The 57,671-nt window shown below is 46.3% G+C and carries 47 protein-coding genes (1 of these 47 running past the window's edge); 24 read left to right on the forward strand and 23 right to left on the reverse strand.

Annotated features, from left to right (window positions below):
• A partial coding sequence (locus H8K55_RS07360; protein WP_186940314.1) for an IS3 family transposase occupies nt 1–92 on the forward strand: 92 nt, incomplete at its 5' end.
• Between the two features lie 126 nt (nt 93–218).
• Here H8K55_RS07360 and H8K55_RS07365 read toward each other — a convergent pair.
• From H8K55_RS07365 to H8K55_RS07375, 3 genes are all read right to left on the reverse strand, one after another.
• Nucleotides 219–1,727: a peptide MFS transporter gene (locus tag H8K55_RS07365; protein ID WP_186941441.1), complete on the reverse strand. Its 1,509-nt coding sequence runs from the start codon at nt 1,725–1,727 to the stop codon at nt 219–221.
• 362 nt (nt 1,728–2,089) lie between these two features.
• Nucleotides 2,090–2,629 (reverse strand): adenylyl-sulfate kinase, encoded by a 540-nt coding sequence (gene cysC, locus H8K55_RS07370; protein WP_186941442.1) that lies wholly within the window; start codon nt 2,627–2,629, stop codon nt 2,090–2,092.
• A gap of 238 nt (nt 2,630–2,867) precedes the next feature.
• Nucleotides 2,868–3,425, reverse strand: a complete 558-nt coding sequence (locus H8K55_RS07375; RefSeq protein ID WP_186941443.1) for a GNAT family N-acetyltransferase — start codon at nt 3,423–3,425, stop codon at nt 2,868–2,870.
• Between the two features lie 431 nt (nt 3,426–3,856).
• Here H8K55_RS07375 and H8K55_RS07380 point away from each other — a divergent pair, with 431 nt between their 5' ends.
• Entirely contained in the window at nt 3,857–4,543 is a 687-nt protein-coding gene (locus H8K55_RS07380) for an HAD family hydrolase (protein ID WP_186941444.1), read from the forward strand.
• Nucleotides 4,544–4,745: 202 nt separating this feature from the next.
• Complete coding sequence (locus H8K55_RS07385; RefSeq protein ID WP_186941445.1) at nt 4,746–6,326, forward strand: DUF4214 domain-containing protein; 1,581 nt, start codon at nt 4,746–4,748, stop codon at nt 6,324–6,326.
• 313 nt (nt 6,327–6,639) lie between these two features.
• Here H8K55_RS07385 and H8K55_RS07390 read toward each other — a convergent pair whose 3' ends face one another.
• Together H8K55_RS07390 and H8K55_RS07395 are read right to left on the reverse strand one after the other, a co-directional pair.
• Complete coding sequence (locus H8K55_RS07390; RefSeq protein WP_222612393.1) at nt 6,640–7,743, reverse strand: proline iminopeptidase-family hydrolase; 1,104 nt, start codon at nt 7,741–7,743, stop codon at nt 6,640–6,642.
• Between the two features lies 1 nt (nt 7,744).
• Nucleotides 7,745–8,326 (reverse strand): TMEM175 family protein, encoded by a 582-nt coding sequence (locus H8K55_RS07395; RefSeq protein WP_186941446.1) that lies wholly within the window; start codon nt 8,324–8,326, stop codon nt 7,745–7,747.
• Between the two features lie 308 nt (nt 8,327–8,634).
• Between H8K55_RS07395 and chrA the strand changes: the two genes are divergently transcribed.
• Complete coding sequence (gene chrA / locus H8K55_RS07400; protein ID WP_186941447.1) at nt 8,635–9,981, forward strand: chromate efflux transporter; 1,347 nt, start codon at nt 8,635–8,637, stop codon at nt 9,979–9,981.
• Nucleotides 9,982–10,063: 82 nt separating this feature from the next.
• On the opposite strand, the gene H8K55_RS07405 is transcribed toward chrA, so the two are convergent.
• The 3 genes from H8K55_RS07405 to H8K55_RS07415 form a co-directional block, all read right to left on the reverse strand.
• Nucleotides 10,064–12,040 (reverse strand): PhoX family protein, encoded by a 1,977-nt coding sequence (locus H8K55_RS07405; protein WP_186941448.1) that lies wholly within the window; start codon nt 12,038–12,040, stop codon nt 10,064–10,066.
• Between the two features lie 376 nt (nt 12,041–12,416).
• Nucleotides 12,417–15,632, reverse strand: a complete 3,216-nt coding sequence (locus H8K55_RS07410; protein WP_186941449.1) for an efflux RND transporter permease subunit — start codon at nt 15,630–15,632, stop codon at nt 12,417–12,419.
• A 2-nt stretch (nt 15,633–15,634) separates the two neighbouring features.
• Complete coding sequence (locus H8K55_RS07415; protein ID WP_186941450.1) at nt 15,635–16,822, reverse strand: efflux RND transporter periplasmic adaptor subunit; 1,188 nt, start codon at nt 16,820–16,822, stop codon at nt 15,635–15,637.
• 369 nt (nt 16,823–17,191) lie between these two features.
• Between H8K55_RS07415 and H8K55_RS07420 the strand changes: the two genes are divergently transcribed.
• From H8K55_RS07420 to H8K55_RS07430, 3 genes are all read left to right on the forward strand, one after another.
• Nucleotides 17,192–17,719: a GNAT family N-acetyltransferase gene (locus tag H8K55_RS07420; RefSeq protein ID WP_186941451.1), complete on the forward strand. Its 528-nt coding sequence runs from the start codon at nt 17,192–17,194 to the stop codon at nt 17,717–17,719.
• Between the two features lie 209 nt (nt 17,720–17,928).
• A complete protein-coding gene (locus H8K55_RS07425) occupies nt 17,929–18,219 on the forward strand; it encodes a hypothetical protein (protein ID WP_186941452.1) in 291 nt (96 codons plus the stop codon).
• Between the two features lie 193 nt (nt 18,220–18,412).
• Complete coding sequence (locus tag H8K55_RS07430) at nt 18,413–19,003, forward strand: hypothetical protein (protein WP_186941453.1); 591 nt, start codon at nt 18,413–18,415, stop codon at nt 19,001–19,003.
• Between the two features lie 254 nt (nt 19,004–19,257).
• On the opposite strand, the gene H8K55_RS07435 is transcribed toward H8K55_RS07430, so the two are convergent.
• Complete coding sequence (locus tag H8K55_RS07435) at nt 19,258–19,599, reverse strand: winged helix-turn-helix transcriptional regulator (protein ID WP_186941454.1); 342 nt, start codon at nt 19,597–19,599, stop codon at nt 19,258–19,260.
• 108 nt (nt 19,600–19,707) lie between these two features.
• Between H8K55_RS07435 and H8K55_RS07440 the strand changes: the two genes are divergently transcribed.
• From H8K55_RS07440 to H8K55_RS07455, 4 genes are all read left to right on the forward strand, one after another.
• A complete protein-coding gene (locus H8K55_RS07440; protein WP_186941455.1) occupies nt 19,708–20,499 on the forward strand; it encodes an SDR family NAD(P)-dependent oxidoreductase in 792 nt (263 codons plus the stop codon).
• A 110-nt stretch (nt 20,500–20,609) separates the two neighbouring features.
• On the forward strand, nt 20,610–21,437 hold the full coding sequence (locus H8K55_RS07445; protein WP_186941456.1) for a hypothetical protein: 828 nt from the start codon (nt 20,610–20,612) through the stop codon (nt 21,435–21,437).
• A gap of 174 nt (nt 21,438–21,611) precedes the next feature.
• The gene (locus tag H8K55_RS07450; RefSeq protein ID WP_186941457.1) at nt 21,612–22,343 is read left to right on the forward strand and encodes a hypothetical protein; all 732 of its coding nucleotides are present in this window, start codon (nt 21,612–21,614) and stop codon (nt 22,341–22,343) included.
• 431 nt (nt 22,344–22,774) lie between these two features.
• A complete protein-coding gene (locus H8K55_RS07455; protein WP_186941458.1) occupies nt 22,775–23,047 on the forward strand; it encodes a hypothetical protein in 273 nt (90 codons plus the stop codon).
• A gap of 131 nt (nt 23,048–23,178) precedes the next feature.
• Here H8K55_RS07455 and H8K55_RS07460 read toward each other — a convergent pair whose 3' ends face one another.
• From H8K55_RS07460 to H8K55_RS07480, 5 genes are all read right to left on the reverse strand, one after another.
• Nucleotides 23,179–23,457: a hypothetical protein gene (locus H8K55_RS07460; RefSeq protein ID WP_186941459.1), complete on the reverse strand. Its 279-nt coding sequence runs from the start codon at nt 23,455–23,457 to the stop codon at nt 23,179–23,181.
• A 30-nt stretch (nt 23,458–23,487) separates the two neighbouring features.
• Nucleotides 23,488–23,952 (reverse strand): hypothetical protein, encoded by a 465-nt coding sequence (locus H8K55_RS07465; RefSeq protein ID WP_186941460.1) that lies wholly within the window; start codon nt 23,950–23,952, stop codon nt 23,488–23,490.
• Nucleotides 23,953–23,970: 18 nt separating this feature from the next.
• A complete protein-coding gene (gene metH / locus H8K55_RS07470) occupies nt 23,971–27,720 on the reverse strand; it encodes a methionine synthase (RefSeq protein ID WP_186941461.1) in 3,750 nt (1,249 codons plus the stop codon).
• Nucleotides 27,721–28,377: 657 nt separating this feature from the next.
• Nucleotides 28,378–29,334, reverse strand: coding sequence for a TerC family protein (locus H8K55_RS07475; RefSeq protein ID WP_222612394.1), 957 nt, complete (start codon nt 29,332–29,334; stop codon nt 28,378–28,380).
• Between the two features lie 56 nt (nt 29,335–29,390).
• Nucleotides 29,391–30,068 carry a Bax inhibitor-1/YccA family protein gene (locus H8K55_RS07480; RefSeq protein WP_186941462.1) on the reverse strand — a complete coding sequence of 226 codons (678 nt, stop codon included), beginning with the start codon at nt 30,066–30,068 and terminating at the stop codon, nt 29,391–29,393.
• Nucleotides 30,069–30,219: 151 nt separating this feature from the next.
• Between H8K55_RS07480 and nhaR the strand changes: the two genes are divergently transcribed.
• A complete protein-coding gene (gene nhaR, locus H8K55_RS07485; protein ID WP_186941463.1) occupies nt 30,220–31,161 on the forward strand; it encodes a transcriptional activator NhaR in 942 nt (313 codons plus the stop codon).
• Nucleotides 31,162–31,253: 92 nt separating this feature from the next.
• On the opposite strand, the gene H8K55_RS07490 is transcribed toward nhaR, so the two are convergent.
• Together H8K55_RS07490 and H8K55_RS07495 are read right to left on the reverse strand one after the other, a co-directional pair.
• On the reverse strand, nt 31,254–32,291 hold the full coding sequence (locus H8K55_RS07490; RefSeq protein WP_186941464.1) for a virulence RhuM family protein: 1,038 nt from the start codon (nt 32,289–32,291) through the stop codon (nt 31,254–31,256).
• 94 nt (nt 32,292–32,385) lie between these two features.
• Nucleotides 32,386–34,524, reverse strand: coding sequence for a S46 family peptidase (locus H8K55_RS07495; protein WP_186941465.1), 2,139 nt, complete (start codon nt 34,522–34,524; stop codon nt 32,386–32,388).
• A 378-nt stretch (nt 34,525–34,902) separates the two neighbouring features.
• Here H8K55_RS07495 and H8K55_RS07500 point away from each other — a divergent pair, with 378 nt between their 5' ends.
• The 3 genes from H8K55_RS07500 (at nt 34,903) to H8K55_RS07510 (ending at nt 38,723) form a co-directional block, all read left to right on the forward strand.
• Nucleotides 34,903–35,802, forward strand: a complete 900-nt coding sequence (locus tag H8K55_RS07500) for a substrate-binding periplasmic protein (RefSeq protein WP_230408524.1) — start codon at nt 34,903–34,905, stop codon at nt 35,800–35,802.
• 7 nt (nt 35,803–35,809) lie between these two features.
• Nucleotides 35,810–38,299, forward strand: coding sequence for a TonB-dependent receptor (locus tag H8K55_RS07505; RefSeq protein WP_186941466.1), 2,490 nt, complete (start codon nt 35,810–35,812; stop codon nt 38,297–38,299).
• 169 nt (nt 38,300–38,468) lie between these two features.
• Nucleotides 38,469–38,723 carry a DUF1161 domain-containing protein gene (locus H8K55_RS07510; protein ID WP_186941467.1) on the forward strand — a complete coding sequence of 85 codons (255 nt, stop codon included), beginning with the start codon at nt 38,469–38,471 and terminating at the stop codon, nt 38,721–38,723.
• A 182-nt stretch (nt 38,724–38,905) separates the two neighbouring features.
• Here H8K55_RS07510 and H8K55_RS07515 read toward each other — a convergent pair whose 3' ends face one another.
• Nucleotides 38,906–39,592 carry a glutathione S-transferase family protein gene (locus tag H8K55_RS07515; protein WP_186941468.1) on the reverse strand — a complete coding sequence of 229 codons (687 nt, stop codon included), beginning with the start codon at nt 39,590–39,592 and terminating at the stop codon, nt 38,906–38,908.
• A 69-nt stretch (nt 39,593–39,661) separates the two neighbouring features.
• A complete protein-coding gene (ftrA, locus tag H8K55_RS07520) occupies nt 39,662–40,615 on the reverse strand; it encodes a transcriptional regulator FtrA (protein WP_186941469.1) in 954 nt (317 codons plus the stop codon).
• Between the two features lie 146 nt (nt 40,616–40,761).
• On the opposite strand from ftrA, the gene H8K55_RS07525 reads away from it, so the two are divergent.
• The gene (locus tag H8K55_RS07525) at nt 40,762–41,169 is read left to right on the forward strand and encodes a rhodanese-like domain-containing protein (RefSeq protein ID WP_186941470.1); all 408 of its coding nucleotides are present in this window, start codon (nt 40,762–40,764) and stop codon (nt 41,167–41,169) included.
• 459 nt (nt 41,170–41,628) lie between these two features.
• Here the strand turns inward: H8K55_RS07525 and H8K55_RS07530 are convergent, their stop codons facing one another.
• The 5 genes from H8K55_RS07530 to H8K55_RS07550 form a co-directional block, all read right to left on the reverse strand.
• A complete protein-coding gene (locus H8K55_RS07530) occupies nt 41,629–42,498 on the reverse strand; it encodes a hypothetical protein (protein WP_186941471.1) in 870 nt (289 codons plus the stop codon).
• Nucleotides 42,499–42,511: 13 nt separating this feature from the next.
• On the reverse strand, nt 42,512–43,903 hold the full coding sequence (locus tag H8K55_RS07535) for a hypothetical protein (RefSeq protein ID WP_186941472.1): 1,392 nt from the start codon (nt 43,901–43,903) through the stop codon (nt 42,512–42,514).
• Nucleotides 43,904–43,915: 12 nt separating this feature from the next.
• The gene (locus tag H8K55_RS07540; RefSeq protein WP_186941473.1) at nt 43,916–47,074 is read right to left on the reverse strand and encodes an outer membrane lipoprotein-sorting protein; all 3,159 of its coding nucleotides are present in this window, start codon (nt 47,072–47,074) and stop codon (nt 43,916–43,918) included.
• A gap of 2 nt (nt 47,075–47,076) precedes the next feature.
• The gene (locus H8K55_RS07545; RefSeq protein ID WP_186941474.1) at nt 47,077–48,264 is read right to left on the reverse strand and encodes an alkane 1-monooxygenase; all 1,188 of its coding nucleotides are present in this window, start codon (nt 48,262–48,264) and stop codon (nt 47,077–47,079) included.
• A gap of 69 nt (nt 48,265–48,333) precedes the next feature.
• Nucleotides 48,334–49,446: a 2Fe-2S iron-sulfur cluster binding domain-containing protein gene (locus tag H8K55_RS07550; protein WP_186941475.1), complete on the reverse strand. Its 1,113-nt coding sequence runs from the start codon at nt 49,444–49,446 to the stop codon at nt 48,334–48,336.
• 368 nt (nt 49,447–49,814) lie between these two features.
• On the opposite strand from H8K55_RS07550, the gene H8K55_RS07555 reads away from it, so the two are divergent.
• The 8 genes from H8K55_RS07555 to H8K55_RS07590 form a co-directional block, all read left to right on the forward strand.
• Nucleotides 49,815–50,096, forward strand: a complete 282-nt coding sequence (locus H8K55_RS07555; protein WP_186941476.1) for a MoaD/ThiS family protein — start codon at nt 49,815–49,817, stop codon at nt 50,094–50,096.
• 1 nt (nt 50,097) lies between these two features.
• On the forward strand, nt 50,098–51,255 hold the full coding sequence (gene moeB, locus H8K55_RS07560; RefSeq protein ID WP_186941477.1) for a molybdopterin-synthase adenylyltransferase MoeB: 1,158 nt from the start codon (nt 50,098–50,100) through the stop codon (nt 51,253–51,255).
• A 77-nt stretch (nt 51,256–51,332) separates the two neighbouring features.
• Nucleotides 51,333–51,770: a hypothetical protein gene (locus tag H8K55_RS07565; RefSeq protein WP_186941478.1), complete on the forward strand. Its 438-nt coding sequence runs from the start codon at nt 51,333–51,335 to the stop codon at nt 51,768–51,770.
• Between the two features lie 11 nt (nt 51,771–51,781).
• Complete coding sequence (locus H8K55_RS07570; protein WP_186941479.1) at nt 51,782–54,469, forward strand: aminotransferase class III-fold pyridoxal phosphate-dependent enzyme; 2,688 nt, start codon at nt 51,782–51,784, stop codon at nt 54,467–54,469.
• On the forward strand, nt 54,466–55,212 hold the full coding sequence (locus tag H8K55_RS07575; RefSeq protein WP_186941480.1) for a sterol desaturase family protein: 747 nt from the start codon (nt 54,466–54,468) through the stop codon (nt 55,210–55,212). Before H8K55_RS07570 ends, H8K55_RS07575 begins: the two co-directional genes overlap by 4 nt.
• Before the next feature lie 47 nt (nt 55,213–55,259).
• Nucleotides 55,260–55,607, forward strand: coding sequence for a hypothetical protein (locus H8K55_RS07580; RefSeq protein WP_186941481.1), 348 nt, complete (start codon nt 55,260–55,262; stop codon nt 55,605–55,607).
• A complete protein-coding gene (locus H8K55_RS07585; RefSeq protein WP_268977991.1) occupies nt 55,546–56,907 on the forward strand; it encodes an APC family permease in 1,362 nt (453 codons plus the stop codon). Before H8K55_RS07580 ends, H8K55_RS07585 begins: the two co-directional genes overlap by 62 nt.
• A 3-nt stretch (nt 56,908–56,910) precedes the next feature.
• A protein-coding gene (locus tag H8K55_RS07590) for a ferritin-like domain-containing protein (protein WP_186941483.1) crosses the window boundary here: on the forward strand, nt 56,911–57,671 show its 5' portion. The gene runs 181 nt beyond the window's last position; only the first 761 of its 942 coding nucleotides appear in the window; its start codon is at nt 56,911–56,913; the stop codon falls past the right edge of the window.

Raw genomic sequence — 57,671 nt, forward strand, 5'->3', positions numbered from 1 at the left:
AATACATTCGCTACTATAATCAAGACCGAATCAAACTTAAACTAAAAGGGCTGAGTCCTGTGCAATACAGAAATCAGCCCTTGAATGCCTAACTAACAAACTGTCCAACTTTTTGGGGTCAGTTCATCAATTCAGTTCGCTTTTTTTGTAAGGGTTGTACAAGGACAGCTGCGATTGATAAGGCAGCTGTTCTGATAACAGGACTTTTGCTGCCCTAATTACTTCACGCCATGCATCAATTTTTGCATCAATGGTGCGATCAGGAACAATACGATACCCGCGCCTAACAAAGAGTAGAAACCGAAAGTGTAACCACTCAAAGCTGAGGCAACTGACATCCCGCTATCACCACTAACATGGCTAGCGAAAATACCGGAAAGATTATTGCCGATACCGGTAGACAAGAACCAGCCACCCATACCAAAACCTACCAAACGGGTTGGTGCCAATTTAGTCACCATCGACAAGCCGATAGGGGACAAGCACAATTCACCGATAGACTGAATGACGTAAACCATAAACAAAGTCCAGAACGGGATCTTGCTCTTATCATCGACCAAGAACGTCAAAGCGTACATCAACAAACCAAATGCCAATCCATTGCCGATCAAACCCAAACCAAATTTGCGTGGGATAGATGGGTTCATATTACGACGGCCAAGCATTACCCACACCGCGGCAACCACAGGTGCAAAAGCAATAATCGCTAAAGAGTTTACACTTTGGAACCAAGCATTTGGAAATTCAAAACCACCCATTTGACGATCAACAATTTTATCTGCGAGGAAAGTAAATGAGCTACCTGCCTGCTCAAAGAAACACCAGAATAAAATATTAAAAGTAAAGATCATCAGCATCGCGATGACTTTGTCGCGTGCGACTTTACCGTTCTTAAAGCCTTCTACCAACAACAAGACCGACAGAGCGAGGAACATACCGCCCAAAATCCATTGGATCGTATCTGCACCTAAACGCAATAAGAAATACACCAAAGGAATCGTCGCCAAAGCACCGATTGCCACGTAGACCACGCGTGTCGGCGATTGTGCTTCAGGTGCTGGTGCGCCGATACCTTGCAAAGTCTTACGGCCAATCGCAAACCAGATCAAGCTAATAATCATACCGATACCAGCCGCAATAAAGACGACTTTGTAAGCTGGCGTATCGCTAGTATTGAAAACTTTTTGCGCTAATAACTGCGTGAAGATCGGTGCTAAGAAGCCGCCGATATTAATGCCCATGTAGAAAATGGTAAAACCAGAATCACGGCGTGGGTCAGCCGCGGTATACAACTTACCGACCATCGTAGAAATGTTGGGTTTGAACATCCCGTTACCAACAATAATCGTCGCTAAACCTAAGTTAAAGACATCTAAACTAGGAATGGAAATCATAAACAGCCCGGCCGACATGAATACCGCGCCTAGCAAGATTGAGCGTTGATAGCCAATCACACGATCTGCAACATAACCACCGAATAAAGCGCCGGCATACACTAAGGCCAGGTAAGAACCATAAGTTGCACTGGCTGCTGCCTGCCCGGTTGCTGCGCCATTATAGAATTGCTCGACGACATATAAAACCAAAGCCCAGCGAATACCGTAAAACGCAAAGCGCTCCCAGAATTCGGACATAAATAGCATCCAGAGTGGAGCAGGATGCCCCATGATTTGCTTAAATTCTGGAATAGGGGTCTCTTGACCCGGTGTGATTGCAGCACCACTCATGCAATTTTCTCCTGTTTATATTATGTACAACGTATTTTAGATTTATTAAAATTTATTTAAGGTCTTTGGAAGCACTTGAGAAGCACCTCCAAAACACCCAAGAACACTAAAAAACACTTATTGACCCGTTGTATTTCCCGATTTTCGCCCCTAGTCTTTTCCCATTGCTGGACGAGAGAATCTATATCAATGATTTACAAAAAATACAGGGATTTTCAACGACGGTGCATTCTAAACTAGAAATGCCCGCGATGAGACCAATTTGTCGCTGGCAGAGGAGGAAGATTTGTTGCGCATTGCGGCAAAAATTAAGCGGTATCTAGTCAAGATCATAGTAACTTCAACACCAGATCAAAGCCACATCAAGGCAGGGAAGTCATTAATTGCGCCAACGCTTGCTCCAGTGTCAGCACGCTGGTATCGATGCTGAAGTCGGGATTGATGGGTGCCTGATAGGGTGCGCGCACACCAGTTAATTGCAAACCCGGTTGCTGCCGCGCCTGCTGATACAGGCCTTTAACATCGCGCTGTTGGCAAATTTCCAGAGGGGTCGATAGATAAACTTCACGCATACGCGCTGCACCAATAATCTCGCGCGCTTTGTTACGACCATGCAAAGTCGGCGAAATGAGTGCAACGATACAACAGATCCCACTTTGATTAAGAATCTTTGCAATTTCAGCAACGCGTCGCATCTGTTCTTCCCGGTCTTCGGGGGAAAAACCCAAATCTTGTGAAAGACCGCTACGCAGTTCATCTCCATCCAAAATGCAAACGGGGTGATTTAACTGCCGCAATTGCTGTGCCCAGGCTTGGGCTAAGGTACTCTTACCAGCACCGGACAGACCAGTCATCCACCAGGTAAGTGCAGCACTGCCAGTATGTGTAGAAAGAACGGACATATTTTTAATCATCATGACAATCATTTAGGGCTTGCGCAAAATTGCGCGGACTTGAGCTTCATTGCATAAGGTGCGCCGTGCGCACCACACACATAGCGGCTTCGGTGCGCACGGCGCACCCTACCGTACTCCATTTATTTTTGACGCCAATTGGACGTCCTCTTTATCACCTGCTACTGAGCTACCAAAGTCTCATCTAATACATAAACGCCACAAGAATACTCAGCCAACATCTAACTCAAGTTGCATCAGCCTTAGGTGCTATCAAAGCGTAATAGTTTAAATCCAGAAATGCATCCTCGCGACGTGCCACTTCACGTCGGCGTCCTTCCCACTCAAACCCCAGTTTTTGTACTAGTTTGGCACTGGCGATATTCGCTGGTTCTATCTCCGCTTCCAATCTATGCAATTGCAGTTCATCAAAAGCAAACCGCAGCACGCTGAGCAAACATTCATGCATGATGCCCAAGCCCCAATGTTCGGGGAGCAGCCAATAACCGATGTCCGCATTACTGTTATAAGTGTCGATCTCGTATATTCCGCAAGTACCAAGTATCTGCGTTGGTGCTTGCGGCGAGCAAATCGCCCACCAGCACCCCGTTTGGTTTTGCTCCATTTGTCGATACCAGTCAATTTGCTCTTGCGTCCCTTCTTCGCTGTCATAGGCGATCCCATAATGGGCGATCACGCGAGGATCGGACAATGCTGCATAAACTTGGGCACGGTCTTCTTGTCGAATTTGTCGTAACAAGAATCGCTGGGTGTGGCGCTGCGGAAATGGGGTTTCGCTACTCATTACTGATTACTCACTTAAGTAAAAATTTCTTTAGGCAAAGTTGGCGTTCATTAGGGTCTGTTAACATTCAAATTGGGAGATGCGTTCAAGCCAAAAGGTGGGATGGCAAGGCGTAGTTCGCCGCCGAGGCTGGTGCCTCGGCAAGAGCTACAACGCTGTCCATCGCGCGTTTCGGCTTGAACCCTTCGGGACTGGGTAAAACGGGCACATGGCGTTGTTGCAAGTCGCTTACAGTGCTCGCACTGCGGCGCGCCTTGACGCCTAGCCCTGTGCCCGTTTTTCCGCATTCGCACTCCCAATTTGAATGTTAACAGACCCTAGTCTAGCCGATTCAAGACCAGACTTATGCTAAGTGACTGCTATTTGTCATCTGCCTGTCAATTATTAGCACTAAGCTGGAGAGACTGAGTTAATTAGCTGAAGGAAGTCGAATGTACCCGAATCAAGAAAAACTGATCATTTTCGACGCTGATGGCACCATTATTGATGCTTTTGGGGCGATAGAAAATACCTTTGCACATCATGGAATGGCGATTGGTGAGCTTGAGAATTTTCAAAAACGTCACAAATTTTTCAAATATTTAGGCGGGATCAAGGAGTTTCCTGTCAATATTAAGAAACAATTAGGAAAAAAGAGCCGGCAACAAGTACTCACAACTTTGACTGAGGTGTATCGCGAAGAAGCCCGACTTTACGAAGGTTTAGCTGATTTAATTAAGCAATTGATGGCACAAGAGCATATTCGGGTAGGCTTGGTGACACGCAACGTGAGTCGCGAACCGCAAATCACGATGGAAAAACTATTTGCCCGACATGACATTGATCTGGCGGAATTTGATTACTTCGCCCATGTGCCTATCCGTGCCAGCAAAGCAGATTTTTTTAAATCAGCGCGCAAACAATTTGAAATCAACCCAGCACGCGCCTATGCTTGTGGGGATGAGCATAAAGATTACGAAGCGACACTGAGTGCGGGCATGATTCCCATCGTGGTGTCGTATGGTTTTGAAAATTTTCAGCGGCTAAGCAAAAAATTTGCAATCCCCGAAGACATCATTGCACGCTCACCACAAGAACTGTGTGGGCGCGTACGACATGCATTGGATTTGCCTGGCTGAAAAGAGAACTTGGAACATGTGCTGAATAGAAATCAAGAATTTTTCGATATCTGAGCTCTTTTTTCGTCGATCCCGCATAAATATTTAAGTGATCTTTTTTTTGGTCCCACCACAGGTTGTGGTTAGCTGATATTGATCGACCCCAGTGGAAAATTCAGGATAGACGTTAACGAAATTTTTACATATTCAGAAAGGTTTCAAGATGAGCAAAGTCTTTCAATTGCGTCACAATGCCTTAATCTGCAGTCTGATTGCCGCCTCTTTAGTCGCCTGCGGTGGCGAACCAACCCAGCAAACACCGCCACCCAAAGCAATCGGCTTAGGCGTCTTTAGCGGCTCGCCAGCTGCTCCCGCCGAGACAGTCAGCTTCGCTGGTGTCAGAAATAATTACAGCATCACGCGCACTGCAACTGGCTTTGTCGTGAAGGACAACGTGGGCTCAGGTGGCAGCGTGAATGTTACCGCGACTGCGCTCTTGAAATTTAGCGATATGACGGTCAATCTGGGTATAGGTGAAAAAGCAAAAACGATCGCCGCCGCCAATCTGAAGACCTTGATAGAACTCTATATCGCCTTCTTTAATCGGGTACCCGATGCTGATGGTATGGCTTACTGGATAGATCAAATTAAGAACGGCATGACAGTCGATACTTTATCCAATAGCTTTTACGCAGCAGCGATTGAGTATTCAAATGTGACCGGTTATTCCAGCAGTATGTCGAATGCGGATTTTGTGCGGATTATCTACAAAAACGTCTTAGGCCGAACTGGTACGACAGTGCCGCCAGACTCAGATATAAATTATTGGGCAGGGCAACTTGCCTCCGGCACTTCAACCAAAGGTAATCTGGTTGCGACCATGCTCAATTCTGCCCATACTTTTGCTGGTGATGCGACGTGGGGCTGGGTACCGCAATTACTCGATAATAAAGTCAGTGTTGGGACTTTTTTTGCGATTGAGCAAGGATTGAATTACAACACGCCACAAGATTCCATAGAAAAAACCGTCGCCATTGTCTCAAAAATTACGGCAACTAATATCGCGACAGCCAAAGCAGCGATTAATCTACTCGATCTGACTTTCAATTCAGGTGCCAGTTATACGCCAAATGGTGCGGGCAGTGGTACAGGTTCATCCAAAGATTGCTACAACAAGAATTTGATCAAACTTGGCGTCACCTACAATACAGAAATGTCGTCTAGCCTCACAACTTTAAAACATACCACAAACTATGCAGTAACTTACAAACCGAACGGTAGTACCAGCTTCAACGGTATCAATGCACAAGAGCTGTTGACTGACACTGTCATTCTGACTGGCTTAGGCGTAGGGACGACCACGCAGATCAAATCATATCTCAATGTCTACGATGACGAGTCCTTGGTCTATGGCACTAGAGTCGCCATAGACCAAGGTTATGGCAACTACACTGTAGTCGCTACGATGACACCTCCAAAACGCACCCCATTCACTATGTCCGCGAATGAAAGCTATACGCAAACCTACACCGTCACAGAAAATGCCGTAGGTAGTCCATTCCCACAGACCTTGCCAGATCAAATTGTTACTGACAAGCTGACCTTTCTGGGCATAGAGTCGGTGACTGTTCCTGCTGGCACCTTCTCGGCCTGTAAGTTTAAAACTGAAGTCAACACCAATGGCACGACGGTCAGCAGCTACACTTGGCAAATCGCAGATGCAAACTATCGTGGACTAACTGCCAAAATTGAAGCACAAGATGTGATCACGGTAGCGACTAAGTTAGGGATACAAGGGCAATAAATCGCCAAACAAAGAAAGGCAGAGCAAACCGTCATTCCTTTCAAGTCAGCTTCCAATCTCCTTTCTCTCGCCGGCGGGGGATGAGGGGGGTGCAGACGTGACCTACAATCATTAGAAATTTAAAACTGCCGTCTCTTCTTTACGTCTACCTTAAAACTGCGATACGGTTTCTGAACTGCCCTCACCCTAACCCTCTCCCGCTTGCGGGAGAGGGAATATCACATTACCTAAATGGTGCGCGACGGCGATAATCATCGTTTGTGATTTAACTGAACAGCGTTTAAGCGCACACCGTCCTTTTTATCGACCAAACTCAAAACTTGGCGCTATCCACATCCTGAATAAACTGTACCAAGCCCGGGAAATAATGTTCACTGTCATCATACATAGACATGTGACTACCATTCGGACAAGTCAAACTACGACCACGTTTCACCTTGCTTGCCATCGCGGCCATATACGCCGGATCCATCGTGTCATGCTGGCCGCCTATGGTGAGCGTGGGTACGGTAATCTTACTTAAGTCAGCACTGCGATCCCAGTTGATCAATTTGCCGCTGGCGCCCAATTCACTCGGCCCTTGCATCGATACATAAATCGCCGGATTCACATGTTTAAACGAACGATTCACCGGATCTGGCCAGCTCGCCTGCGGCATTCGCAATACATGTTTTTCGTAGTGATGTGGGATTAAGAGTTCCATGTAACGCGGATCCTCATATTTGCCCGCGGTTTCCAAAGCTTGCGCTTCTTTCAGTACTGCTTGATCCATCGCTGGCATTAAGACTTTTTTCGCGTAATCGTTATAGGCTGGAATGCTATCCACCATATTGGAAATGATTAAGCCTTTCAAATTTTGCTGGTATTTCAAAGCGTATTCCATCGCTAAAATACCACCCCAGGAATGTCCTAGCAAATAGAAATTCGATGCATCTAAACCCAAGGCCTTGCGCACTTGTTCGACTTCTTCCACATAGCGCGGTAAGTCAATCAGACTAGGATCTTGCGGTTGATCACTGAAATGTGAACCGAGTTGATCGTAATAGTAATATTCCACTTCGGCTTTAGGCAAATAGCTGTCGAACACTTCAAAATATTCGTGCGTCATGCCCGGACCGCCATGCAATAGTAAGAGCTTGATTTTAGGGTTATTCCCTACGCGCTTAGTCCAAACTTTGAATTCACCTTTCGGCGTCGTGATCTTGATTATCTTCACGCCACCCGACAAGCGATCATCGCGTTGACTACTATCAAGATAGGTAGAAGTCGCGTTGCTACTTGCAGCGACTACGGTAGCTGAAGCAGCGCTATCAGGCCGTTGGCACGCTTGCAAAGCGAGAGAAGTCAGTGCAACGAAGCTCACACTTAACACCGCGCTCAAAGAAGAGCGCATTCTATTTCTGATTGTTGAAGACATCTTAATTCTCCTGTTTTAAAACGGACTCAATCCGACGATCTGGGACTAACCACATCAAGGCCACTGCCACATAAATCAGCTGGGATAGCAAAGGCAAGTAAAACGCCAGCAATACCGCAAACGCATATAACAACAACGACAGTTTTCCCTTGAGATCACCACCCACCGCTTTCTTCAATAAGGAGCTGTCGCCCGCAGAACAAATCAGGCTGTATTGCAACATCCAATACGCCAGCGCGGCCATAAACAAAATTACGCCATACAAGGCGGTCGGCCCCGCCGAAAAATGATTCTCCCCCATCCAGCCGGTAGCAAACGGCACTAGCGACAGCCAGAACAACAAATGCAGATTCGCCCACAGATTACCCGCACTGATTTTATGTGTGGCATGTAGCATGTGGTGATGGTTGTTCCAATAAATACCGATGTAGACAAAACTCAAAATGTAGCTGAGAAATACTGGCAACAAAGGCAGCAAAGCCGCGACACTTTCGCCATGCGGCACTTTAAGCTCCAACACCATGATGGTGATGATGATAGCAATCACACCATCACTAAATGCTTCAAAACGACCTTTTCCCATCTTATTCTCCTGTCACTTTGCATCTATCGATATAAAAAATAAAGCTAAACCAAGCCAAACTGATCTAAGTGCTGCGAATTACAATACTTATCCGGCCGTTACCAATACCGTCGTGTAGCCAAGCTCAAGCATTCATGTGTCATCTCTGCATAAGCAGTGATCTAGTGTCTTCAGGCTTTTACGCCACTGGATTCCCGCCTTCGCGGGAATGACGATACCGCGCATTTAGCTTAACTGAACGGTATTGCTATTTATTCGCCTTTCATTGGTCTTTTATACGTCTTTTATTCGTCTTTTTTGATTCCGCCATGCAAACCACGCCACTCGATATCGCACCGCCAACACCTAGTTTTCGTCAGGCTTGTCAATTTTGGCTGAAACTAGGCTGCATCAGCTTCGGCGGTCCAGCGGGGCAAATTGCGATTATGCATCAAGAATTAGTCGAGCAACGTCGCTGGATTTCTGAAAAACGCTTTTTGCATGCTTTGAACTATTGCATGTTGTTACCCGGCCCCGAGGCACAGCAATTAGCGACTTATCTGGGTTGGCTTTTGCATGGTACACGCGGCGGCGTGATTGCTGGCGCCTTGTTTGTATTGCCTTCTTTATTCTTGCTCATTGCCTTGTCCTGGTTGTATATCGCCTTCGGTTCTTTACCAATCGTCGCCGGAATTTTTTATGGTATTAAACCCGCAGTCACCGCGATTGTGATTCATGCCGCACACAGAATCGGTTCACGCACACTAAAAAATGCCAGCTTATGGGCAATCGCGGGCGCTGCTTTTGTCGCACTATTTGCTTTGCATCTGCCGTTTCCGCTGATCATTTTGAGCGCTGCAGTGTGCGGCTATATAGGTGGACGTTTTTTACCGCAACACTTTCATGCAAAATCTTCGCATGCCAAATCCGGTGCATCTTACGGCGCAGCGGTGATTGATGATACGACTCCAAGTCCAGACCATGCGCGTTTTTCGTGGTGGAAATTTAGTCGCGTGTTATTCATCGGTTTTTTGTTGTGGTTGATTCCTATGTTTGGCCTGTATGCGATTTTTGGCTGGCAACATAGTTATACGCAGATGGCATGGTTTTTCAGCAAAGCGGCGTTGATGACTTTTGGCGGCGCTTATGCAGTCTTGCCGTATGTGATGCAAGCAGCAGTCGAACAATATCGCTGGCTAACACCCGCACAAATGATCGATGGTCTGGCTTTGGGCGAAAGTACACCGGGACCTTTGATTATGGTGTTGAGTTTTGTCGGTTTTGTGACAGCTTATGTGCAAGCCTTATTTGGCCCTGAGCAAGTGTTTCTCGCGGGCGCATTCGCAGCGATTTTGGTGAGTTGGTTTACTTTTTTACCTTCATTTATTTTTATCTTAGCGGGCGGCCCCTTGATAGAAAGTAGTCACCACAATGTACATTTAACGCCAGCCTTAACGGCAATCACGGCCGCCGTCGTGGGTGTGCTTGTCAATCTTGCCCTGTTCTTCGTCATACATGTGGTCTGGCCGCAAGGTTTGAATGCGCAACTTGATTACTTCACGGCTGGAATTGCCTTAGTCGCAGCATTTGCATTGTTCCGTCTAAAACTGAATGTCATCTTAGTGTTGGCAGGTAGTGCCGTGCTTGGTTTGCTGCATCAGTTTTTGCTGGCTTAGTTTGCTACTCTAATTCGCTAACTTGATGACGTAAAAAAACGCGATGCACAAGCTGCGCATCGCGTTTTGTACTAATTAATACTTATTTCACATTACCTAATTTCACCGCACTCACATCCGCAGTCAAATAGCCAACCGCAGCACCGAAACGATCTTTGTAATTCGCACGCACCAATGGATCTAAGGTTGCCTGTACTTTGCCATGTAAAGAAGAGCTCCAGTCACCCGGATGTTGGAAATTACTCATGATGTAAGTCCAGCCATTCAAATCATCGACCACATGCAATCCCGTCGCTTCACCGCCAGAAGGCATAGACATCAAGCGTGATAAAACTTTAGTATCAACGTTATATGCCCACAAGAAATTGTTCACATGGTAGCCACTATCCTCACCGATAAACAAAGTGCGCAGTTTTTCTGAGAATTTCAAATTATCTGGATTGCCGATTTTGTCTGGATTAGCCAAATTACCTAAAGCGTCAGCAGCAATATCTTCACCGACTAACAAAGCCTTAGTCTGATTCGGCACCCATTCAGATTTAATCACCGCACCTGCTGTATCGCTTTGACCGCCGCTCATCGTGTGCGCCATCACGCCGCCGGCTACTAAGGCTTTGTCTAAAGCGATACCGCTTTGCGCGTTCCAACCTTTAGCATTATCTTTCACCATAGAATCGACGATGTTTTGTAATGCAGAATAAGCGATCTTATCTTTGATATTGACTGTTGTGCCTTCCATCTTAGTAAAGCCCATGCTGCCGCCAGCCAGATAGGCATAACGATGCGTTTCCAAGAAAGCAGCGGCTTTTTCCATGCCTGGTTTGACTTTAATCCAGTTCGCTTTGCCGCCTGTCCAAATCTTGGTGTAACTTGCATCGGCTGGATCAGTTTTAGACACTGTCATGATGTCGGCTGGTTTCAGCGTATTCGCCATGGTTTCGATCTCTGCGCTAGTCGCGTGACCGAGGTTAATCCAGGTCAATTTAGCACCAGCAGCAGCGGGATCGATCGAAAAACCTGCACCGATTTTTGCTACATACAAAGTACCGGCGGACAAATCTTTTTCTGCGTCAGCAACAAACATAAACAAGCCACTATTCGTCGCATCATCGCCCATCAAGACCGTGCGATTATCCGGCATCACTTGCACCAACTCGTGCGAAATACGGCCTAAACAATAATGCTTTTTGATGCTGCCAGTGCCGTCAGGATTGACGGTAACTTCTGGCAGATGTCCATAATGATAAGGATTAGCTTTATTTTCATCGCCGAAAGTGTTTTTGCTAAAGGCTTTGAATTGCGCATCCGTAGAAACAAACGGTGCATCTGGCTCATATTCTTCTGAGGATAAATGCGTACCCCATGGTGACAGGCTAGAACCACAAGTTATCCACAAGCCGTGCGCGGCAGATGTATCGACATTATGATATTTCACCAGACTGAGCTTGCCTGTTGTTTGGTCCTGATCCAAAGTCAACACCGCGATTGGCGATGGCAATTGACCATAACGATCGGCCAATGCCTGATCGCGAGTGGTGTATTCAAACTGCACTACCGCGAATACGGCTTTGCCTTTGATACCGCTGACAGTAGGATTTGCAAGTGCTAACAAAGAAGTACCATCGGGTGAATCTGAAAAGAATTGACGTTCTTTACCAGGGACAGACGTATCGAGGATAGGCTTGTTAGTGATGTCGTAATAACCGCCTGCCAAAATTTTTCCGCCTTTGCCATCATCGACCATATCACCGGTGATGAAGAAAGTTTGATACGCGAGTTTGTAATCTTTTTCACTCTTATCGCTCATCGTCACTTTCAAACTAGAGCCCACAGTGGTCGTTGCCATTGCCGCTGCATTCGCCAAACTTGGTGCTGGCATGCCGCTAAATACTGCAGAGACAAAAGTCGGTACTGGCGTTGCCACGACTTCAGCTGCCGTCGTGCTACCACCGCAGCCTGTCAACATCGAAGCCACAGAAAGTGAACCCAAAGGCAGCAATGGTGCGCCCGCTAAGAATTTAAGAGCCTGGCGACGCCCTGCGTGAATTTCATTTGACATAGTTACGATTCCAAAACGATTAACAAAATGCGCTGAACACAGCCGTGCTAGCGCTTCGTATAACATCAGTGCGATCGTGCCGATCTAAGCATCTGGTGCGGCGAGTATAGGAAGCAAATATGACGGATTCATGAATTGGAAAATCTGTTCCAATCGCGCGACAAGACATACGCTGGTCATAAAAATTTGTTAGTAAATCCTCCTGAGCGATGACGCAAAAAAAAGCCTGCATGGAAAACCAGGCAGGCTCAAACCGGTACTACTCACTTCCTTACTTACTTCCTTACTACCCAGTACTACTCAATACTACAAAAGTGCGCATCAAAGAAAGTGGTGCTGACTTTGCTGCGCTTATTTGCAAACTTACCGACAAAACTTAAGACGTGACCACCTTCGCTTTCTTGCCACTGATGGCATAAAAAGCTTTCACTGCCAAACGATAAAGTAAGCGTATGAAGGTTAGTGTCAATACTGCTTCACCTAAAGTTACTAAGACCGCCAACACTTGGTTATAACGATTCGCGCGACGACCCATTTTTGCCATCATGCGATCACGTGCAATTTCTATACTGTCGTAGAAACTAGGCACCACCAACAGAGTCAAAATGGTCGAGGTAATCGTGCCGCCGATAATCGCAATCGCGAGTGGACGATAGAATTCACCACCTTCACCCAAGCCCAAAGCAACTGGGATCATGCCTGCAATCAAAGCGAAAGTCGTCATCAAGATAGGGCGCAAGCGAACGCGTCCGGCGTGCATCAAAGCATCTTCGCGATTCATACCGTCTTTCTCTTGCTTGCGCGCCGCGTCCAACAAGAGAATCGCATTTTTCGCGACCAAGCCCATCAGCATGATGATGCCGATAAAACTCATCAGATTAATCGTACTACCAGTCAGCATCAAAGCAATCACCACACCGATCAAAGACAAAGGCAAGGACAACATGACTGCCAATGGCGCTGTGAAAGAACCGAACTGCATCACTAAAATCAGATACATCAAACCAATACCCGAGACTAAAGCGATCAGCATCTCTGTGAACAATTCGTTTTGATCTTGACCTGCACCGGCCAAAGACAAACCGTAGCCCGCTGGATAATTAAATGACTTAGCTAAATCCATCGCATCTTTCGTCACTTCACCGCTAGAACGCCCTTGCGCATTCGCAGAAACAGTAATCGTACGTTTGCCATTGCTGTGTTCAATTGCAGATGGACCTTTACCCATAGTCACGGTAGCGATCTGATCGAGCGGCACCATTTCTGTTGTACCTGATACCGCAATCGGCAAGCGCTCGATATTTTCTTTACTGACGCGATCAGCAGGATGCAAACGCACCGCGACGTCACGTGTTTCACCCGTAGGATCAACCCAGTCACCAACTTCAATTCCGGCGAAAGCAACGCGCAAAGCCTGCGCTGCATCGTTGATCGAAATACCCATGGAATTTGCCAGCCCACGGTTCATTTCTATCTTCAATTCTTTCTTAGGATCTTGTTCAGACAAACCGACATCAACCGCGCCAGGAATCTTGCGTAATTGCTCCATATAAGCCGAAGTAATTTCGATGAGTTTGCGTGAATCTGGGCCAGTAAATTCAATTTGAATCGGCTTACGTGCACCGTTATTCAAATCATCCAACACCACATATTCAGCGCCGACCAACTGTTTCACTTTTTCGCGCAATTCCACCGCGATTTCTTTCGCACTACGCTTACGGGTATTTTTCTTGCCGATATCAACATAGATACGACCACCGGCTGCATTGATATTGCTATTGGTGTCTTTTACTTCCGCAATCGTACGTGCCAACGCCGCAGCTCTTTCCATTTTCAAACGTGCATATTCAACGGAGGAGGAAGCAGGTGTACGTACTTCTATCATCAAATTGCCAGAATCTGCGGTCGGCAAAAAGCTCGTGCCACCCAAAGTTACCTGCAATACCAAAGCGCCCACAAAAGTTGACAAGGCAATCGCGCCCATCCAACGACGATGATGCAAAGCCCAAGCAATCACACGACCATAGCGATCTGCCTGACTATCAAACCAATCATTGAAACGTCCCAGCACCTTGCTCAATCCTTTTTTCGGCGCAGTGTGATGATCAGCAGGATCACCCCAATATGCTGACAACATAGGATCAAGTGTGAAAGAAATCCCCAAGCTCACTAACACGGAACAAGTCACAGTCAGCGCAAATGGACGGAACCATTCGCCAGAAATACCTGGCATGAAAGCCACTGGAATAAATACTGCGATGATGGAGAAGGTCGTTGCCGCGACTGCCAAACCAATTTCCGCCGTACCTTCCAAAGCTGCCGTACGACGATCCGAGCCATTTTGCATGTGGCGCACAATGTTTTCCCGCACCACAATCGCATCATCAATCAAGACGCCGATCGCTAAAGACAAACCAAGCAAAGTCATGAAATTCAGTGTAAATCCACACAACCAGACAGCGATAAAGGCCGCAATCACTGAGGTCGGCAAACTCAACGCAGTAATCAAAGTCGAACGCCATGAATTCAAGAATGCGTACACCACGAAGATGGTCAATACCGCACCAAAAATCAGGGATTCGATCACATTGTTCAAACTATTCTGCGCATCTTTACCACCGTCACGCGTCACTTCTAACTTCGTACCAGGATGATCTTTCGCCAGATCTTTATTGATTTCTTCAACCGCTTTCACCACGCTCTTGGCAACACTGACCGTACTTGATTCGCGTGAACGAGTGACTTGGATACCGACGTTCGGTTTGCCACTACGGATGCTAATACCATTGATATCAGCAAAACCATCTTCTATCGTTGCCACTTGCCCCAAGCGCACGATTTGATCACCGCGACGTTTGACTACAATATTTTGAAACTCCGCCGGACTTTCAATACGACCGACCAAACGTATGCTTTCTTCTTCCAAATCGCCGCGCACTTTACCGACCGGTGCATTGGTGTTTTGACTGCGTAAAGCAGCGACAACTTCACCCGCTGATACATTAAATTCACGCAAACGTTCAGCACGCAATAAGACGGATAATTCACGACGTAAAGCGCCATTCACGTTCACCGTCGCGACGCCAGGAATGCCGCGCAAACGCGTCGCCAAGGTATCTTCCGCCAAGCGTGAAATTTCAGCGTGTGATTGACTGCTAGACGACAAAGCCAAATTCACAATCGGTTGCGTCGATGGATCAAAACGCTGCACGATAGGTTCGCGCATTTCGGTTGGCAATTTATAGCGCACGGTGGAAATAACATTCCGTACTTCTTCCGCCGCTTCTATCATGTTCTTCTTAAATGAGAAGCGCATTTCAAAACCGGCACTACCTTCGTTCGCGTAGGAATACACTTCATCCACGCCAGAGACACTTTGCAGAGATTTTTCTAAGCGATTGATAATTTCACGCTCTACCGTATCAGGCGATGCGCCAGGATAGGGAATGCTGACGAAGAGTCCCGGAATTTCAACATCGGGATTTTGATTGACGCGCAGCTTACTCATCGCGAGTAAGCCCATCGCCATCATCGCAATAATTAAGACGATGGTGGCAATCGGTCGTTTAATACTGAAATCAGATAAAAACATGATCAGTTCCCCATTGCCAGAGTCGTTTTAGCCATCGCCGTTTTGCTAGCTGCCGTCGCTGCCATTTCTACAGTCTGACCTTCTTTAAAGTTAGAGCTAGGATTGCGCATAATCACATCACCTGCGACAACACCACGACGCACTTCGTAATTACCGGTACGTACATCACGGCTACCTAGTGCCAATTCAACTTTGTTCAGGGTCTTACCTTGAATCTTCCAGGCAAAAGATTTATCGCCAGATTTGACGATAGCCGCTTCTGGCAACATCAATGCAGAGACGGTTTCAGCTTCAATATTGCCTTCTGCATACAGTCCAGAAACACGCGGCTGTTTGCTATCAGAAAACGCTACCAAGACTTCGACTTGACGCGTCACATCATTCGCCGCTGGGTCAAGGCGAGTGACCTTGCCACGGAACTCTTGATTGGCATAACCATTGATACGGAAGCTCACACTTTGTCCCGTTTTAACCATGCCGATTTTGTCGGCAGATACACGTCCGACAAAACGCATGCTATTCGGATCAATCACTTTTACCAATTCTTTACCCGCTAAAGCAGTATCGCCAGCAGATACTTTACGTTCGCTGACCACACCGTCAAATGGTGCGCGCACAACCGTACGCTGTAATTGCTGTTGCGCCTGAACGGCACGGGCTTTCGCTGCTGACACTTCACTTTGCGCCGTATTGCGACGCACTTCGGCATCGTCCAATGCTTGCATGGAAGTCATACCAGATGCGCGTAAAGTTTTTAGACGCTGCAAATTACGATCCGCCTGATCTAAGGCCAGTGCGGCATTCCGTGCTGCGTCATTGGCCGAATTCAAATTGTCGCGAATGGAAGTTTCATCTAAGCGCACGATCACATCACCACGCTTCACTGCTTCGCCGTTTTCTTTCAAAACTTGCAGCACGACGGTAGACACTTCCGCACGCAAATCCGCTTTACGTTCAGGCTGAATAGAACCGGTCACCACGGGACCGGATGCTAGCGCATTATTTTGCAAATTCAAGACATCTTCATTCGCAATAATTAATTTTTCAGGGCCGTTTTTGGCATCCGCTTTCGCTACACTAGCAGAGGCACTCGCACTAGCCGCTTTCGCGTCTTGCGCTGATTTATTGCAAGCTGTCATTGTGCCGATGGCAGAAGTGATCGCAACAAGGAGTAAGGTTTTACGTAACATAATGGGTACCTGCTAATGTAATGGGAGGATTCGCGATAGTGAGTATTCCCCAGCCCCCTCTGTGCTTCAAGGTGCAAAGTTGTGAGTTGCGAAAAAGTGGGGATGAAACGCAGAAAAGGCGGATTGAATTGAATTCGCTGTACGGACACAATTGCAGCGATAGTCAGGCGATGCTGACTATTTTTCAACATTATGGATAGTGCAGGCGTGGTTCCGAATAGCAAATTGAAATATCAATAAAATAGGTAAATTCTATGAAATGTATTTGCCAAATCTAGGACAATCTTTGACGCCAAACCCGCGTGATATCATGCAATACATTCTGATCAATTTTAAAAGTCAGTCGCCCTCGACTCTGATATCAAGACTATGACAACTAGCCATTTAACTTTTCGTATCGCGCAAAAAAATGATGCCTTAGCCATCACCGACCTAGTTAATAGCGCCTATCGTGGCGACTCTAGCCGCGCTGGCTGGACAACCGAAGCCGATCTATTAACTGGCGTCAGAGTCAACCCCGAAGATGTACGCGAACTGATAGAAACCGAAGATTCACTGATCTTGCTCTGCCTGCGTGATGGCATCATCATCGGTTCGGTCAATTTACTCAGAACTGACAACGCCGCTTACTTAGGCATGTTCGCCGTCAATCCAGAATTACAAGGTGGCGGCATCGGCAAGCAATTCATGCAAGCCGCCGAAGAATTAGTCAAACAACGCTGGCAAGCAAAAAAAATGTGGATGACCGTGATCACCACCCGCCATGAATTAATCGCTTACTACGAACGCCGCGGCTATCAACGCACGGGTCGCATCAAACCATTTCCAGCAGAAGTCCCAGATGAATGCCGATTGGTAAAAGATATCCAAATGGAAGAATTGGAAAAAATTCTATAATTCCAGGCACTTCCGTCATGCATGATGATCAATATCGGTCTTGTTGATCTTCATGCGAATTTGACAAATGAATCTGACAAACGAATCTGACAAACAAGCGCTTACCACATTCATAAAGCCAGAACTTGCCCCGTTTTCCCCGCTTGTTCTGCGCTTTCAATCAAAGCCTCCCCCTCTAGACTATCAAGCTCAACTTAAGCGGAGCAATGATGTCCATCCCCAGTGTCTCACCTTTAAGCAGCATCGCTGCCTTGCGGGTGTATCAACAAGTCAAACAACACGGCGAACCGCCACCGGACAAATCCGAAGCGCTGGCCTTGCTCGAACGCGAGCAACTCAATGCGGGCGCTGACGCCGGCAATGGCACTGTCACCTCGACAAAGAGCGCAACGAACACAATTCTCACGACTGAGGAGCAAAGACAGGTGCAATTGGAATTGGAGCGGAGTTGGGGTTTGACGAGTGCGATTTTGGGGACGCAGTTTGATGAGTATGCTTGAGAGATGACATTACTAGTTGTAATAGGAAGTCAAGCAAATCCAGATTCCATGCCACTTCGGAAGCAATATCTACTCGAATTAGCATTTTATTTCATAAGACAAGCAAGCACCCGTGATTTATCATTTTCGCCTTGCTGCAAATTCACATCAGCGAGCATACACACATGCGAATTGATGAACATAAGGCGAACAAATGAAATCTACCTTCTACGCTGCTTTCCTATTTCTGTTGTTTCATGCAGGGCTCAGCGATGCGCGCGATACCAAGTCACCAATGACCCCGCAAAAAATCCCACTGAGCAGCATCACGAATAAGAAACTACCTTTTTCATTCGCCATGGCGATGTCCACGCTAACACCTATCGCCTCAGTCAGAACCAAAAGCGGAGAAGAAATTAAGCTGTACAAAATTTCTGAAAAATATGACGAATGCGAAGAGGGCGAAGTCAGTATGAAAGCCGATCACTGCCCTCGCAGTAGCATCCTGATCTCAACCATGTTAGATCACGAAGGCGGTTCGCAATTCAAACTCTACAAAACACCTGCACGCCTGAACTGGATTATGCCCGATACCAAATTGCCAGATAGTTTGCATGATGGAAAAACGGATACACCGTATCAAGACACACTGCTTGCCTGTGAAAAATTTCCAGCTCCGGGAGGGAGGGTGCACTGGCGCTTCGTTGAATATCAATTACGTGTCAGGCACTTTGATCGTGTAGAGTTATTCCGTATGCTGGATCAGCATCGCTATGCGCATTGTGCTTTGCCAACTGCTGAGTAAAGAGCTCTTGCTCCCTTCTCCCACAAGCGGGAGAAGGCTTGGGGATGACGGTGTTTATAAAATAGAGAACGCAATTAATTTGCTTTCAAATTCCACTTAATGAAGCAATTAGAGTAATTACCGTCACGCGATCTTTAGGTTCACACGCCGGTGTGCGATCCGACCAGAAGGATGTATTCGTACGAAAACGAATGTTAACGAAAATAGCACTACTTACCGAACACAATACTCACAACTGAGGAACAAAAGCAAGCCTAAAGACCAGCCTCCAATTCGTTTTGCAATTGTTCTAGTCCATCTAATATTCGCAAAAATTTCTGCCCAAAATCTGTCACCGCATACTCCACGCGTGGTGGCACTTCGGGATAAACATTTTTTTGTAAAATGCCGAACTCCACATTTTTGCGCAAGCACTCATTGAGTACTTTGGTACTCAAGCCTTCAACGCTTTTCACCATTTCGCCCGGTCGATTCTTACCGTGTTGAAGTAATTGATAAACCGTCAGCGACCATTTACATCCATAAATCGTCTCCACCATACGCGCACTGCGTTCTGGTGCGGATTTTCTGGAAAATATTTTTTTGTTTGTATTCATCAAGATGTACCTAAAAGTACCTATAGCACCAAATTGTACTGACTTTGCAAGACGTTTTCACATCTCCATACTGCAATCCTCGCAGTTTAACCCGTATGGAGAAAAGACATGTCAAGTACATTGCTTAGCACAGTAAAACAAAATGCCCTGATTATCGGAGGCACTAGCGGCATAGGTTTTGCCACCGCTGAACAATTGGTAAGAAAAGGGATACACGTCAGTATCGTCGGTAAACAAGGCAACAAGCTCGCTGCGGCGAAACAAAAATTACAGGGCTTATCGGACGACGCACAGATCGATACCATACAGGCGGATCTATACTTGCCCAGCGATGTCGACAAACTGATTGCGGAAATCGACAAGCATCAGGGTCACTTCCAGTATCTGGTGAATGCGGCAGGCAGCTTCAAGCTCTTAAGCTTTCTGTCGCACCAGCGTCAGGACTATCGCGCCTATTTAGATTTGAACGAAGCGAGCTTTTTCATCACACAGGCAGTCGCCAGAAATATGTGCAAGCATGGTGGCGGTGCCATCGTGAATATCGGCTCTATGTGGGCCAAGCAGGCAATTAAGCTCACACCTTCATCAGCCTATTCTATGGCAAAGGCGGGGCTACATTCCCTCACTCAACATCTGGCAATGGAATTGGCGGAACACCATATTCGTGTCAATACCGTATCACCGGCGGTGGTCAAAACACCGATATACCAAAGCTTTATTCCAGCCGATCAGGTCGATAGCGCTTTAGATGGCTTCAATGACTTCCACCCAATCGGTCGCATAGGACAAGCACACGACGTAGCCAATGTCATTAACTTCTTGCTCAGTGAAGAAGCAAGCTGGGTGACTGGTGCGGTATGGGATGTCGATGGCGGAGTGATGGCAGGTCGCAACACTTAGTAATTAAGTGTGGTGGTTAAGCGTAGTGACTAAGCGTAGCGCATATGCATAACTGCATCACGATCAACATTTCGACAAATTGCACATTCCTCTATTCAGGGAAAATCCAAATGACTTCCACACGCCCAGTATCTATCGATACATGTTTTACCTTCGCTAGCATCATCTTCACGATTATGCTGACGGCTTGCAACAGCAATAGCGACAGCGATCGCCGTCCCGATCCTGTCACCAAAATTGATAAGACGAATATGGTCGATGCTGCTGCCGTTACGATGCTAGCTTATCGTCGCAGTATGGCCGACACCAGCGTAATAGCAACCGCCGGCTTTCGCCTCATCATCGAAGACAAAGCGAATGGCCAACACCCTTGCGCAAAAGGCGGTCATTTGCAATTGGAAAAAGTTGGCAGCGACTATCTATTTACACCAATCAACTGTGATCTTGGTGACTACCAATTAATCTCAGGTAAGTTATTGATCAATATTGCATCGGGCTACTTCTATCAATTTACCTCTCTCAACTATCGACTCAACGGGGATACAAATTCACAAAGCCTGACGGGGCAACTCAAATCTACTATCAGTGGCAGTCAAAGTAGCACCAGTGGTTACTTCAGCGTAGAACGAAACAAACGCAACGATGTATATCAGGATTACAGCATCACGAGTGCGGGTACAAACAATGCCAAAGACAGCATGCGTTTAAGTATCAATACACCGCGGTTTCCGCATAGCCTCAATGCAGAATATGACATCGCCAGCGATACGCTAAACGCAAAAGTTCAGGCTAACGACGGTTCTCAACTGAGCATGCTTGTCGCTAAAGCCGGAACCATCACTCTGGAGTTACACCAACAAGCTAGTGGCGCGGTTCTAGCGTCCAAGACTTTGAGCGCAGCGGAAATGACTGCGGCAATCACAAAAATCACCGAGTAATTTGCAGTTGTCGTTGAGAGGTTTCATTTGGTTGACAAGCTTGAATAACTGATTCTGAAGTAGCAGTTTATGCCACCAAACTTAGCACGCAAATGAGACCTTGAAGATCAACAAAGCATATCCCCAACACTGGAGGCATTCTTGCATCAACTTCTACTTCATAAGGAAATCATCATGTACAAATTGAGAAATAGATTGAAGCGCCCCGTCTTCCTTGGTATCGCTCTACTCCAGATAGCGAGTCTGTCTGCTTGCAGTGATTTGCCTCTAGTGCGCGTACAAGAAACCGTACCACAAGACATAGCCGCGACTAGCCAGGTATTAAAGATCAATCATCGTCATAAGATCAACAACTTATTTTCTGATGGCTATTTTGAAATCGGTGAGTATGCAATCACCCGCGTTAAAAAAGATAGTAGCTCCTCCAGCAACTCACAGATTGGTCCTTACTCACAAAGCAGCACCAAATCCGGCTTTCAATTCCATATCGCCGATGCGCAAGGCAACTGGGATGTGTTTTGCGAAACACGTGCCGATGGCAATGTCCTCAAAGTTTTCGGACTTGATACCGTTTCCAATAAACGAAAAATGCATTGCGATTTGCGCGGCCAACTTGGCAATGCCAGCATTGATATACGTGAAGAAATGGATGCTCCCGTGGGTGAAGTGAGTATCAATCAGTCACACTACGCTGTACGCGCTTATTCATACGGAAACCCGCATCCTGAGCGTTTTCGTATCCCAGAAATCTATGGATTCAGGGTAGATGACAAGGGCAAAAATCTCAGTGCAATAGAGTTAGCTAACACGCCAGGACGCGCCTGGTTGGATCCTGGCTTACCAGCGAATCAGAGAGCCGCGATGACAGGTGTGTTGGCTGCTTTGTTGATTTATTATGGGTCGTAATTGGGAGCGCGGTAGCGAATTTATGAGAGAAATTCGTAGGGTGGGTTAGCGTAGCGTAACCCACCGCTCACTGTTTAAATCACGCATATCGCTTGCTTATCTCCCTTAGAACGAGTCTCTGATTTCTTCTCTTCTATTTTGATTTTCTTGCGTGCTCAACGTGTACAGGTCGGGTGTGGCCCGACAGCCAAGCACCTTTTTTGCTTCGCCAAAAAAGGTGCTCCAAAAAAGGCGACCGTAGACTCGCCCCTCCGGGGTGCTTACGCTACGCTCCAGCATAATTTGTGCATCACAAAAAATGGGAAAGTGTCGAAACTCGCTTCGCTCAGACAACGCCACTTTCTTATCCATTTTCTGTGACGCACAAATTACATCGTCTCAAACGGGGGGAGGTCAAAAGCAACGACCTACAACTGCTATTAGAAAAATGAGTGTCGATCGATTCTGATTGTATTGGTGTTGCCGTTGATTTTGACTTTGTTTTTTACGCAGTTCCACTTCTGACACTGCCAATTGTGCAGGACAGAAAATGGATAAAGAAAGTGGCGTTGTTTGAGCCGAAGGCGAGTTTCGACACTTTCCCATTTTTTGTCCTGCTCAATTGGGCACCCGAAGGGCAGTGGCAGCGTGGTCGCCTTTCTTTGCTTACTTTCTTTGGCGAAGCAAAGAAAGTGAGTGGCTGTCGGGCCACCCCCGACCTGTGAACGATGATTACACGCAAAGGCGAATGCTGGAGACGAAAATTCAGTGACTTGTTTGCGAGATGCAGGTTAAACAATATGCGTTGTTGAAAAGATGAACGGTTGGTTACGCTGGCGCTAACCAACTCTACGAATTATTCACTTCCATCAATATTATAGTTATTGAGGATATGCACATTTTCAACTTCGCCATCAACTGTTGAATGCGTAAAAACCGAACCTTCGTATTTTGTCCTGGCTAAGTAAAGAACCAGACTAGCGCCTACAAAAGGGACAAAAATAATCACGCCAATCAATAGTGGAATTTGCTCTTTTGTGTACACGTCCTTAGAAAACAAAGATCGAATAGCATATACATTTAAGCCTACTAAAATTAGGACTAGAACGACTAAAAACATAATGACAAAACTCATCTTTAGCCTCACAAAAATCAATTCTCAAAACTAGCGAGAAGCAATCTGTTTCCCAACTAATTCCTGAATCAAGAAAAAATTTTCTTTGAAATCACCATAAATATCTATATCAGCATCATACAGACTTTGATTTAGTGCAACCCGTTCAACAAAAGGCATTAATTCGTTGATGATGGGCTCAATATCACTTCTTTGATGCTCCAGCTTATAGATCACCAAATTCAAAAAACAGCTAGCCGCATCTGATGCATCCAAACCATCATTTAATGTCAGCACTTCCGCTGAGGTCACGAACTCGCAGAATGAAAAAATATAGTATTGAAATGGAACGGTTGGCATAAACCGTAAATCTTCGGCACGATCTATCGAAGAACGTGCAAATGCCGACATCACTTGAGTCGAATCACGACCAGCGAAAATTCCATGCGCGTAGTTTTGATCAAGGTCGTCTTGATAATTGCCCCAGTCTTCTTCTGATGGAATATGTCGCTTCATTTCACTAAATTTTCAAAATCACAAATTCGGCGCCAACCACCGCTCAACTTCCTCTTTCGCAACCCCACGCCGCTCAGCCATATCCTCAACCTGATCCTCAGCAATCTTCCCTACACTAAAATACTTAGACTCAGGATGCGCAAAGTAGAAACCCGACACCGCAGCCCCCGGGATCATTGCCCATGATTCCGTGATGTACATCTCGATCTCTTCACACTGCATCTGCTTAAACATCGCCGTCTTCACCGTATGTTCAGGGCAAGCCGGATAACCTGGTGCAGGACGTATGCCTGAATAGCTTTCTTGAATCAGATCCGCATTACTCAACGCCTCATCAGACGCATAACCCCACAAATCTTTACGCACGCGTTCATGCAGATATTCGGCGAAGGCTTCCGCCAGGCGATCAGCGAGTGATTTCAACATGATACTGCTGTAATCATCGTGCGCGTCTTCGAAGCGTTTTTCGTGCTTCTCTATGCCTAGGCCTGCGGTGACCGCGAACATGCCTATGTAATCTTGTATGCCGCTGTCTTTAGGGGCGATGAAATCACTGAGACATTGATTCGGACGCTGGACGCCATCGATGATGGCTTTTTCAGTTTGTTGACGCGTGCCGTAGTAAGTGAAGGCGACTTCTTTGCGTGTTTCGTCGGTGTAAATTTCTATGTCGTCATCATTCACCGTATTGGCTGGCAATAAAGAGATCACGCCGTTGGCGGTGAGCCAGCGACCTTCGATGATTTTCTTGAGCATCGCCTGACCTTCAGCAAAGACTTTGCTTGCTGCTTCACCGACTACTTCGTCTTTTAAAATTGCTGGAAATGGACCGGCCAAATCCCAAGTCTGGAAGAACGGTCCCCAATCGATGTAATTGGCAATCGTTGCTAAATCGACGTTTTTGAATACGCGGCGACCTATGAATTTCGGACGCACAGGTGCTTTGTCACCAGTGAAGTCGACCTTCATTTTGTTCGCGCGTGCTTGGGCCAGCGTCACCATAGGCAAGGCTTTTTTGTTCGCGTGTTGGGTGCGTACACGTTCATAATCGCTGCCGAGTTCGGCGATGTATTGATCGCGACTTTCTGGTGTCAGCAAAGATTGTGCGACGGAGACTGAACGTGAAGCGTCTGCCACATAGACCACTGGGCCTTCATAATTTGGCGCGATCTTGACTGCTGTGTGAGCACGGCTGGTGGTTGCACCACCGATTAAAAGTGGAATTTTCAACATACAGAAATGCGGATCGCGTTGCATCTCTTTGGCGACGTAGGCCATCTCTTCCAATGATGGCGTGATCAAACCAGAGAGACCAATGATGTCAGCATTCTCTGCTTTGGCTTTGGCCAAAATTTCAGAGCAAGGCACCATCACGCCCATGTTCACCACTTCAAAATTATTACATTGCAAAACCACCGTGACGATGTTTTTGCCGATGTCATGCACGTCGCCTTTGACAGTGGCGATGACGATTTTTCCCTTCGGTTTATTGTCGCCGCTGCGCTTCTTTTCTTCTTCGATGAAAGGCACTAAATGCGCGACCGCTTGTTTCATCACGCGAGCGGATTTCACGACTTGCGGCAAGAACATTTTGCCTTGGCCAAATAAGTCGCCGACGATATTCATGCCCGCCATCAATGGACCTTCGATCACTTGTATAGGACGACCACCCGCATTCAACACATTCACGCGCGCTTCTTCGGTATCTTCTACGATCCAATTGGTGATGCCGTGTACCATCGCATGTGCCAGACGCTTTTCTACCGGTTCGTTACGCCATTCCAGTGTCGCTTCTTCTTTTTTGCCACCCGCTTTTAAGGTCGCTGCAAATTCGATCATGCGCTCGGTCGCGTCTTCTCTGCGATTGAGAACAACGTCTTCGACGCGTTCACGTAACTCAGCATCCAGTTCGCTGTACACGCCGACCATACCGGCATTGACGATACCCATGGTCATGCCCGCTTGAATCGCGTGATACAAGAACACCGTGTGGATCGCTTCACGTGCTGGATCGTTACCACGGAAAGAGAAGCTGACGTTAGAGACGCCGCCGCTGATTTTTGCGCCGGGTAAATTTTGATGTATCCAGCGCGTCGCTTCGATGAAATCGACTGCGTAGTTATTATGTTCTTCGATACCTGTTGCGACCGCGAAAATATTCGGATCAAAAATAATATCGTAAGGATCGAAATCGCAAGCGCTGATCAGTAAATCATAAGCGCGTTTACAGATTTCTATTTTGCGTTCGTAAGTATCGGCCTGACCTTTTTCATCGAATGCCATGACGATGACCGCAGCACCATAACGCTTACAGAGTTTGGCGTGATGCAGAAATTGTTCTTCGCCTTCTTTCATCGAAATCGAATTGACGATGGCTTTGCCCTGTACGCATTTGAGGCCTGCTTCGATCACATCCCATTTGGAAGAATCGATCATGATAGGCACGCGGGCGATGTCCGGTTCTGAGGCGATCAGATTTAAAAAGCGTGTCATCGCGGCTTGCGAATCGAGCATCGCTTCATCCATATTAATGTCGATAACTTGCGCGCCGTTTTCTACTTGTTGACGGGCGACGGCCAAAGCTTCGTCGTATTGCTCATTCAAAATCAAACGGGCGAAGGCTTTGGAGCCGGTGACGTTAGTACGTTCGCCGACATTCACGAAGAGCGATTGCGCATCAATCGTAAATGGCTCTAGACCCGACAAGCGCATTGCTGGTTCTATCGTAGGAACCGCGCGTGGTGTTTGAGTTGTGAGAATATCGGCAATCGCTTTGATATGTGCGGGCGTGGTGCCGCAGCAACCACCGGCGATATTGATAAAACCGGCTTCGGCGAATTCTTTTAGCAATGCGGAAGTATCGGCTGGCAATTCATCAAAGCCAGTGTCGCTCATAGGATTAGGCAAACCGGCGTTCGGATAAATACACACGAAGGTGTCAGCGATCTTCGACAATTCTTCCGCATACGGGCGCATCAAAGCAGCACCGAGTGCACAATTCAAACCAACCGTGAGTGGCTTTGCGTGACGTACGGAATTCCAAAATGCAGGTACGGTTTGACCAGACAAAATACGACCAGAGGCATCGGTCACTGTACCCGAAATCATGATTGGTAAAGTGCTGCCGGTTTCTTCAAAATACTGATCAATCGCGAACAAAGCGGCTTTGCAATTGAGCGTATCGAAAATAGTTTCGACCAATAAGACATCAGCACCGCCTTCGACCAAACCTCGTGTTTGTTCCAGATAGGCGGCGACTAATTGATCGAAGGTGACGTTACGTGCCGCTGGATCATTCACATCGGGTGAAATCGAAGCGGTTTTAGGCGTAGGTCCAAGTGCGCCCGCGACGAAACGTGGCTTGTCTGGGGTGGAATATTTATCACAAGCTGCGCGCGCGATTTTGGCGGAGGCGACGTTCATCTCGTAGGCCAGATGCGCCATGTGATAATCGTCTTGTGCCACTGTGGTTGCGCCGAAGGTATTGGTTTCGATCAGATCCGCGCCAGCCGCTAAGTATTGCTCGTGGATTTCTTGAATCACGTGCGGCTGCGTCAAGGACAGTAATTCATTATTGCCTTTGACGAAGAGTTCGCGCACACCGGCTGGACCGGTGAAATCCTTAAAGCGCTCGCCGCGATAATCGGCTTCATTCAATTTATAGCGTTGTATCATCGTTCCCATCGCGCCATCCAGAATCAAGATGCGTTGTTGGAGTAGCTCGCGCAGACGGGCTTCGGTGGCGGAAGATTTCAGAACGGTGGACATAGTATGTAGATTGACGTATCGCTAAAAACAAAAACCCGATCAGGCTGAGATAGCGGATCGGGTAATGAGTGTGCGATTTGGTAAGAAATTACTACCTTTAGCTGCACTTATTACGCGCCCGCAATCTGAGTCTCAAATCGGCGCAGGAAAACAAGCTGAAATTATACTTTATTTCGATGGAAGCGCCTAAAGCGGGCGTTGTTAGGCAATTACTATCATTACTCGTCGATAAGTTCAGAATGTCTCTATGAAATTGACCATAAATGCATAGTAGCTCCACGATAGCTTCCACGTCGCCATATTTGTTAATAGAAAAAAGATATAAGAAAATTGTTTGATGTCGTCTCATTTACAAAATTCAAGACCCCTCAACGCCGAGACGCGGAGGCGCAGAGGAGCACAGAGAAAAACCTGATTTTCTCTCTGTTCGTTTTTTCGGCGCCTCGGCGTTGAGGGGTTTTAGGTCTTCGCTTAGTTGAATCAGACATTGCGATCAAGGAATCTTAATTTGAATCTAACAATAATCGTTCCATCAATGTTACGCAGTTTCTCCAGATATAAAATAAAAAAAGGGCGCATGCCATTACAGCGATGCGCCCCAAGGAGGGAACTGAGATGATTAGCCTTGGCGGCTAATCTTTAAAATACTAATGATGCTTAGTCGGCTTTCTTACGTGTCGCAATCAAGCTAGCGGCAACAGAGCTCACCAAAATCGTACCGATCACCATCAGAGAAATATTGGTCGGTACATGCACCCACTTCACGATCAACATTTTGGTACCGACAAACATCAAAACAAATGCGAGACCGAATTTCAATAAGTGGAAACGATTTGCCATGTCCGCTAATAAGAAATACAAAGCACGCAAACCCATGATCGCGAAAATGTTCGAGGTGAAAACGATGAAAGGGTCAGTCGTTACCGCGAAAATGGCCGGGATTGAATCCACCGCGAAAACTACGTCAGAAATTTCAATCAAGATCAACACTAACAACAATGGTGTGAACACGCGCTTGCCGTTTTCTACGATACTGAATTTTTCAGCATGAAAATCCTTGCTGAATGGCAGTAATTTTTTGGCGAATTTCAATACCGGATTGGCTTCTAAATCAGGCTCCTTTTCTGCCGCGACCAACATACGCAAACCCGTGATCACCAAGAAAATACCGAACAAATATAAGACCCAGGCAAATTGCGAGACGACCCAACTACCAGCCAGAATCATGATGATGCGCATCACGATTGCACCCAATACGCCGTACAACAAGACTTTGCGTTGATATTGTTCTGGTACCGCGAAGTGACCAAAGATCAATAGGAAAACGAAGACGTTATCTACCGACAGTGATTTTTCTATTACATAGCCAGTCAAAAACTCCATGGACTTCGTCATCGCAGCGGCTTCGCCTATGATGTCTTTCAAATACACATACATGCCGTAATTAAACAGCAAGGCCAATGAGACCCAGACCAAAGACCAGCTCGCGGCTTCTTTGATGCTGACCTTGTGTGATTTGGAACCGCCCAAAGCGAAAATATCGAGCGCCAACATACTCAGGACGAAAGCGATAAACGCACCCCACATCCAAGGTTGTGCAATTGTTTCTAACATGGAATTCTTTCAGTAAAAGAGGTGGGATGCCGGTACATCCCACCAGTAAATCTGCTTTATTCTTTTTCGATAAAGCCGAGAATTTGCAATAAGCTAGTGAACAAATTGAAAATCGTGACATACAGCGTGACCGTCGCCATGATGTAATTGGTTTCACCGCCGCGAATGATATTGCTGGTTTCAAATAAAATCATGCCCGACATCAGCAACACAAAGGCCGCTGAAACCGCCAGGGACAAGGCAGGTACTTCGAAGAAAATCGCACCTAGGCCAGCCACGAAAGCGACCAATACACCGATCGCCAGGTAGCCACCCATAAAACTGAAATCACGTTTGCTCACCAACACGTAGGCCGACAGTCCCATGAAGATCACGGCAGTCAAACCCATTGCATTCATAACGATGCCACTGCCACCCGGCATACCCAAATAGCGACTGATAATCGGACCCAAGGTCAAGCCCATAAAACCGGTTAAGGCAAACACTGAAGCGATACCCCAAGCACTATTGCTTAACTTGGTCGTTAAAAATAACAAACCAAAATAGCCGATCAAAGTCACCAACAAGCCCATGCTCGGCAAGGCATACGCAACGCTGACACCTGCGGTCAATGCGGAAAACAATAAGGTCATAGATAGCAACATATACGTGTTGCGCAGTACTTTGTGTCCGCTAATGGCACTATGGTCTACATAATCCACTGTTTGTGCTGTGCTACGGTCTAAGATGCTCATGGCGTTCTCCTAAAGATTCGGACGTAAAACAATTCCCAATTTGGGTGCGGCAAGTGTATGCCGGACAAGTCATAAAGAAAAGTCGAATATAATTGTCTTATTCATCGATAAAATCGAAGTATTTATCGTACAAGACAAATTGGAAAACTCCATGGCAAGCATTAATTACAAACATTTGCATTATTTTTGGGTCGTTGCCAAAACCGGCAGCATCGCCCGCGCTAGTGAACAATTGCACGTCACGCCACAAACTATTAGTGGGCAATTGAGCTTGTTTGAGGAGTTACAGGGTGAAGCCTTATTCAAAAAGGCGGGTCGCAATCTGCAGTTAACGGAAGCGGGGCGTCTGGTACTGGGCTATGCCGAGGAAATTTTCTTGTTAGGGCAAGAGCTTGAACAAGTCTTGCAGCACCATCCGACCGAACGTACGGTGCAACTGCGAGTTGGTGTCTCAGACGCGGTGGCGAAAGCAGTGGCCTACAAATTGTTAGAGCCAGCATTGAGTTTGCCGCAAACACTGAAAATCAATTGCCGCGAAGGGAAGCTTGATGATTTATTGAGTGAACTTGCGCGTCATAAACTCGATATTGTGATCACTGATACGCCTATGCCGCCGACCATGAAAGTGCGCGGATTTAGTCATGCTTTAGGCGAATGTGGTTTGAGTTTTTTTGCGACTAAATCCCTACGTGCGCAATATCCACTAGCATTTCCTGCATGTCTGCATGGTGCTCCGGTATTATTGCCGGGCGAAGATTCGGCTTTACGCTCTCGCTTAATGCATTGGTTTGAAACTCAGGGAATACGCCCCAAAATCACGGGTGAATTTGATGACAGCGCCTTAATGAGCGCCTTTGGTGAAGCGGGTGTTGGCTTCTTTGCGATGCCAAGCGCGATTACCGATATGGTGATGCGCCAATACGATCTGGAGCTAGTTGGCTCCACCGATGCAATTACCGAGCAGTTTTATGCGATTTCGGTGCAACGCAAAATCACGCATCCGGCGGTTTTAGCGATTAGTCAAGCAGCGCCGCTAGCAATGTTTTATACGCCCGTTAATACGCCACTCAAGAAATCATGGGCAAAAAAATAGCAGCCAGTGGAGGTGCTGACCACTAATTTTTTTGTTGCAAGAAACGACTTACTTCGGATACTTATCGACGATGGTTTTCCTTATCGATGATTTTATTCGCTCTTTTTCTGCAATAGCTTTTTCATTGCATGGTCGAAATCGGATTCAATACGCTGTTGTTTATTAAATTTCTCATATTCGGCAATCGCTTTTTGTTCCGCTTGCTGACGCGTAATATTTCCGAAGCCTTCTAGAATTCGATATTCATTAAACGCTAGAAACTTATCCACGCTCTCAGCAAAGCCTTGCATGGTAAAAGTGGTGCGCCGTTCAATTATGCCCTCTACATAGTCAAAAAATGCCGATACAGCACGTTCTAACTTTTTAATATCGGTCTCATTCAAATAATTTTTTGCGACAAGCGCATCTGACTTTAATACGCGACCATTCGGCGCATTTTTATAAGTGTTCATACCCATCGAAGGTTTGCTCGCATCGGCATGCAAGGAAATCAATTCAGCCGCCGTATGCCCAGTAATAGCGAAATGAAATTTATCCTGCACATGGGCATAAAACAATCGCGTCGTCTCCGATTTAGGATCGTAATCGATACTGCATTCCGCAAAAATATCCGTGATTTGTTGATAAATGCGCCGCTCACTGGCACGAATCGAACGCACCCGCTCCAGCAATTCCCGGAAATAATCTTTGCCAAAGAAACGCCCATTTTTTAAGCGCTCATCATCCATGGCAAAACCCTTGATGATGTATTCCTTGATCAATTGCGTTGCCCAGATACGAAACTGGGTGGCTTGGCTTGAATTAACACGATAGCCGACCGAAATTACCGCGTCCAGATTGTAGTATTTGACCTTTTGAATTTGTGTCTTGCCCGCGATAGCTCCGTGTGCAGTGGTATGTTCCAAAATGGAACATACCTTGTCTTCTTGCAACTCATTGCTTTCAAAAATGTTCTTCAGATGCTTGGTGATTGCTGGTCGCTGCACGCCAAACAATTCTGCCATACGTTCCTGCGTTAGCCAGATAGTTTCATTAGCAAGTATTACTTCTACCCTGATCTCGCCGTTTGGTGCGGTATAAAGCAAAAATTCGGTGGTGTGATCTTGCAAAGTAAGATTGTGCTTAGTCATGACTCATCCCTTACTACTGGAAATTAGCTTGCTGAATATAATACAGAAAAAACCGTGTACGCTTGTCTAGGGCTGTACACGGTTTTGACCTAACTTACTTCGGATACTTAATCGTCATTTCCTTCAACACATTATCCGCATGATCGACTTCTTTCATGATCCACAGCATGTAGCGAATATCGACATGAATTGCCTTAGTAATCGCGGTGTCGAAATACCAGTCTTTGGTAATCGATTCATAGGTCGAATCAAAATTCAAACCTATCAATTCACCACGCTTATTCATTACTGCCGAGCCAGAATTGCCGCCTGTGGTATCGGCACTAGATAAGAAATCCACCGGTACCGTTCCAAGCACTTTATCTTTAAAAACACCATAGCGCTTTTCTTTAATCGCTTGCAGCAAAGGTGCTGGTGCGATGAAAGGATCTTTGCCTGTGTGTTTCTCAACGATGCCTTCTACCGTGGTAAATGGCCCTTTAGTCACACCATCACGTGGCGAATAGGAACCGACATTACCGAAAGTGACGCGCAGGGTTGAGTTTGCATCAGGATAGACTGGCTTGCCTTGCGATTTTTTCCAGTTAATCACGGCTTGCATGTATTGCGGGATGATGAAATCAAGATTGCCATCGACTTCCTTACGACGGTTTTCTAAAGACATACCGACATCATGCAATTTCACCGCGAGCTGAATAAAAGCATCATCGGATTGCGCAAAAGCGGCTTTGTCTTTGTCCATCCACGCCAATCGTTTTGCAGTATCGGTCAATTGGGTTTTATCGTACAAGGCTGTAGCTGCATCAATCGATGGTAGCAAGGCATCCAAACCACTTGGGTGTACTGCCAATTTAACATAGCGTGTAAGACCTGCCGTCAAGCGAGCGCGATCGACCTTGGTCACAAAAGATTGCTCCAAGCGCGTCAGACGTCCTTTGATGAAAGCGATGTCACGTTCTTGATAACCGCCTTCACGCTGTGCGTTGGGCTTCTCTTTTTCTAATGCGAGACGATACAAGCTACGTGCGCTGGCAAACAAATCGCTATTGGTTGCGACGGCATACGCGAGTTCTTCTTGTGATAAAGCCATATCTTCGGCAATCACCGCATCCAGTTTTGCCAATAAGGATTTCGCTTCTGCAGAATTTTTACCAGAACTGATCAACCAGTTACGGAATTCTGCATCTTGAGCATCTTTAATTGCCGCGATGTCTTTACGCGCAAAACCGTCGATCAAACCTTGGGTCTTTTTCAAGCGATTATTGATGCCTTTGACTACGCTGGCATAACGCACTTCGTCATCAGCGTTACCTTTGGTCGCAGCTTCTATAGTCGCGATGTCGGCCAACATTTCAGCGGCACGTAGCGGATAATCGGTATCGCGCGCGAAGCGGATTTCGGATGGTAATTTGTAACGACTGGTACGACCCGGATAACCGGCTAATAGAATCGGATCGCCATTTTTCAAACCTTCGGCAGACACCACCAAGAAATCTTTGGATTTATACGGTACATTGTCCGGTGATGGATCGGCAGGGCGGCCATCTTTACCTACGTAGGCACGCAGGAATGAGAAATCACCGGTGTGACGTGGCCATTCAAAATTATCGATATCGCCACCGTAGTTACCGATCATGTCGGCTGGCGCATACACCAAACGCACATCGCGTATCATCATTTGACGGATGCGGTAGTATTCCAGACCACGGTGAAAGCTAGGCACGGAACAACGATAAGCTTTATCTTGTTCGCAATCGGCGATGATTTTTTTGATGCGACTTTGTATCATTTCACGACGTTCGCGGCCGGACATTTTGTCGCTCAAACCCGTTGTTACCTCGGCCGTGACATTTTCGACTTTATCGGTGATATATACGCGCACGCTGGCACCAGCCGGCAATTCCTCGGCACGGCTCTTTGCTAAAAAACCATCGTTAATGTAGTTTTTCTTAGCGCTGGAATTGCGTTGTATCGCGTCGTAAGCACAATGATGATTGGTGACGATCAAGCCATCTGGTGACACAAAAGAAGCTGAACACCCGCCTGTTGAGACGATGGCGCTCATGGGATGTTTAGATAAATCCGCTAACTTTTCGGCAGGTATTGTAATGCCGACCTTTTTGAGTTCGGCTTTAAGTTGTGGCAACTGGTATGGCTGCCATTGGCCTTCGTCTGCGTACGCCTGGACGCTAAGGCCGAGTATGGCAGTTGATAAGACTAGTCTTTTGAACAATTTGGTCTCCTTGATTGTGCCTAAAGTGAACGCACTTTGTGCTTACTTTGAGCGTAAGAACGAAAGTATAGCGTTGTTCAATAGCACAAGCCAAACCATAGCTTGATGTAAGACAGACTATGTTCCTACGCTTAAACTATGATGCAGAGTAAAGTGAGTCGTGCGCTCACTTTCTTACTGTGCGAATACTGCGCAAAATTAGCAAATAAATATGCTGTATTCAGTAGATACCGCGATTATTCATTCCTTGAATGTGCTACATTAAGTCTTGCCCGTAAGGAATGAAGTTACTCAGTATCGATTCCGATCTGATTCCGCAGGCTTATAGAAAATAAATGGGCCAAGAGCCCAAGTTTTTTCTCACTCATTGACATGCACATGCGCTTAGTCTGGTATCGATTACTGTTGATAGTTTGCCTGACGCTGAGTTCACTGGCGTCTTTGATGCCACTCGACGCCAAAGCAAAAGACGTGCTCCTAGTGGTACATCCCGCCGATGAAGATGCTGGCGATCCACGCTTTAATGACGTCAAAGAAATCTTGCGAATGGCGCTAGAGAAGACCGTTGCCGAGTTTGGTCTGTTTAGCCTACGCCCATCGGCCCAACATACAAATGGCCTCCGTTATCTGAATAATCTGGCGAATGGCAGCGACCTAAATGTAGTCTGGAGTTCGACCACGATAGAAAAAGAACGTAATTATTTACCCATTCGTATCCCATTGCGCAAAGGAATTCTGGGCTACCGGATTATGTTAATCCGTAAAGATATGCAGGCGTCTTTAGATAATGTGAAATCCTTAGAGGATTTGAAAAAATTTACCGTTGGTCAAGGTGTAGGTTGGGATGACTCTAAGCTATATACAGCCAATGGCATAGAAGTTATCGAGGCCAAATACAGCAATTTGTTTCGCATGCTCAGCTACCAGCGTTTCGATTTGTTTCCACGTGGGATAGGCGAAGTATTCATAGAATTTGAAAAAAATCGTGCTGCGAATCCCGACTTGGCAATTGAAGAAAATCTGCTAATTTATTATCCGTGGCCTTATTATTTTTTCGTATCGAAAAATAATCAAGCTTTACAAAAGCGACTTGAAACCGGTTTGCGAAAAATGATCAAAGACGGTTCTCTCGACGCCATTTTTTGGAAATACAACGGCAAAGCGATAGAGTCCGTCAATTTCAAGAGACGCCGGGTGATACAGATACAGAATCACCTGCTACCGAAAGAAACACCACTGCAAGATGAAAGTTTATGGTTCAAACCTAAAGTGAATTGATCACGTCATGAAACATGTTGTGACAGCATCCAGACTTCAAAAAATTCCAGTTGCAATACGCTTTGCATGGAGCTTGCTATTGGTCTGCACTAACCATGGCTTCGCACAAAGCAGCAATGCGAAAAAGGACGTAGAAAAAAATGCAGTCCAGAAAGTGCTGCAGGAATCTAACAACGCTACGTCACCGTCTACCGCAACTACTGCCCCAGACAACTTACCAGCGGTCGTCATACAAGGGCAAAAAAGTCGCTCTGCGCTTGCCCTGCGCGGCACTAGCCTACAGTCATTATTGCCCGGCATGAATCCCCTGAAAGGTATGCATCAATTAAGTGGCGTAAATTTCCAATCGGCTGATCCTTGGGGGAATAATGAACAAAATTTTTCCTTAACAATCCACGGCTTCAGTGCTCAACAATTGGGCTACACCTTAGACGGTGTGCCACTCGGTGACCAGCAGTACGGCAACTACAACGGTCTGTCACCGCAACGCGCTATCATTAGTGAAAATGTACGCAATGTGGTCTTGAATTCTGGTGCAGGTGATCTAGCGACAGCCTCAACTAGCAATCTCGGCGGCACGATAGAGAGTTTTTCTACTGACCCACGTCCGCAGTCCGGACTCTCGTTTGCCCAAACCGTGGGTAGCGATGCAAGCAGCCGTAGCTTCATACGCTACGATAGCGGTGAACTTGCTGCAAATACCCTCGATACGGATGCTAGATTATCTACTGGCTCACAAGCCTATTACCTGTCATTTGTCCGGCACCGTGCCAAAGCTTGGGATTTCGAAGGCGAACAGGGTGGGGAACAATTTAACGCCAAATGGGTTAAACATTTCGCACTAGCCAAACTCACCGCTTATTACAATTTTTCGGATAAGGCCGAACCCAACGAAGATAGTGTCGTGCACAATGCCGGGGTCGTCGCCCTCCCCTATACCAGACCAACGACTTACCCAGATTTTGACTACGCCAAACGCTATCTGACGGCAAATGGCGAACCACCGCGCCACGATGGCCCCAACTATCGTAATTACTTTGGCGTGGCACAGAGACGCGATCATTTAGCTTATCTAAAATTGGACAGCCAAATTGATTCAAATAATGCGTGGAATAATCAAATCTACGCTCATTACGATAATGGTTTAGGTGCAGTCGCCGGCCCCATAGGGGTGGCGGGTTTACCCAATTTATTCAAAGTATATTTTCCCGAACAGGATTTAAAACAAACTTTTGGTGACTCTGGTTACGCAGTCAGAACGACTGAGTATCAAATTCATCGCAGCGGTTTGATTTCTCAATGGCAGGCCAATAGCGGTGCCCATCAGTGGCAAACCGGCATCTGGTTGGAACGCAATCACTCCAGCGCCTACCGACGCTGGTATGGACTTGATGCCAATGATCCACTAAGTCCGTATCAACGCCCAGCCCATCCTTTGATCACACAATATGGTAGCGAAATTGAAAACCAGGTCGTGCAATGGCATTGGCAAGATGAATGGAAAATTTATCCCAACCTCAGCCTGCAGACAGGTCTTAAATCTAGCTTGCAATTTGCTGATGGGCGCTTTCCGGTGCAACCAAAACTAGGAGCCATCAATGGCGGATCCAGCGCGCTCCCAGAAGGAAAGATCATCACAAAAAAATGGATGTTGCCGCAATTTGGACTGCTATGGCGCACGGCAGAGCAAGACCAATTTTATGTCAATTTACAAAAAAATCTGCGCCAGTTCATTACCTATGGAGCGGTGGGTGCTTCTCCCTGGAGCTTAAATAATCAAACTGCCTTCGATCTGTTCAAACGCACTGCGGAACCAGAAACGGCGATCAGCATTGAAGGTGGCGTGCGTGGTCGCCGTGAATTTTCCAATGCGCTGACGCGCAGCACAGGACTGACAGGAATGGAAGCGCAGCTCAGCCTCTATCACGTGAATTTTCGAGATCGCTTATTGCAGATCAGCCCAACACCGGTGATTTCTTCTATCGTCAATGGCAATCCCATACTGGCAAATGTCGGTAGCGTAAAAACGCAAGGCATTGATATTTCCATGAACTTGCAGTGGGGTGCGCAGTATTCGCTTTTTAATGGTCTATCGTATAACCGCTCTACCTACCAAGACGACTATTTAAATGGCAACAATCGCGTCAATACTAGCGGCAAGCAAGTTCCCGTCAGTCCCAATTGGTTAAACAAAACCATGTTCAAGGCCAATTGGAATGCGCTGGAATGGCAGTTAATGGCTGATTATGTTGGCAGACGGTATGCAACTTACACGAATGACATGGCAATTCCGTCTCATCTTCTCGTCAATTTTTCACTGCAATATCGCTTGCCATGGGCTTGGAATAGAGGCCAAAACCGTTTGAATTTTCAAATCCTGAATTTGACGCAAAGACGTGGCGTTTCAACGCTGGTGGTCGGTGCGGCGAATGGAACTTACAATAGCTTTCCGATTGCGCCACGCCAGCTATTCGTCGGCTTGAGTAGTGGTTTTTAAGCAGTTTTTACACCTGCCCGAAACCAATTTACAACAAAATCAAAGCAAAAATTTGCTCAATACTTGGATATTTCTTTTCGGAATTATTTCCTAGTGATAATGTTGTACGCGTCAGGCGTCTCTCTCAGCCTATAAAGAACATCATGTATTCACAACAGGAGTGTGCCGAATGAAAAAATATCTCTTAGCAAGCAGTCTGCTATTCATGGCTTGTTCCGCTTCCGCTGGCGTCTTGTCTTGTGACGATCTCAAAGCCAAGATAGAAAAAAAAGTCACTGGGAAAGGTGTCAAAGACTATGGCATGACCGTGGTCAGTAAAGACACAAAGCTAGAAGGTCGGGTACTAGGTACTTGCGATAAAGGAAGCATGAAAATTATTCATGAAAAATCAAAAACAAATCCGAAACCAGAAAAGACTTCCTGAAATTTCGCTATGGTAAGTAGCGTTCACAGAAATCAATACCCATCAAAGAAAAATGGTGTTCTGCATTAAAAACAGAACACCATTTTTCATTTCTATCGCTATGTATCGTCGAACATGAAGTCGAACATGAAGTCGAATACGAAGTCAAATACGATGTCGATTATTTTACGTAGCTAAAATGATTAAGGTTGCATACGTTTATCTTCCAGCACTTCACCAACCGCCAAAGCGGATTTTTCGTGACCTGGCTCCCGCCATTTTTCACGTAAAGCTTCAGTCTGCCATTGCTGCATAGTTGGTAAAGCCAACATACGTTTTACATAGCCGCTAGCTTGTTCATTCATCTTCAAACCATAAGTCTGAATCCGGAAAATCACCGGCGCAAAAAAAGCATCGACTGCAGTGAATTTTTCACCAGCCAAAAATGGTCCACCGAAACGATTCAAACCTTCACACCAGAGCTCATTCAAACGATCAATTTCGGCTTGCAAATCCACTGCAACTTCTTTCAATCGTATACGTAAACCCACATGCATGGGGCAAGTGCTGCGAAGTTGATTGAAGCCAGAATGCATTTCTGCAGCGGCACAGCGCGCCCAGATTTTTGCTTTTGGATCTTGTGGCCACACGCCAGTATGGCGATCGGCCAGATATTCGATGATGGCTAGAGAATCCCAAACAATAGATTCGCTATCGTGCAGGCAGGGGACTTTCCCTGCAGGAGAAAATTTACGGAAATTTTCCCAATTACTACCGGTGCCAAAGGTCACTAACTTTTCTTCAAATAATAATTCCATCTCGCGCATCATGATCCACGGACGTAATGACCAAGAAGAATAGACTTTGTTAGCGATAAAGAGTGTATACATACAATTATCCTTTACTTGTTGAACTGGTTTCTAGCTTAAATGCTCCATTATGACCTAATTCAGGCATCCTTATTTTCCAAAAAATTGTTTTCTATATGCCATAGGGCTGGTACCGATCACCCGTCTAAATTGTCGCCGAAAAGTTTCTTCTGAGCCAAAACCGCTTAATGTCAATACCTGACTCAGAGCCGTGTTAGACGACTCCAGTAAGTCCTTAGCAATAGCGACCCGTTCGCGAATAATCCATTCGTAGGGAGAATAGCCCGTAAATTCGAGAAACTGCCTTTGCAATGTGCGCTCGCTCATCGCGACTCGGGCAGCTAGCGTTTCCACCGTATGCGGCAAATGTGGATTGATCCTTACCCAATCCAACAAAGCGGACAGCCTACCGCGCTCATCTTGGGCTACCGGACGTGGAATATATTGCGCCTGTCCACCTTCACGATGTGGTGGAATCACTAAGCGTTGAGCAACTTGGTTCGCCACTTTGACGCCATAGTCTTTTCGCACCAAATATAAAAGCATATCTAATCCTGCCGCGGATCCAGCGGAACTAATTACCTGACCAGCATCGACATACAGTGCATCGGCTTGAACCTCAATCGACGGAAAGCGCTTGGCTAACTTATCTGCATATCGCCAATGCGTCGTGACAATTTTTCCATCAAGAATGCCGGCTTCTGCTAGCACAAAAATACCTGAACAAATCGTACAAAAACGCGCGCCACGTGCATAAGCACGACGAATTTTCGCAAGCAACTGCGCTGGCGGACGCTCGTCGACATCACGCCAGCCAGGAATAATAATCAAATCGGCACGATCAAGCATACGCAAAGTGTAGGGTGCCTCTACGGTGATACCGCCAGCAGCTCGAAGCTTACCTGGCTCTGCGGCGCATACAGCAAAGCGATACCAATCAACCCCTAACTCAGGACGCTCTAGGGAAAACAACTCCACCGCACAAGCAAATTCGAAAGTGCAGAGTTGATCGTAGGCGAGAGCTACAACAAGCGGAGTAGTCATTGGAGATTAAAAATCATAATTTACAAATGGCAGAATACGACTGTTAATTGGCTTTCCCGCCACTATACCGCGTTTTAGAAACGGCGCACAATCTCTCTACCTTAGGTCGCACTCGATTCTTTATCTCATCTCAACAAGGAAACATGATGTCTATCTCAACACTCAGCCCTGTTCTTGCTGTATCCGCCGCAGGTAGTGAAAGCGCCTACCAACACTTTGCCAACACACTACAATTTGAAACCGATTGTTGGGATGTCAACCACGCCTTCGAACAGGGCGAGCCAGGCTTTATTTTGATTGATGTGCGCAGCCCTGAACAATATCAGCGTGGTCACATTCCCGGTGCCATCAATATGCTACGCGGTAAAATGATTGCATCAAGACTTGCTGAATACCCTGACAGTACCTTGTTTGTCACTTATTGCGCTGGGCCACACTGCAATGGCGCGACCCGCGCCGCAATGGTACTTGCCAAACTAGGTCGCCCAGTCAAAATCATGCTCGGTGGAATCACAGGTTGGATCGACGAAGGGTTTAACTTGACTCAAGGATGAAGTCAGTAGCAACAAGATAGGCGGTGTTGAAACGCCGCCGCTTTCTCGTCAAGGCATTAGGTCGATTTAGCTCTATACACGACTATTGAGTTCGCCAGAAAAACGGCGTTTTATTGGCATGATTAAATGCCGTATTCCTATATCAGATTGAGTGGCGCTACTTAACTATCCGCGGTCATCTCAAAGGGCTCATTTCCGGATTCTCACGCCGCGCACATGCTTATCATTTACCCCAAATAATGGCGGTGAAACGATGTCCGGCTAATCTAACGAGTCAATTATTGAATTACTGGAATTTTGCATTAATTATTCCTCGTTGATAGAAGGACTACAGGGCATCAATTTACAGATGAATTTGCATGCGCCAAGTCTTTCAACAACAATACTGAAATCAGATCTGCAGTCGGACTTGTTAACTATTGGTCACACTAAGATTCCAAGACCGACTCACTACCATATTCAAACGCTATATCGAAACGCTGTATAAATATCTCGGCTCCAGGCAATATTACGGCGACCACTAACTAAGCGACTGAAGTCCTTCAACATCTGCCAACGCGCATTACCGCTAGGGTAACAATTGAGGTAATGTCGATTTTCTTTTTTACCCGAGCGCCATGGCGTGGAGATCAACGTTTGTTTGTCAGTGCTAGTAATACGTTTCAAGGTCGGCAAGTAATGCTTGGTGTAGACAGGATCAAAATAGGGCGTTCCCTGCTTCACACCGCCATACACAAACGGCACATTCGCTGCCATCGCAATAATGTATTTGATAGGCATGGAGCGTAACTCCACCAGTTCAGGTGAACAATTTTCATTATTCGACAACACCAATAATTGCGCATCTTTATGCTTAGCCAGATAAATATGAATATTCGATGCAAAATGTGAAAATGGTAAATCAACAAAGTCACCAAACATGTATTCCAAAGAGGCGATGAGGGGCTGAGTCGAATTAAATGCGGACTGCCCGGTCAACAATTTAGCGATAGATCGCAGGCCAGAAAATGTACCCGTATGATGTTGATCGCGGAACACTTTCTCCGCCTGAGGATGGCAAAGTGTATCGATACTGACGCGGTTTTTACCTGTTGAAAACGCCATAAAACCAAACAGTGCGTAAACCGAACCTGAAAATGCATGAATCTCATTGAACGCCTGTAGACGCTCGAGACCAATCGCATTCAAAACTATATATTGCCGGGTAAAACTAGGTCCTGTGCTATCCAATAGCAAGCATGTCTCTGCAGGGGTATGCGATGCAAAATTTGCGTCAATCTCGGCGGTAACACGTTTTTTTAAAGACAAAATTGTAGGTGGGACTTGCATAATGACTAGCTCCTCAGAAGATCAAAACAAGTTCAGTAAATGCCAACGAATTCTTTTTTAGACTACCAAAAAAACTGTGATCTTTTCCGCGGAAAAGATCACAGCCAAACACCCATTTTGTAGAATCGGAATAACGAAAATTCAGTCGCGGCCGCAATACAAAATCGCCATCACGAAAATTATGCATACCGACGATTTCATAATCTAACTGATCATTCATTAAACGTTGTGCAAAACGCACGGTAAAACCATCCTGCCAGTGATGTAACTGATTGTTCGCAAGCTGTAATTTATCCAGTGGTGTACGCCACGCATCGGGCAGATTTGCAAAGTGCGGGTCTTGCGCAAAACGTCGAAAAAAATATTGCACACCAAAAGTGGCGTTCGACACGATATGAGAAAAATGCGCCAGATTATTCTCTACCCCAAACACCCCATACCAATGCGAGAGCCGCCCCGCATTTTCTGCATTTTCAGGCTTGAAACGTAAATACGCCAATTCACCACGCAAGCCCCAATTGCCGCTGGTCGTCGCGGCATCCGCTCCCACACTTTGCAAAGCCGCATAACGCCGTTGTACGCCCAACAAACGCCCGCGCTGCTGTAGCAATTCCAACGAGCGTACTTTTTCTACACCATCAAAATACGAAACCGACCAATCAATAGAACTCACGGATTGATCGAGCCTAAGCGCATAATCATAGGTTCGTGATGTGAAGGCTAGGGGAAAACCTGCTTCTATCCTAGCGCTCGGTACTTGCCCCTGCTTGCTTCCATCAGGTACTCGTTGCACGACGAACTGCAAGCGTGTATCTGCATTCAAATCCAGACTCAGGCTGCTTGCGACACTCCCTGATTTTTGTTCCTCATCTGTGACAAACGGGCTAGTAAAATCACGCGCACTTAAATTATCCGTAGGATTAATTCTATCGGCACGTCCCCAAGAAAATACCTGAGTTCCTATCCGCCATTCCGCACGCTCAATATCCCACTTCAAATAGGCATCACGTAAATAACTATGACGCTTTGGAATACTGGTAGATTTAGCGGAATCAGCAGAGTCATCCTTTGAACCGAGATAACTCACATTGGCATTGCTATGAAAGCTCCAGGCACTATCAAATTTAGTCGCAATATTCAACTGCAACTGCGCAACACCAAAACTAGTTTGATCGTTTAACCAACGATCACCAGACCATGCCCCCAAACTCAAATTGCCCCGCAAATCTAGCCAAGTTGGCGATATGGATTCGATCTTGGATTCAGTCTTGTCTTGTACCGATGGTTTAGCCTCACCAACCACTTCTTGGGCGTGAGCCTGTAGTCCTGTCAAACACGCGACGACAAAAGCAAAGAGAAACAAGGCCGACGGCACAGGCCTGCGTAACAATTCTGGATTCTGCATGTGCTATTTAATTTACTCTTCGCGTTCCAAATAGCGTTGCGTGAAATAGTCATCCTTCACACCTTGATTCGCCTTAAAATTTTTCCACTCAATCACAGTTTTGTGGCCTGTCTGCACATTCTGCACTTCCATCAACATCGGCTGCCAACGATTCTTTTCTTTATCAACATTCACAATTTGACTCAAGATCGATGTCTTTAATAGCTGTTGATTGGTATTGAAAAATTCCGTCTTCAATGCTAGTGCAGATTCATTGTCTACCCACAAAATACGTTTTGAATATCCAGAACTATCGGCGATTGCTTTGGAATTCGGTACGGATTCAATCACAGTACATGTGCGACCTTGAATATTTTCAGTCGTCACGATCTTGTGTTGCCAATCATGGACTTTATGTCCGATGACATCGCCGTACGATAAATCGGTACCAACAAAACTTTCGCTTTTATTGGATGAAGCAATCCGACGTACTTTTTTTAAGGCTGGCAAATAAATCCACATGTCATCGTCACCGTCGCTATGCTCAACCAATAAAGTAACGGTATTTTTGATATCGGACGGAGACATAAACCGTGTCATGCGCTTAGTGTCTAAACCCTTACCTTGCAATTTTGTTGTTCCGAAAGTTTCGCGAACACGACGATCACCGTTTTTGTTGATCAATTGAAAGCTGGCATTGGCGCTGGAATCATCGAAGCGATTTGCAATGAAATTACGCTCCATCATTTTTTCAGCATCACTAGTCGCCGCCTGCACAGGCTCTGTGTGCATCAACATAGCGCCAAAGATACCGGTGGCAATCAGCCCAACACAAGAAGCCACTGAGCCGCGGATAGACGCACTTTGATTCGTATGTACATGCAAGAATCCAGGTTTCAGCCATTTAATCAAAGCTGGCAACAATAACAAAGTCGTGACCACACTCACCAGCATAGACAACACGATCAAAATGCCAGACCAAATATGAATATTGAATCCACGTGACAACATCAACACGGAATAACCACCAGCAATCGCGGTGCCTACATAGAGGATAGCGCGACCAGCGGATTCCAACGCAGCATCAATCGCCACGTCATAACTGGCGTGAATTTTTAGATCTTCTCGAATTCTGTACAAGAGATAAATCGCATAATCAGCGCCAATCCCGATGGCCATTGGTGCAGTAATCGCATTTGGTGTATTCAAAGGAATGCCCGTCAATCCCATCACACCAAAATTGACCAAGGCAGTAATTGCCAGCGGTGTTACGATCAGGAAGGCAGCGATAAGAGAACGGAATAGCAATGCCGAGACCAAGAAAATGACTGCGCCGATTTGCATCACGTTTTTCAATTTTCCTTCTACCAAGGATTCAGACAAGGCAGTCGATTGCGGCACGCTACCACCGAAGTGTATCGTAATGCGTGGATCGTTATTTGCCTTCAGAAATTCTCGTGTATTAGCGATGACTTTTTGAATTTCACGACTATTATCGTGTTTTACGAATGCAGTGATATTCGCATTTTGATAGTTATAGTCAACATAACGATCAAAATCTGCTGGCTCACCTGACATCGAGTACAGCAACAAAAATTGCGATACCAGATTCCTGTCTTCCGGAATACGTAATTCAGTCGATACGTCGGCATGCATGGCTTGATTCATGCGCTTAATCAGATCCACGATAGAAATCGTCTTACCTATGCCTGGCTGCGTTTCCAAAAAGCGCTGCGTTTTCTCCATCAACTGCAAGACTTTAGGGTCTTTGATCACATCTTGTTGCTGACCTTCAAACACCAAATACAGGGTATTGGTTCCCGCCATCTTGGCGTTGATCAACTGATCATCAGCTTGAAACGGCAGGTTTGCAGAGAAGAAACTCTTATTCGAGTTTTCGACTTTCAATTGTGAAAGTCCAAAAGCGGCAACAGCAACCACAACGACAAAGAAAGCGATTACCTGAGGAATACGCGCAGTGCTCGTCGCTTGTTTAATTCCTCTTACCACCGGACTCAAAATATCAAAGCGCATAGGCTGCGTACGCAGTTTAGGTGGTTTCAACCATGAACGTACTGCGGGAATGAAGGTCAGTTCTATCACTAAGCCAGACAAAATACCGAGACCAGTAAAGATACCAAAATTGCGTATGGTCACGATATCAAACGACATCAAGGACAAGAATCCCATCACCGCGACCAAACCAGCAGCAAGCATCACTGGTCCCACTTTAGCCATAGAATGTACGACTGCTTCGCGATTCGCAGTCACCGCATCATTGCCGCGTTTAATCGATAATTCAAACTCTTCGTAATACCGCTTCAGTAGCTGCACCGCATGTCCGGCGGTGACAGCCAGAATCAAAATCGGCGTACTCGCATTAAAGGCATCGATTGACACCTTGGCGATACCCATTAAACCTAAGCCCCACAATACCGATAAGAAGGCGGTGACCAGCGGTAAAAAAAAACCTTGCCACGTCCTGAATGCTTCGAGATGAAGCAATCCGACTATGAGCAAGGCGAGTGGAAACAGGATCGCCATACGTTGCGTATATTTCTCAACGTAATACACGAATACAGGCGTGCCGCTGACAGCAATGCGCACCTCGTCATTCGCTAATGGTTGTATTAATTTGTAGGCCGCTTCCAAAGTTGGCGTGAAGCCTTTGGGGCCTTTCTCAACAGCAATCGTGATTGCCGCCATATCTTGATTTTGCGACAGTACAACACCGCTATAAATCGGATTACGCGCTAGAGAAGATTTCAATTTGTCAATGGAATTTTGATCAATTGCGCTGCCATGCAACAGAGGTTTCACTTCTAAACCCTCTGCTTCACCCGCAATGCCTTTGGCACGTTTCGCAGTCAAACTCATCAAGGTTTCTGCTTTGACGTTCGGCAATTTTTGTAATTCATCAGAAATAGTCTGCACACGTTGCAACACATCTTTTTGATAAATATCACCATGTTTAGGTGATACCGCAACGACCAATACGTAATTCGAACCGAATATCTTTTCTGCCAGATTAGTACCGATCACATACGGATGTGCTTGCGGCAGCATTTGATTTGGATCGATGATGACTTTCAGGTGACGCATTTGTGACAGCATAAAAACTGTCATTAACAAGGTCATGCCGATAACGACAAATCGCCAGCGAATGATCTTCTCTATATATTGACTGAACACGATTATTTCCCTTCGTTGACAGTGTGGAATGCATTAAAAGTTCGGGTAAACAACGACAAACCGCTTGCCAAGTTTGCCTGCTGAGCTAATTTCTTTTCTTCTGGTGAAGCAGAATGCAGATCCCATTGATGTAATTGCGGCGCGGCAAAGCGATGCCACCAAAATGGAATCAACGCGACCACGATAGTGCTGATATAGCCGTAATGAAGTTGTAGACTGGTATCAAAAGTCTCCAATTCCCAATAGGGCTTGTGTGCGTTCGCATGGTGATCGGCGTGACGTGATAGGTTAAGTAGGGCATTTGAAGAAATGCGAGCATCACAATCCCAGCTGTGATGAGGCAACACCTTGGTGCCTGGAACTCGCACTACACCATAGTGTTCAATGTAATTAATGGTTTCAAACAGGAATTTCGCGTTGATGATCACCAATGTATAGATCAAAACGCCGATCCAAGTTGCTGCCAGATACCAAACTACATACAGTGCCAGTGTCATCAACAAACCGGTCAACACGCGATTATGCAAAGACCAAATCGCCACACCACGATTGATTAAGCGCTGACGTTCTATGTCCCAAGATTCTTTGTATTGCCCTATGGTAGAACGTATGAAGAATCGATACACAGATTCACCACGTCGGGCAGTAGCCGCATCCAAGCTCGTACCTACGTTGGCATGATGCGCATACACATGCGAAATCGAAAACTGTGCGTCTCCAGTCATGGCTAATAGCCAGCGCCCGGTCAACATCGCAAACTTATCGGTAGTACGATGCACTAATTCATGTGCATAAAGATGGTTCGAGGACAGCACATACCCAACCGCAAAAGTTCCCGACAACAGTCCACGTAAACCCGCCGCCGTTTTAATCTGAAATAGATCGACACCTAGTTGAGCCTGAACCAAGGCTGAGAAGCCTAAGAAGTCCCCAGGAGAGATCAACCACATCAGCGTGAACATATAAAAACTGACGATAGGCACGTACAGGTAGACAAAGCCATCGAGTATCCACAACTGACTATATTGAGGAACACTGCGATCCGGAGAAGTAAAGTTATCGCCAATCATGTTAATCAGGGTGATGACTATAGGCACCAAGAAGGACCATTGCGGTGCCAGTAGCACAGTGAGTGCCGCACCGGGAACGATGAAACAAGTCAGAATCGAATGTTTGAGATATTTAAACATGGCCACTTAAAAACGGAAAAATGAATTCGTCGCGAATCGCTTGCGTGACGACTCCTGTGATGGGTTCCATCAAACTACTGCTGCGCTTTGTTCGTATTTATCAAAAGCCATTTGCTGCGCCTTCAGGCCACATTGCTTCAAGCTATCGATTGAACTATCAACCATGGGCGGTGGACCGCATAACAAGACTTTCCATGCATCTTGCGTCTGCTGAAATTGTTGATCGTACGAAGCCGCATCCGCCAAAATTTGTTGCAAATGCTGAGCAACATAGCCTCGTTTTCCTTGCCAATCGCTGCCAACTGGTTCGCGATCTAACACCACATCAATGTACAAGGGCAGACGTATCTGCTGCGCTAGATCACGTAGTTCTTGCAAGCCATAAATGTCGGTACGTTGTCGCGCCCCCACGACCAATACTACGGGAGCGACCTCGTCATTCGGTTGACGCTGCCGCTGTGCATGGCTGGCAATAATGCCACTAATAGATCCAACACCACTGCCACCCGCAATGCATAACAGAGGAGATTTAGCTGCCGCTTCGCTAGATAAGTGCTGACCAAATTCACCAAACGGCAATTCGATTTGTACCGACTTGCCCAGATTCGCTGTGTCAGCCAACCAAGACGACACTGCTCCACCCGGATACAGCGTGATATCGAAACTAATCAAACTTTGATCTTGCGCACCAAACACCATCGAATAGCAGCGAGGCTCCAATTGCAAACCTTGCGGCAAAATTTGTGCAAACTGCCCAGCAGTCCAGCTCGCGGCTTTTGAGAGTCGCAATTGAATCCGGTATATACGCGGAGTCATTGCCTCAATGTGCTGCAACACTGCGCTCTGTTTTTGCGTGGACGTCGTTTCCAATAATTGCGGCCAATCAATCAGCAAATCCGATTCAACTCTGGTCTGACATGCGAGATACATACCAGCAGCGATTTCCTCGCGATTAAAGACATATTCACGCTCGATCAGCGATTTTGCTTGGCCTTCTAAAACTTTAATCTGGCAAGTCTTGCATGCACCCACACGACAGTTGTATGGCACAGGCAATCCCTGCGCAATTGCCGCATCTAATAAATTGCTACCCGATTTCAAATCGAGCACGGTATTCCAGGGAGCGATTTTGACGCTGCATCTGGTATCGAGTCTGTCCTTCTTGCGAAAAAAACCTAACATCGATTCTCCATACAAAACAACACGTGAACATCAATGCCTATCTGCATCGATGCATTGATAATGAATTAGTGAAATGTTCAAAAGTGGCGATTTAAGAATCGGATATTTCATCAGTCCACACATTGAATAGAGGCGAAGATTAGCTTTGCAGAAGCGACAACTCAATAAGCCGAATGGCTCATGCCATGGGTACCAGTCACACGGCAATGGTCATCTTCACTATAGCCAGCGATTGGCACATCCTGAATAATCGAGCCTCGCAAAAGTAGTAATTTCACAATTCTAAAAATTAAGTAAATTTATCAAATATATTTGATTTTTCGGATTGAATTTTCTCTCATATTTTTCTCTCGTCTTTGGAGCTCAACGTGAAAACAGTGCATATCAATCTGCCCGTACCTTTACGCAAATTTGCGAAGGGAATTGCTCAAATTTCCATTCAGGCAGAAACCGTATTAGACGCGATCTTGCAACTCAATCAGCTCGATCCATCGATGTCGGAGCGCTTGCTGGAAGCCGATCACAGTGCACCAAAAAAATATATCAACATGTATGTAAACGGCCAGAACATCCGCCAAACCGGTGGTCTGAAAACAGCATTAGGCGAACAATCGCGCCTGGAAATCATGACTGCATTTGCAGGAGGCTGAGATGAGTTCTTATGAAAATCGCGCCGCCTACTTGCGCCAAACCTTGCAAGAAATTTCACCAGAACAGGCCTTGCATATGGTGCGTCATGACGATGCCATCTTGCTAGATGTCCGTGATGCCGACGAAATTAAGGATGGCTTACCAACACCAGCGCATCACTTGGCACGTGGTCAATTAGAACTGCGGGTTCATCATGTCTGCGACGACAAACAACGTCCCATTGCCGTCATGTGCGCAGGTGGCTTACGTTCTCTGTTTGCGGCAGAAAGCCTGAAAAATCTTGGCTACGAAAATGTCTACAGCATCCGTGGCGGTTACAAACAATGGAAAGAATCTGCACTGGAAAGTCGCATTCCGCAACAACTCAGCGCGCAGGCTAAAGAGCGCTATGCTCGCCATTTATTGGTGCCAGAAGTCGGTGAAGTTGGTCAGCTCAAATTGATGAATAGTCGCGTGCTATTAATTGGCGTCGGCGGCCTCGGCTCTCCCGCCGCCTTATATTTGGCCGCTGCTGGCGTTGGCACCATAGGCATCGTTGACGCCGATGTGGTCGAAAGCAGTAACTTGCAAAGACAAATCATTCACGGCGAAGATCAGCTAGGAAAACTCAAAGTGGATTCAGCCGCCGCCGCCATAGGCCGGCTTAATTCTATGATCAAGGTGAAGACCCATCCGCACTATTTGGATGAAAGCAATGCTCTCGAAATTTTGAGTCAATACGATCTGGTCTTGGATGGTTCAGACAATTTCAAAACACGTTATCTGATCAACGATGCTTGCGTCAAACTCGGTATTCCGAATGTACATGCAGCCGTTTATCGTTTTGAAGGCTATGTCACGACATTTGGCAGCACGCAAGACGCGGCTTGCTATCGCTGTATCTATCCTGAATTGCCTCCACCAGAAATGGCGCCATCTTGCGCAGAAGCAGGTGTTCTAGGCGTATTACCGGGTGTGATCGGCGTCATGCAGGCAGTCGAAGCACTGAAAGTATTGCTCGGTATAGGCAACAACCTGATCGGGAAAATGTTGCGCTATGACGCCTTACATAACGAAGTATCGATACTGCAATTGGATAAAGCGGATGACTGCTTATGTGGACAGGCACCTGAGGATATCCATTTGAAACCGATCGAAGCCTATGCCTGTGCAATTTAATACTAGCCACGATACACGAATTAATTAACTGATCCGCGGTTTCATCGTTTGCCAATTCACACTCTAGGTTTGATTGAATGCTTAATTTACTGAATATTTTAGTGCTGGTACATGTATTTGCCATGCTGTCTTGGTTAGGTGCCATGTACTTTAATCTGGTATTGCTTTTTCCCATGTATCAATCCCGGGGTGGAAATGGCTACGCCGAATTAATGCAAACACAAGGCACCCGCGCGGCACCTTTGTTGTACTTGTTAATTGCTTTCACTATGAGCTCTGGACTGGGATTGGCCTGGCAAAGCGGCATAGGGATAGACAATCATTGGGCACAAATCAAATTCGCTTGTCTGGTCTTGATGCTGGCTTGCCATCTGTACGGCAGTTTAGTGATCTGGCCACGTGTGTTCTTTGCGCTTGATCGTGAAAAACCACGCCTATTTTTTATCTACAAAATTTCCATGCTGTGCAGCGCCAGCGCTGGAACTATCGCCGTTGTCCTGAGCTACCTGAAATGATGAGTAAGATTATGAAAAAAACTGGTCTCTGCAATCTCAACCCAGAACGGGCTTTTCTGCTTAAACATATACAGTTCGACAAAACCATGGTGAAAGCCGAAGGCGTCTATCTGTATGATGAGCAGGATAATCAATATCTGGATTTTCTGGCGCAATATGGTGCCGTTCCCTTCGGACATGATCCGCAAGACTTACGCCAGGCAATCATTGATTGCGCAGGCGAACCATCGATGGTGCAGCCGTTTTACACGCGCGGTGCTAAGGATCTGGCGCGTGAATTGGTTAACTTAGAACCTGAATTCAATTTTGCGTATGCCGTGCTCAGCAATAGTGGTGCGGAATCGGTAGAAGCTGCACTTAAAATGGCCCGTGCTGCGACTGGACGACAAATTGTCGTCAGCCTCGAATTAGGATTTCATGGTAAAACTTCCGGTGCCTTGGCCGTAACTGGTAATCCGCTCTACAGCGAAGCATTCTTAATCAATACATCGCAAAGTATCAAAGTAGAACCGGAAAATTTCGCCCAATTAGAAGAGGTATTCTCGCAACACGAAGTTGCTGGGTTCATTTTCGAAACCGTATTGGGCGAAGGTGGAATGCAGCCATTATCTGATGACTATATGCAAGCAATTGCAGCGCTGTGCAAACAACATGGTGCCATGTTAATTGTCGATGAAATTCAAACCGGCATGGGGCGTCTCGGCGAATTCTTTTCGATTAAGCGTGTACCGAATGTCAAACCCGATATTCTATGTTTATCTAAGGCGCTAGGCGGTGGCTTGATGCCTATCGGTGCCACTCTATGTACTCAAAATGCATGGACAGAAGAGTTTGGCTATTACCATAGTTCAACCTTCGCGAACAATCAACTGGCGAGCCGAGTTGCCTTAGCTACGATAGAAAAATTGCGTGCGAATGACCATGCTATTTTGCGTCACGTAGATGAAATTTCGCCTTACTTGAGCGAAAAATTAGACGCCATCGTAGAAAAATATCCCGATGTATTTAGTCAGCACCAAGGTCGTGGTTTGATGCACAGTTTACGCGTGAAACCTTTTACGGGTGCAGAAAGCTATTTCCTCGCCCATGCCAGCGTACAGGGTTATATCGTGCCATTGATTTGCGGCTTTCTCGTCAATGTCTCCAAAATTATTGTGGCGCCGCTATTCAATCGACCTGACTTATTGCGGATCGAGCCTTCACTGATCATAGAACGAAAGCATATCGATCAACTCGCTAGTGCATTAGAAGAATGCGCATCGCTGATACGCTGCAAACAATTCTCTTCACTGTTCTCTTACTTGATCGCCAGACAGCCGGAAGAATTAAGTTACGCCAGCAAGAAATTATCTGAAATCACATTAGTCACTTCACCCACTGCGCTTACCCATCCAACCCAAGAAAAACTGGGTAGCTTCGCATTCCTGATTCATCCGACTTCTGATGAAGATTTGCTAAATATTATGCCGCGCTCCATCATTGCCTTAGCTGAGCCGCATAAAACAGAATTCCAAAACTGGATGCAAAGCTGGTTCTCTAAACGCTATGAACCGGCGCCGGTATTTCATGCTGCAAAAATACAATCTGCTTTAGGTGGTTATGTAGAAGGCTGGTTAATCGCCTGCCCACTTCCACCAGAACGTATGATGCGTCTGAGCAAAAAGAATCGTCAACGCTTGCTTAGTCAATACATAGAATGTGCAAAATCAGTCGGTGCCGACATTGTTGGACTGGGCGCTTTTACCTCTATCATTTCGCGTGGTGGCATGGACATCGTTGATGCAGGTATTCCGATCACGACTGGAAATAGTTTTACCGCTATCGCCAGCGCAGAAAGTTTGCACAAAGCGTTACTCGCCACTGGACAGCGGCATGTCGACACTAGTGTTGCAGTCATCGGCGCGGCGGGTTCGGTTGGTCGTCTGTCTGCAATTCATCTGTCAGAATATTATGCAATGCTAACTTTGGTCGGCAATTCGAATAATACGCAAGCGCTCGACGCACTGGCTGCCATTGCTGGTGAAATCTATGCGCAAGCCTTGTTGCAAATGCAGCGCGGCAGCACTATCGGTTTAGCTCAGTACTTGCGTACGCATTTAAATTCTCCATTGACGGTGGTAAGCACCTGTAATCAAGTTTTATTGCGAGATAGAGAAACCGATTATCGTGAAATCAAAGACATCGTGGAAGCCTGCCTTGCTGGCGAGCCACCGATCACCATCTCAGTTCAAATCGAAGAAGTGATACGAACCGCACACGGCGTATTGTCTGCGACCAGCCAAGGTAAAGGTTTTATTGAACCAGCGTGGCTAAAAGAAATGGCCGTAGTATGTGATGCCGCACGTCCGCCAGATCTGAAGAGCAGCGTCCGCAAGGATCGTCCCGATGTACTGGTATTTGAAGGTGGCGTCGTCAAATTTGTTGAGCCTTATCTGTTTGGCCGAGCGAACATTTTAGGCTTTGATCAAACTCTCAATCTGGCGTGTTTATCCGAAACCGTTACTCTCGCGATGAGTGGTGTAAAGCAGTCCTATAGCCTTGGAAATCGGATTTCTTACGAACAGGCTTTGCGCGTGTATAGACTAGCTTTGTCACATGGCTTTGCCGACTGCATCGCGACTACCGAGAGTGAATTAGATCTGGAAGCAATGGGCTTCACCGAGACACGGAGCAAGAACATGGTGGGCTTAAATCCATGAAATCCTTCACCTCAGATATTCGTGCAATTCGCCTAGCCTATTGGTCAGAATACAGCGTGCTGTTCTATGCAGCACTCTGTCTGTTATTGCTGGGTTCGGCTGCGGCTCAACTAACATGGATGCAATTGGTCAGTCTGATGGCATATGGTTGGCTCATCTATTTGGCAGAAGAATATTTCAGTCACGTCACCTTCTTTCATGGAGTAATGCCAAAAGGTAAGACAGCTTATCGTTTTTTGTACCGTTTGCATCACGGTCACCACGATAAACCGCGTCGTATCGATTTATTGTTCACACCGATGTGGTACACCTTTCCAGCTTTGCTGTTAAACGCCATATGTTTTGCCTTGGTAACGCAAGACCTGGTGCGCAGCCTAGCTCTGACTGCGGGCTTGATTCTCGGCTATCTGATGTTTGAATGGTGGCACCTAATAGTGCATTCACCAGTAGAGCCTGGCCCCATCCTGCGCTATGTCAGGCATCAACACATGGGACATCATTATTGGAATGAAAGGCGCTGGTACACGATTTCACCTCCAGCCCTTATTTTCGATGTGATTTTTCGCACTTCAGGTCATGTTCAACAATCCCCTAGAAGCAGCAATCCCACGACTGCGGGTTTAGATCAAGAAGACGAACGCTTGCTCGCGGCGCGTGAGTATTACCGCGGCAACAGCGACTGGACCGAAGATGAATCTTCGATCTGGAAACAAACAGAAAATGAAACCGTGCAAGAGCGCTAATCTGCGGATAAAGCACACGTTCAAATACTGCGTTAAAGGAAAACCTCATGTTAGACGTATTAGAAAAATTTCAAGCAGACGTCAATACGAATGCTCACATTCAAAGAATCGTCAAAGGCTGGAATACAGATGTCCTGTTGGAGGAAAGTGATAGCGAAGACAGCTACCGCCTGTTAATCAGTGACGGCAAGATAGAACAAATCGTCTATTGCACGACAAATTCGAATGAAGAAGCGCCGATGAAAATCGTCGGCGATGCGGCAATCATGCGTGGTCTATTCGATGGAAAAGTGAACGGCATCCGCGCCAATAATGAAGGTCTGATCGCAATCTATGGAGCCATGGGCGATCAAGTCAAACTTGACGCGATTGCGCTCATTTTGTGGGGTATTTGATTTGAAACATGCGCAGGAAATTCTGAAACTGAGTGCCATTGCAATTGGTATGGCGATCACCATTAGTTGCAACACGATTTTGGTTTCTCTATTCTCGTTTGCGACAGGATCGCAATTACTACTAGCGATTGCAATTGCGGGTGGTTGCATGGCAATTATCGCTCTATGTTTTGCCGAACTTTCATCGAAGTTTCCCGGTGCGATAGGAATACGTGCTTTTACTAAAGTCGCGTTTGGTAATCAATTTTCACTCGCAGTTAGCTTGTTTTATGTCCTGATGGTGGTCTTAATCGGTGGACTAGAAGTGTATCTGTGTCATCTGCTACTGCAACAATTGCTGCCCCCTGTACTGGCCTTGGGACTATTGCTAGCTTTGGTATTGGCGGTCTTGTATATCAATTTACGTGGTTATGAATTGTCTTTGCGTTTACAGATTTTTATGACTCTCAGCGTCGCTAGCATGATGCTCTTATTGTCAGGTATGGCGATGCAAAGCTCAAAACTGCTTGATCATCAACTCGTCGCGAATGTCGTTGAATCACACGATTTACTAAACGCAATTCCACGCGCTTTGTTTCTATTTATAGGCATAGAGTGGGCGATTATGCATGTCACCAAACATCAGAGTTTCAAACGCATCGTGCCAGCCGCATTGTTGTTTGCAGTCTTAATCATCGCCATCTTATACACGAATTTTGCAATGGCTCTGGCGCATAGATTTGAAGTACAGAGCTTGCAAGGTGACTTGTTGCCGCACCTTTCATTGGCACGCGTGATGCAATCAGAATCCGCCAAATTATTGGTGATTGTAATTAGCTTGCTAGCCGTTCTCAGTTCATTCAATGTCGGGCTCTCAGGCGCTGCGCGAATTGTCTATAGTTTAGCCAGAGAGCGTGAACTGCCTAGCTGGTTTGCGCAACTCCATGGCGACAAATTTATACCTCGCAATGCGATGCTGGTGATCGCTCTAGCGGTGCTGTTCATAGCGCCCTTGATGCAAATCCAGGCATTGAACAATTGCCTGAGTCAATTGTTGAGTTTTCATTTAGCACTGGTATATGCCTGTGTTTTGTTCGCTTGGTTACAAATGCGCCGTCGTAAAGATCAGCGTGGTGTCAAGCAATTGGTACATCCTTTGTTGGTGTTGCCATGTGCTGTATTTTTGGTCGTGATCAGTATCGGGGTTTTACTGGATCCAGCCAATCAGGTCATGCGTTGGATAGTGTTTAGCGAATTGGCTGCATTGACCGGTGTATGCCTCTATTTGTTCCGTTTACATTTCAGAAAAGTCGAAGGATAAGTCATGAATGATGCAGTTACAGTAGCAGCGCCTTTAGAGCAGCTTATTGATCAGGTTCCGCAAGCGCAAAACAAATTTGTCGCTGAAGATTGGGATCCTTCACGTTTCGATATTCAACACTGGTTAGGACGTGCACCATGGCGCACGCTCAAAGACACCGAATACGGCATAGGCAAAGATCCGGCACCAACACATTTCGCAGTGATTGACGACAAATTGGTGAATCAGATTTATAAGCTCGATATCGCCACCTTCTTAACGGCGGAACGGGTTTCTTATACTGGCATTGCTAAACTGATGCAACATGCACCGGATGAAGCTTCGCAAATTTTCCTGGCGACGCAGGCCGTCGATGAGGCTCGTCATTACGAAGTGTTTTGCCAGCGTTTAGCGCAGTTTGGTGTTTCACCGGAAGATCGCGACCAAATGATGGAAGACATGACGACCAAAGAGTTGCGTGCCTTCTATGATTTGATCAAGGAGCAGGTGGATCGTGGCGATTTTGCCGCTGCAATGATGGCGCATAATATTATTTTGGAAGGCATGGCCTACCCTATCTATCGCTATGAATCAGCATATTGGTCGGTATTTGACCCTAGCTTAACGCAATTGATACGCGGCGCTTTCGCCGATGAAGTGCATCACGTACGCTATGGCGAAGCCATCATACAACGCTATAGCAAACTCGGGGATGACTCACGCAATACGATGCAACGTCTGGCACGCGAGTTTCATTCTTTGATGACGTCGGTGTTTGAGTCATC

This window comes from Affinundibacterium flavidum (assembly GCF_014284175.1).
Classification (GTDB): domain Bacteria; phylum Pseudomonadota; class Gammaproteobacteria; order Burkholderiales; family Burkholderiaceae_D; genus Undibacterium; species Undibacterium flavidum.

What these genes read in the sequence shown, in the direction of transcription:
- H8K55_RS07530 (WP_186941471.1), bottom strand. Translation starts at nt 42,498, where the DNA reads ATGCAAGTCCCACCTACAATTTTGTCTTTAAAAAAACGTGTTACCGCC.
- H8K55_RS07585 (WP_268977991.1), top strand. Translation starts at nt 55,546, where the DNA reads ATGGAGCCATGGGCGATCAAGTCAAACTTGACGCGATTGCGCTCATTT.
- H8K55_RS07525 (WP_186941470.1), top strand. Translation starts at nt 40,762, where the DNA reads ATGTCTATCTCAACACTCAGCCCTGTTCTTGCTGTATCCGCCGCAGGT.
- H8K55_RS07395 (WP_186941446.1), bottom strand. Translation starts at nt 8,326, where the DNA reads ATGGGAAAAGGTCGTTTTGAAGCATTTAGTGATGGTGTGATTGCTATC.
- moeB (WP_186941477.1), top strand. Translation starts at nt 50,098, where the DNA reads ATGAGTTCTTATGAAAATCGCGCCGCCTACTTGCGCCAAACCTTGCAA.
- H8K55_RS07570 (WP_186941479.1), top strand. Translation starts at nt 51,782, where the DNA reads ATGAAAAAAACTGGTCTCTGCAATCTCAACCCAGAACGGGCTTTTCTG.
- H8K55_RS07500 (WP_230408524.1), top strand. Translation starts at nt 34,903, where the DNA reads ATGCGCTTAGTCTGGTATCGATTACTGTTGATAGTTTGCCTGACGCTG.
- H8K55_RS07445 (WP_186941456.1), top strand. Translation starts at nt 20,610, where the DNA reads ATGACTTCCACACGCCCAGTATCTATCGATACATGTTTTACCTTCGCT.
- H8K55_RS07480 (WP_186941462.1), bottom strand. Translation starts at nt 30,068, where the DNA reads ATGAGCATCTTAGACCGTAGCACAGCACAAACAGTGGATTATGTAGAC.
- H8K55_RS07510 (WP_186941467.1), top strand. Translation starts at nt 38,469, where the DNA reads ATGAAAAAATATCTCTTAGCAAGCAGTCTGCTATTCATGGCTTGTTCC.
- H8K55_RS07435 (WP_186941454.1), bottom strand. Translation starts at nt 19,599, where the DNA reads ATGAATACAAACAAAAAAATATTTTCCAGAAAATCCGCACCAGAACGC.
- H8K55_RS07410 (WP_186941449.1), bottom strand. Translation starts at nt 15,632, where the DNA reads ATGTTTTTATCTGATTTCAGTATTAAACGACCGATTGCCACCATCGTC.
- H8K55_RS07415 (WP_186941450.1), bottom strand. Translation starts at nt 16,822, where the DNA reads ATGTTACGTAAAACCTTACTCCTTGTTGCGATCACTTCTGCCATCGGC.
- H8K55_RS07375 (WP_186941443.1), bottom strand. Translation starts at nt 3,425, where the DNA reads ATGAGTAGCGAAACCCCATTTCCGCAGCGCCACACCCAGCGATTCTTG.
- H8K55_RS07565 (WP_186941478.1), top strand. Translation starts at nt 51,333, where the DNA reads ATGCTTAATTTACTGAATATTTTAGTGCTGGTACATGTATTTGCCATG.
- H8K55_RS07430 (WP_186941453.1), top strand. Translation starts at nt 18,413, where the DNA reads ATGAAATCTACCTTCTACGCTGCTTTCCTATTTCTGTTGTTTCATGCA.
- H8K55_RS07365 (WP_186941441.1), bottom strand. Translation starts at nt 1,727, where the DNA reads ATGAGTGGTGCTGCAATCACACCGGGTCAAGAGACCCCTATTCCAGAA.
- H8K55_RS07460 (WP_186941459.1), bottom strand. Translation starts at nt 23,457, where the DNA reads ATGAGTTTTGTCATTATGTTTTTAGTCGTTCTAGTCCTAATTTTAGTA.
- H8K55_RS07505 (WP_186941466.1), top strand. Translation starts at nt 35,810, where the DNA reads ATGAAACATGTTGTGACAGCATCCAGACTTCAAAAAATTCCAGTTGCA.
- H8K55_RS07390 (WP_222612393.1), bottom strand. Translation starts at nt 7,743, where the DNA reads ATGTCTTCAACAATCAGAAATAGAATGCGCTCTTCTTTGAGCGCGGTG.
- H8K55_RS07580 (WP_186941481.1), top strand. Translation starts at nt 55,260, where the DNA reads ATGTTAGACGTATTAGAAAAATTTCAAGCAGACGTCAATACGAATGCT.
- metH (WP_186941461.1), bottom strand. Translation starts at nt 27,720, where the DNA reads ATGTCCACCGTTCTGAAATCTTCCGCCACCGAAGCCCGTCTGCGCGAG.
- H8K55_RS07420 (WP_186941451.1), top strand. Translation starts at nt 17,192, where the DNA reads ATGACAACTAGCCATTTAACTTTTCGTATCGCGCAAAAAAATGATGCC.
- H8K55_RS07380 (WP_186941444.1), top strand. Translation starts at nt 3,857, where the DNA reads ATGTACCCGAATCAAGAAAAACTGATCATTTTCGACGCTGATGGCACC.
- H8K55_RS07450 (WP_186941457.1), top strand. Translation starts at nt 21,612, where the DNA reads ATGTACAAATTGAGAAATAGATTGAAGCGCCCCGTCTTCCTTGGTATC.
- H8K55_RS07385 (WP_186941445.1), top strand. Translation starts at nt 4,746, where the DNA reads ATGAGCAAAGTCTTTCAATTGCGTCACAATGCCTTAATCTGCAGTCTG.
- H8K55_RS07575 (WP_186941480.1), top strand. Translation starts at nt 54,466, where the DNA reads ATGAAATCCTTCACCTCAGATATTCGTGCAATTCGCCTAGCCTATTGG.
- H8K55_RS07405 (WP_186941448.1), bottom strand. Translation starts at nt 12,040, where the DNA reads ATGTCAAATGAAATTCACGCAGGGCGTCGCCAGGCTCTTAAATTCTTA.
- H8K55_RS07425 (WP_186941452.1), top strand. Translation starts at nt 17,929, where the DNA reads ATGTCCATCCCCAGTGTCTCACCTTTAAGCAGCATCGCTGCCTTGCGG.
- H8K55_RS07515 (WP_186941468.1), bottom strand. Translation starts at nt 39,592, where the DNA reads ATGTATACACTCTTTATCGCTAACAAAGTCTATTCTTCTTGGTCATTA.
- cysC (WP_186941442.1), bottom strand. Translation starts at nt 2,629, where the DNA reads ATGTCCGTTCTTTCTACACATACTGGCAGTGCTGCACTTACCTGGTGG.
- H8K55_RS07535 (WP_186941472.1), bottom strand. Translation starts at nt 43,903, where the DNA reads ATGCAGAATCCAGAATTGTTACGCAGGCCTGTGCCGTCGGCCTTGTTT.
- H8K55_RS07545 (WP_186941474.1), bottom strand. Translation starts at nt 48,264, where the DNA reads ATGTTTAAATATCTCAAACATTCGATTCTGACTTGTTTCATCGTTCCC.
- ftrA (WP_186941469.1), bottom strand. Translation starts at nt 40,615, where the DNA reads ATGACTACTCCGCTTGTTGTAGCTCTCGCCTACGATCAACTCTGCACT.
- H8K55_RS07475 (WP_222612394.1), bottom strand. Translation starts at nt 29,334, where the DNA reads ATGTTAGAAACAATTGCACAACCTTGGATGTGGGGTGCGTTTATCGCT.
- nhaR (WP_186941463.1), top strand. Translation starts at nt 30,220, where the DNA reads ATGGCAAGCATTAATTACAAACATTTGCATTATTTTTGGGTCGTTGCC.
- H8K55_RS07465 (WP_186941460.1), bottom strand. Translation starts at nt 23,952, where the DNA reads ATGAAGCGACATATTCCATCAGAAGAAGACTGGGGCAATTATCAAGAC.
- H8K55_RS07550 (WP_186941475.1), bottom strand. Translation starts at nt 49,446, where the DNA reads ATGTTAGGTTTTTTTCGCAAGAAGGACAGACTCGATACCAGATGCAGC.
- H8K55_RS07440 (WP_186941455.1), top strand. Translation starts at nt 19,708, where the DNA reads ATGTCAAGTACATTGCTTAGCACAGTAAAACAAAATGCCCTGATTATC.
- H8K55_RS07490 (WP_186941464.1), bottom strand. Translation starts at nt 32,291, where the DNA reads ATGACTAAGCACAATCTTACTTTGCAAGATCACACCACCGAATTTTTG.
- chrA (WP_186941447.1), top strand. Translation starts at nt 8,635, where the DNA reads ATGCAAACCACGCCACTCGATATCGCACCGCCAACACCTAGTTTTCGT.